This is a genomic window from Stenotrophomonas sp. YJH_SMC_8, from assembly GCF_059371315.1.
Map to the genome: position 1 here is coordinate 1 of NZ_JCAFUL010000018.1, position 55186 is coordinate 55186.

56 protein-coding genes and 3 tRNA genes (1 of these 59 cut by a window edge) are annotated in these 55186 nt (G+C 66.9%); 19 read left to right on the top strand and 40 right to left on the bottom strand.

Annotated features, from left to right (window positions below; all coding sequences use genetic code 11):
- Positions 1-197: 197 nt before the first annotated feature.
- The 12 genes from pgsA to AC5P88_RS17695 form a co-directional block, all read right to left on the bottom strand.
- Complete coding sequence (pgsA, locus tag AC5P88_RS17640) at positions 198-824, bottom strand: CDP-diacylglycerol--glycerol-3-phosphate 3-phosphatidyltransferase (RefSeq protein ID WP_010486073.1); 627 nt, start codon at positions 822-824, stop codon at positions 198-200.
- 18 nt (positions 825-842) lie between these two features.
- On the bottom strand, positions 843-2687 hold the full coding sequence (gene uvrC / locus AC5P88_RS17645) for an excinuclease ABC subunit UvrC (protein WP_106548995.1): 1845 nt from the start codon (positions 2685-2687) through the stop codon (positions 843-845).
- Positions 2684-4096, bottom strand: a complete 1413-nt coding sequence (locus tag AC5P88_RS17650) for a hypothetical protein (protein ID WP_106548996.1) — start codon at positions 4094-4096, stop codon at positions 2684-2686. Before AC5P88_RS17650 ends, uvrC begins: the two co-directional genes overlap by 4 nt.
- Positions 4093-4581 (bottom strand): low molecular weight protein-tyrosine-phosphatase, encoded by a 489-nt coding sequence (locus AC5P88_RS17655; protein WP_106548997.1) that lies wholly within the window; start codon positions 4579-4581, stop codon positions 4093-4095. The genes AC5P88_RS17650 and AC5P88_RS17655 overlap by 4 nt, the downstream gene beginning before the upstream one ends.
- On the bottom strand, positions 4578-5351 hold the full coding sequence (gene kdsB, locus AC5P88_RS17660; protein ID WP_106548998.1) for a 3-deoxy-manno-octulosonate cytidylyltransferase: 774 nt from the start codon (positions 5349-5351) through the stop codon (positions 4578-4580). Before kdsB ends, AC5P88_RS17655 begins: the two co-directional genes overlap by 4 nt.
- Before the next feature lie 74 nt (positions 5352-5425).
- Entirely contained in the window at positions 5426-6445 is a 1020-nt protein-coding gene (lpxK, locus tag AC5P88_RS17665; protein WP_106548999.1) for a tetraacyldisaccharide 4'-kinase, read from the bottom strand.
- Entirely contained in the window at positions 6445-8193 is a 1749-nt protein-coding gene (gene msbA, locus AC5P88_RS17670; protein WP_099552684.1) for a lipid A export permease/ATP-binding protein MsbA, read from the bottom strand. The genes lpxK and msbA overlap by 1 nt, the downstream gene beginning before the upstream one ends.
- Positions 8190-8612 carry an ExbD/TolR family protein gene (locus tag AC5P88_RS17675; protein WP_106549000.1) on the bottom strand — a complete coding sequence of 141 codons (423 nt, stop codon included), beginning with the start codon at positions 8610-8612 and terminating at the stop codon, positions 8190-8192. Before AC5P88_RS17675 ends, msbA begins: the two co-directional genes overlap by 4 nt.
- 3 nt (positions 8613-8615) lie before the next feature.
- Positions 8616-9278 carry a MotA/TolQ/ExbB proton channel family protein gene (locus AC5P88_RS17680; RefSeq protein WP_049432517.1) on the bottom strand — a complete coding sequence of 221 codons (663 nt, stop codon included), beginning with the start codon at positions 9276-9278 and terminating at the stop codon, positions 8616-8618.
- Positions 9279-9281: 3 nt separating this feature from the next.
- Positions 9282-11681: a DNA internalization-related competence protein ComEC/Rec2 gene (locus AC5P88_RS17685; protein ID WP_495225633.1), complete on the bottom strand. Its 2400-nt coding sequence runs from the start codon at positions 11679-11681 to the stop codon at positions 9282-9284.
- Between the two features lie 59 nt (positions 11682-11740).
- On the bottom strand, positions 11741-13084 hold the full coding sequence (locus AC5P88_RS17690) for a sensor histidine kinase (protein WP_106549002.1): 1344 nt from the start codon (positions 13082-13084) through the stop codon (positions 11741-11743).
- Position 13085: 1 nt separating this feature from the next.
- Positions 13086-13757 carry a response regulator transcription factor gene (locus AC5P88_RS17695; RefSeq protein ID WP_033833867.1) on the bottom strand — a complete coding sequence of 224 codons (672 nt, stop codon included), beginning with the start codon at positions 13755-13757 and terminating at the stop codon, positions 13086-13088.
- 145 nt (positions 13758-13902) lie between these two features.
- On the opposite strand from AC5P88_RS17695, the gene AC5P88_RS17700 reads away from it, so the two are divergent.
- Positions 13903-14670 carry a MipA/OmpV family protein gene (locus AC5P88_RS17700; RefSeq protein WP_111112435.1) on the top strand — a complete coding sequence of 256 codons (768 nt, stop codon included), beginning with the start codon at positions 13903-13905 and terminating at the stop codon, positions 14668-14670.
- 30 nt (positions 14671-14700) lie between these two features.
- Positions 14701-14985 (top strand): hypothetical protein, encoded by a 285-nt coding sequence (locus AC5P88_RS17705; protein WP_495225634.1) that lies wholly within the window; start codon positions 14701-14703, stop codon positions 14983-14985.
- Between the two features lie 42 nt (positions 14986-15027).
- Here the strand turns inward: AC5P88_RS17705 and AC5P88_RS17710 are convergent, their stop codons facing one another.
- Positions 15028-15168, bottom strand: coding sequence for a hypothetical protein (locus AC5P88_RS17710; protein WP_173364575.1), 141 nt, complete (start codon positions 15166-15168; stop codon positions 15028-15030).
- A 162-nt stretch (positions 15169-15330) separates the two neighbouring features.
- On the opposite strand from AC5P88_RS17710, the gene AC5P88_RS17715 reads away from it, so the two are divergent.
- The 3 genes from AC5P88_RS17715 (at position 15331) to AC5P88_RS17725 (ending at position 16791) form a co-directional block, all read left to right on the top strand.
- Complete coding sequence (locus tag AC5P88_RS17715; protein ID WP_495225635.1) at positions 15331-15900, top strand: TlpA family protein disulfide reductase; 570 nt, start codon at positions 15331-15333, stop codon at positions 15898-15900.
- 112 nt (positions 15901-16012) lie between these two features.
- Positions 16013-16201, top strand: a complete 189-nt coding sequence (locus AC5P88_RS17720) for a hypothetical protein (protein ID WP_005408865.1) — start codon at positions 16013-16015, stop codon at positions 16199-16201.
- A gap of 257 nt (positions 16202-16458) precedes the next feature.
- Positions 16459-16791: a hypothetical protein gene (locus tag AC5P88_RS17725; protein WP_495225637.1), complete on the top strand. Its 333-nt coding sequence runs from the start codon at positions 16459-16461 to the stop codon at positions 16789-16791.
- 94 nt (positions 16792-16885) lie between these two features.
- Here the strand turns inward: AC5P88_RS17725 and AC5P88_RS17730 are convergent.
- The 3 genes from AC5P88_RS17730 to uvrB all read right to left on the bottom strand — a co-directional run bounded on the left by AC5P88_RS17730 (position 16886) and on the right by uvrB (position 19265).
- Positions 16886-16960, bottom strand: a tRNA-Val gene (locus AC5P88_RS17730).
- A 98-nt stretch (positions 16961-17058) separates the two neighbouring features.
- Positions 17059-17133: transfer RNA gene (locus tag AC5P88_RS17735), tRNA-Val, on the bottom strand.
- A 107-nt stretch (positions 17134-17240) separates the two neighbouring features.
- Positions 17241-19265, bottom strand: coding sequence for an excinuclease ABC subunit UvrB (uvrB, locus tag AC5P88_RS17740; RefSeq protein WP_049432592.1), 2025 nt, complete (start codon positions 19263-19265; stop codon positions 17241-17243).
- A gap of 171 nt (positions 19266-19436) precedes the next feature.
- Between uvrB and AC5P88_RS17745 the strand changes: the two genes are divergently transcribed.
- Positions 19437-19931 (top strand): GspH/FimT family protein, encoded by a 495-nt coding sequence (locus tag AC5P88_RS17745; protein ID WP_495225638.1) that lies wholly within the window; start codon positions 19437-19439, stop codon positions 19929-19931.
- Between the two features lie 48 nt (positions 19932-19979).
- Here the strand turns inward: AC5P88_RS17745 and AC5P88_RS17750 are convergent.
- The 11 genes from AC5P88_RS17750 to grxD form a co-directional block, all read right to left on the bottom strand.
- Positions 19980-20056, bottom strand: a tRNA-Asn gene (locus AC5P88_RS17750).
- Positions 20057-20103: 47 nt separating this feature from the next.
- Entirely contained in the window at positions 20104-20529 is a 426-nt protein-coding gene (locus tag AC5P88_RS17755) for a type IV pilin protein (protein ID WP_164136086.1), read from the bottom strand.
- 13 nt (positions 20530-20542) lie between these two features.
- On the bottom strand, positions 20543-24331 hold the full coding sequence (locus tag AC5P88_RS17760; RefSeq protein WP_495225639.1) for a pilus assembly protein: 3789 nt from the start codon (positions 24329-24331) through the stop codon (positions 20543-20545).
- 11 nt (positions 24332-24342) lie between these two features.
- The gene (locus AC5P88_RS17765; RefSeq protein ID WP_099552693.1) at positions 24343-24864 is read right to left on the bottom strand and encodes a pilus assembly PilX family protein; all 522 of its coding nucleotides are present in this window, start codon (positions 24862-24864) and stop codon (positions 24343-24345) included.
- A gap of 3 nt (positions 24865-24867) precedes the next feature.
- Complete coding sequence (locus AC5P88_RS17770) at positions 24868-26037, bottom strand: PilW family protein (protein WP_495225640.1); 1170 nt, start codon at positions 26035-26037, stop codon at positions 24868-24870.
- Entirely contained in the window at positions 26034-26534 is a 501-nt protein-coding gene (gene pilV / locus AC5P88_RS17775; RefSeq protein ID WP_106549010.1) for a type IV pilus modification protein PilV, read from the bottom strand. Before pilV ends, AC5P88_RS17770 begins: the two co-directional genes overlap by 4 nt.
- Positions 26531-27046: a GspH/FimT family pseudopilin gene (locus AC5P88_RS17780; RefSeq protein WP_043034372.1), complete on the bottom strand. Its 516-nt coding sequence runs from the start codon at positions 27044-27046 to the stop codon at positions 26531-26533. Before AC5P88_RS17780 ends, pilV begins: the two co-directional genes overlap by 4 nt.
- A gap of 161 nt (positions 27047-27207) precedes the next feature.
- On the bottom strand, positions 27208-28596 hold the full coding sequence (ppnN, locus tag AC5P88_RS17785; RefSeq protein WP_049432572.1) for a nucleotide 5'-monophosphate nucleosidase PpnN: 1389 nt from the start codon (positions 28594-28596) through the stop codon (positions 27208-27210).
- Between the two features lie 252 nt (positions 28597-28848).
- Positions 28849-32094 carry a TonB-dependent receptor gene (locus AC5P88_RS17790; RefSeq protein WP_111112429.1) on the bottom strand — a complete coding sequence of 1082 codons (3246 nt, stop codon included), beginning with the start codon at positions 32092-32094 and terminating at the stop codon, positions 28849-28851.
- Between the two features lie 232 nt (positions 32095-32326).
- Positions 32327-33103, bottom strand: a complete 777-nt coding sequence (locus AC5P88_RS17795) for an SDR family NAD(P)-dependent oxidoreductase (RefSeq protein WP_495225642.1) — start codon at positions 33101-33103, stop codon at positions 32327-32329.
- Positions 33100-33420, bottom strand: a complete 321-nt coding sequence (grxD, locus tag AC5P88_RS17800; protein WP_005408852.1) for a Grx4 family monothiol glutaredoxin — start codon at positions 33418-33420, stop codon at positions 33100-33102. Before grxD ends, AC5P88_RS17795 begins: the two co-directional genes overlap by 4 nt.
- A 121-nt stretch (positions 33421-33541) precedes the next feature.
- Here grxD and AC5P88_RS17805 point away from each other — a divergent pair, with 121 nt between their 5' ends.
- The gene (locus AC5P88_RS17805; RefSeq protein ID WP_049432595.1) at positions 33542-34120 is read left to right on the top strand and encodes a superoxide dismutase; all 579 of its coding nucleotides are present in this window, start codon (positions 33542-33544) and stop codon (positions 34118-34120) included.
- A gap of 78 nt (positions 34121-34198) precedes the next feature.
- Here AC5P88_RS17805 and AC5P88_RS17810 read toward each other — a convergent pair whose 3' ends face one another.
- From AC5P88_RS17810 to purE, 3 genes are all read right to left on the bottom strand, one after another.
- On the bottom strand, positions 34199-34540 hold the full coding sequence (locus tag AC5P88_RS17810; protein WP_004152082.1) for a carboxymuconolactone decarboxylase family protein: 342 nt from the start codon (positions 34538-34540) through the stop codon (positions 34199-34201).
- Positions 34541-34664: 124 nt separating this feature from the next.
- Positions 34665-35813 (bottom strand): 5-(carboxyamino)imidazole ribonucleotide synthase, encoded by a 1149-nt coding sequence (locus tag AC5P88_RS17815; protein ID WP_286075429.1) that lies wholly within the window; start codon positions 35811-35813, stop codon positions 34665-34667.
- A complete protein-coding gene (gene purE, locus AC5P88_RS17820; RefSeq protein ID WP_005412808.1) occupies positions 35810-36313 on the bottom strand; it encodes a 5-(carboxyamino)imidazole ribonucleotide mutase in 504 nt (167 codons plus the stop codon). Before purE ends, AC5P88_RS17815 begins: the two co-directional genes overlap by 4 nt.
- Positions 36314-36371: 58 nt before the next feature.
- Here purE and AC5P88_RS17825 point away from each other — a divergent pair, with 58 nt between their 5' ends.
- The 4 genes from AC5P88_RS17825 (at position 36372) to AC5P88_RS17840 (ending at position 39024) form a co-directional block, all read left to right on the top strand.
- A complete protein-coding gene (locus AC5P88_RS17825; RefSeq protein ID WP_005408847.1) occupies positions 36372-36641 on the top strand; it encodes a Trm112 family protein in 270 nt (89 codons plus the stop codon).
- Complete coding sequence (nadC, locus tag AC5P88_RS17830) at positions 36638-37489, top strand: carboxylating nicotinate-nucleotide diphosphorylase (RefSeq protein ID WP_106549015.1); 852 nt, start codon at positions 36638-36640, stop codon at positions 37487-37489. Before AC5P88_RS17825 ends, nadC begins: the two co-directional genes overlap by 4 nt.
- 115 nt (positions 37490-37604) lie before the next feature.
- Positions 37605-38606: a DUF2272 domain-containing protein gene (locus AC5P88_RS17835; protein ID WP_111112426.1), complete on the top strand. Its 1002-nt coding sequence runs from the start codon at positions 37605-37607 to the stop codon at positions 38604-38606.
- Between the two features lie 67 nt (positions 38607-38673).
- Entirely contained in the window at positions 38674-39024 is a 351-nt protein-coding gene (locus tag AC5P88_RS17840) for a DUF3301 domain-containing protein (protein WP_005415950.1), read from the top strand.
- A 104-nt stretch (positions 39025-39128) separates the two neighbouring features.
- Here AC5P88_RS17840 and AC5P88_RS17845 read toward each other — a convergent pair whose 3' ends face one another.
- The 7 genes from AC5P88_RS17845 to AC5P88_RS17875 all read right to left on the bottom strand — a co-directional run bounded on the left by AC5P88_RS17845 (position 39129) and on the right by AC5P88_RS17875 (position 45230).
- Positions 39129-39581, bottom strand: coding sequence for a ClpXP protease specificity-enhancing factor (locus tag AC5P88_RS17845; RefSeq protein ID WP_049432553.1), 453 nt, complete (start codon positions 39579-39581; stop codon positions 39129-39131).
- Between the two features lie 84 nt (positions 39582-39665).
- Positions 39666-40301 carry a glutathione S-transferase N-terminal domain-containing protein gene (locus AC5P88_RS17850; protein ID WP_005408842.1) on the bottom strand — a complete coding sequence of 212 codons (636 nt, stop codon included), beginning with the start codon at positions 40299-40301 and terminating at the stop codon, positions 39666-39668.
- A gap of 134 nt (positions 40302-40435) precedes the next feature.
- Entirely contained in the window at positions 40436-41185 is a 750-nt protein-coding gene (locus AC5P88_RS17855; protein ID WP_495225643.1) for a cytochrome c1, read from the bottom strand.
- Positions 41178-42437 (bottom strand): cytochrome b, encoded by a 1260-nt coding sequence (locus tag AC5P88_RS17860; RefSeq protein WP_495225644.1) that lies wholly within the window; start codon positions 42435-42437, stop codon positions 41178-41180. Before AC5P88_RS17860 ends, AC5P88_RS17855 begins: the two co-directional genes overlap by 8 nt.
- A complete protein-coding gene (gene petA, locus AC5P88_RS17865; protein ID WP_004151998.1) occupies positions 42437-43057 on the bottom strand; it encodes a ubiquinol-cytochrome c reductase iron-sulfur subunit in 621 nt (206 codons plus the stop codon). The genes AC5P88_RS17860 and petA overlap by 1 nt, the downstream gene beginning before the upstream one ends.
- Before the next feature lie 237 nt (positions 43058-43294).
- Complete coding sequence (locus tag AC5P88_RS17870; RefSeq protein WP_106549018.1) at positions 43295-44215, bottom strand: lytic transglycosylase domain-containing protein; 921 nt, start codon at positions 44213-44215, stop codon at positions 43295-43297.
- 46 nt (positions 44216-44261) lie between these two features.
- The gene (locus tag AC5P88_RS17875; protein WP_106549019.1) at positions 44262-45230 is read right to left on the bottom strand and encodes a helix-turn-helix transcriptional regulator; all 969 of its coding nucleotides are present in this window, start codon (positions 45228-45230) and stop codon (positions 44262-44264) included.
- Positions 45231-45310: 80 nt separating this feature from the next.
- On the opposite strand from AC5P88_RS17875, the gene AC5P88_RS17880 reads away from it, so the two are divergent.
- Positions 45311-45931 carry a glutathione S-transferase family protein gene (locus tag AC5P88_RS17880; RefSeq protein WP_495225645.1) on the top strand — a complete coding sequence of 207 codons (621 nt, stop codon included), beginning with the start codon at positions 45311-45313 and terminating at the stop codon, positions 45929-45931.
- A gap of 197 nt (positions 45932-46128) precedes the next feature.
- Positions 46129-47547, top strand: a complete 1419-nt coding sequence (gene miaB, locus AC5P88_RS17885; RefSeq protein WP_495225646.1) for a tRNA (N6-isopentenyl adenosine(37)-C2)-methylthiotransferase MiaB — start codon at positions 46129-46131, stop codon at positions 47545-47547.
- Positions 47548-47634: 87 nt separating this feature from the next.
- On the opposite strand, the gene AC5P88_RS17890 is transcribed toward miaB, so the two are convergent.
- Genes AC5P88_RS17890 through AC5P88_RS17900 form a run of 3 tightly spaced genes read right to left on the bottom strand, consistent with a single transcriptional unit; the run spans position 47635 to position 50644 of the window.
- Positions 47635-48747, bottom strand: coding sequence for an ABC transporter permease (locus AC5P88_RS17890; protein WP_495225647.1), 1113 nt, complete (start codon positions 48745-48747; stop codon positions 47635-47637).
- On the bottom strand, positions 48744-49667 hold the full coding sequence (locus AC5P88_RS17895; RefSeq protein ID WP_495225648.1) for an ABC transporter ATP-binding protein: 924 nt from the start codon (positions 49665-49667) through the stop codon (positions 48744-48746). Before AC5P88_RS17895 ends, AC5P88_RS17890 begins: the two co-directional genes overlap by 4 nt.
- 20 nt (positions 49668-49687) lie before the next feature.
- On the bottom strand, positions 49688-50644 hold the full coding sequence (locus AC5P88_RS17900; RefSeq protein ID WP_495225649.1) for an HlyD family secretion protein: 957 nt from the start codon (positions 50642-50644) through the stop codon (positions 49688-49690).
- A 441-nt stretch (positions 50645-51085) separates the two neighbouring features.
- On the opposite strand from AC5P88_RS17900, the gene AC5P88_RS17905 reads away from it, so the two are divergent.
- From AC5P88_RS17905 to AC5P88_RS17930, 6 genes are all read left to right on the top strand, one after another.
- A complete protein-coding gene (locus AC5P88_RS17905; RefSeq protein ID WP_106550359.1) occupies positions 51086-52072 on the top strand; it encodes a PhoH family protein in 987 nt (328 codons plus the stop codon).
- Positions 52069-52554: an rRNA maturation RNase YbeY gene (gene ybeY, locus AC5P88_RS17910; RefSeq protein WP_005408831.1), complete on the top strand. Its 486-nt coding sequence runs from the start codon at positions 52069-52071 to the stop codon at positions 52552-52554. Before AC5P88_RS17905 ends, ybeY begins: the two co-directional genes overlap by 4 nt.
- Positions 52555-52602: 48 nt before the next feature.
- The gene (locus AC5P88_RS17915; protein ID WP_111112538.1) at positions 52603-53211 is read left to right on the top strand and encodes a hypothetical protein; all 609 of its coding nucleotides are present in this window, start codon (positions 52603-52605) and stop codon (positions 53209-53211) included.
- Positions 53212-53288: 77 nt separating this feature from the next.
- A complete protein-coding gene (locus AC5P88_RS17920; protein ID WP_495225650.1) occupies positions 53289-53897 on the top strand; it encodes a hypothetical protein in 609 nt (202 codons plus the stop codon).
- A gap of 28 nt (positions 53898-53925) precedes the next feature.
- Positions 53926-54483: a hypothetical protein gene (locus AC5P88_RS17925; RefSeq protein WP_495225651.1), complete on the top strand. Its 558-nt coding sequence runs from the start codon at positions 53926-53928 to the stop codon at positions 54481-54483.
- Positions 54484-54547: 64 nt separating this feature from the next.
- Positions 54548-55186 carry the 5' portion of a CorC family transporter gene (locus AC5P88_RS17930; RefSeq protein ID WP_005408827.1) on the top strand. 243 nt of this gene lie beyond the right edge of the window, so only the first 639 of its 882 coding nucleotides appear in the window; the start codon lies at positions 54548-54550; its stop codon lies beyond the right edge, outside the window.

The window sequence follows — 55186 nt, forward strand, 5'->3', positions numbered from 1 at the left end:
GGCGGTTCAGGGAGAATCCGGCGTGGGGACCCAAGCTACTTCTCGGTCGCAAGACCTGGATCCACACGGTCGCCCACGCCGGGCTCTCGGCACCCAAGGTGCCAGATCGGCAAGAGATAAGATCCACGCCATGCGTGGATGGCGGCATCGTTGGGGTCAGAGCCCTTTCCTTGCGGAAGGGGCTCCGTCCCCGGGGCTCAGTTGCCCAGCTTCTTCTGCCGCGAGCGCTCGCGTGCGGCGCGTTCGTCTTCGCGCAGGCTCGGCCAGGCGGCGTGCAGGTACTGCAGGCCCGACCACAGGGTCAGTACCGCGGCAATCGCCAAAGTCCAGTCACCGATGTGGAACACCGGCCAGCCCATCCAGATGTCTTCCACCGGCACGTTCGGCGCCACCGAATACAGCAGGCACAGCAGCGCCACCATCTGCGCGGTGGTCTTGACCTTGCCGATCATCGCCACGCGCACCTTGGCGCGCTGGCCCAGTTCGGCCATCCATTCGCGCAGCGCCGACACCGCGATCTCACGACCCACGATCACCGCCGCCCAGAACGCCATCCACGGCGTCGGGTGGCCCTGCACGATCAGGAACAGCGCCACCGCCACCATCAGCTTGTCCGCGACCGGGTCGAGGAAGGCACCGAAGGCCGACTCCAGCTGGTAGCGGCGGGCGATCCAGCCATCGAGCCAGTCGGTGATCGCGGCCAGGCCGAAGATCGCCGCCGAAGCGAAGTTGGTCCAGGTGTAGGGCAGGTAGAACACCAGCACCAGCACCGGGATCATCACGATCCGCAACAACGTCAGCCAGGTGGGCAGGGTCAACTTCATGCTTGCGTGCTTCTCTCTCTACTCGGCCGCATCAGGCGTGGCCAACCCGTGCAGGTTAGCGTAGATACGTGCCGCGAGGGCGTCATTGATGCCTTCCACCTTGGCGATTTCCGCTTCACCAGCCGCCTTCAGGCCGACCAGGCCGCCGAAATGCTTGAGCAGGCTGGCACGACGGCGCGGGCCGATGCCGGGGATGTCCTCCAGCTTGCTGGTCATCCGCGCCTTCTGGCGGCGGCCCCGGTGGCCGGTGATGGCGAAGCGGTGGGCTTCATCGCGCACCTGCTGGATGAACTGCAGGGCCGGGTTGGCTGCACCGGGACGCAGCTCGCGACCGTCAGGCATCACCAGCGCTTCGTGGCCGGCACGGCGCTCCACGCCCTTGGCCACGCCCACCAGCAGCACGCCTTCCACGCCCAGGTCGGCCAGAGCGGCCTGGGCCTGCGCCAACTGGCCGGCACCACCGTCGATCAGCAATACGTCCGGCAGCACGCCCTGCTCTTCCACCGCACGGCGGAAGCGGCGGTCGATGGCCTGGCGCATGGCGGCATAGTCGTCGCCCGGCTCGATGCCACTGATGTTGAAGCGGCGGTACTGCGCGCGCACCGGGCCTGCCGCGTCGAACACTACACACGAGGCCACGGTGGCCTCGCCCAGCGTGTGGCTGATGTCGAAGCATTCCACGCGCTTGACCGGCTCGGCCAGGCCCAGCATGTCGCGCAGCGCATCGCTGCGCGCGTGCTGCGCGTTGCGGCTGTTGAGTTCAGTGGCCAGGGTCAGCTGCGCGTTGCGGCTGGCCAGTTCCACGTAGCCGGCACGCTCGCCGCGCACGTTCCACTTCAGCTGCACCTTGCGTTCGGCCGAAGCGGACAGCGCGGCGACCAGCAGATCGGCGTCCGGAATCTCGCGATCCAGCAGGATCTCGCGCGGCGGCTCGAACTCGATGTAGTACTGCGAGACGAACGCCGCCAGCACTTCTTCCGGGCTTTCTTCACCATTGGTGCGCGGGAAGAACGGACGGGTGCCGAGGTTGCGACCATCACGGAAGGCCAGCAGCAGCACGCAGGCCTGGGAGCCCTGCATGGCCACCGACAGCACATCCAGATCGGCGGCGCGGCCGTCCACATACTGGCGGGTCTGCATGCTGCGCAGCGAAGAAATCAGGTCACGCAGGCGCGCGGCCTGTTCAAACTCCAGCGCCTCGCTGGCGACCTGCATCTGCTCGCCCAGTTCACGGGTCAGCTCGTCGCTCTTGCCTTCCAGGAACAGCGCGGCGCGGCGCACCGATTCGGCGTACTCGGCAGGCGCCACCAGCTCCACGCAGGGCGCGCTGCAGCGGCCGATCTGGTACTGCAGGCACGGCCGCGAACGGTTGCGGAACACGCTGTCCTCGCAGCTGCGCAGCTTGAACAGCTTGTGCATCAGGTTCAGCGTTTCGCGCACCGCAGTGACGCCGGGATACGGCCCGAAATAGCGCCCGGGAATGGCACGCGGGCCGCGATGCAGGGCGATGCGCGGCCAGTCCTCGCGGGTCAGCAGCACATGCGGATAGGTTTTGTCGTCGCGCAGTGAGACGTTGTAACGCGGCGACAGCGACTTGATCAGCTGGTTTTCCAGCAGCAACGCCTCGGCTTCCGAACGCGTCACCGTCACGTCCATGCGCACGATCTGCGAGATCATCGACATGATCCGCGCATTCTTCGGGCTGCCGTTGAAATAGCTGCCGACACGGTTGCGCAGCGCACGCGCCTTGCCGACATACAGCAGGGTGTCGTCGGCAGCGTACATGCGGTACACACCGGGGGCGGTACTGAGCTGGGCCGCGAAGGCCTTGCCGTCGAAGGCCGGGGCGGGAACGTCGGTCATTCGCTGATCGGCACTTCGCTGAGCACGCCGCTTTCGGGGTCGAATCGCAGTATGGCGTGGGCATCGGTCTCGGCGATCCACACCGCACCGGCACCCACGGCCAGACCGGCCGGGCCATGCAGGCGGCGCGGCAGCGGCTGGGTCGTCAGTTCGCCACCACCCAGGCGCAGCGTGCGCAGGCGGCCATTGCCGGTATCGGCAATCCACAGCAACGGTGCATCCGGACTCAGCGCTATCGCCTGTGGGAACTGCAGGCTGGCCTGCGCGCGCGGGCCATCTTCGTCACCGAAACGCCAGGGGCCCTGCCCGACCAGCGTCTGCACCAGATCCCCGCGCAACTGCAGTGCGCGGATCGAGGAGCCCAGCGCATCGGCCACGTACAGCACCTGCTGCACCACGGCCAGTGCGGTCGGCTGTGCGAACGCGGCCAGGTGGCCGCTGCCATCACGCTCGTCGATGGCACCGCTGCCGGCGCGCCATTGCAGGCTGCGCTGGCCGAGGTGGTAGCTCCAGATGCGGTTGTCGCCGGCCATGGCGATGTGCAGCTGGTTGTCAGCGATGGCCAGGCCAACCGGGTGGTCCAGCGAGACCTGCCGCGCCTGCGCGACCGGCCCCTCCACCGGCGCGCCGGGGCGGCCATTGCCGCACAGCGTGTCGACGATGCCGGTCAGCAGGTTGATGCGACGCACGGCATGGTTGCCGGTGTCGGCCACGTACAGCGCGTCGCGCTCCAGCACCAGCGCCTGCGGACGATGGAACGCCGCTTCGGCGAGGTTGCCGTCCATGAAATCGGCCGTCCCCAACCCGAACTGGCGCAGGATGCGCCCGCCGTGGCTGCATTCGAGGATGCGGTGATGGCCACTGTCGGCGATGTACAGGCGTTCGGTGCTGACCGCCAGGCCCAGCGGGAAACGCAGTGCCTGGCGCGGCTCCGGATGCAGCTCGGTACCGCCGCGCGGCGGTGCCGACGGCGCGCCGTGGCACAGCGCATTCAACGCACGCTCAAGGTCTCCCGGAGCACCCAGCCCGACCAGCCGTTGCTGTTCGCGCCCCTGCGCGTCCAGCAGCACCACGGTCGGCCAGGATGTGATGCCGAAGCGACGCCAGCCATCCCAGTCGGCATCGAGCAGGACCGGCATTGACAGCCCTTGGCGACGCAGCAGTTTCAGTGCGGCGCCGGCATCACGCTCGAAATCGAAACGGGGGACCTGCAACACCAGCGGCTGCAGCATGCCGGGGTGACGCGACAGCCATTGACCGAACTCGGCCAGGCGCTGCGCGCTCCAGGCAGAAGCGGCGTTGACGAACAACAGCGCCACCGGCCGACCACGCAGTTCGGTCAGGGTGCAGGGGGCGGCATTGAGCCAGGTGGCGAACTCGGGCAGGTCCGGGACGGGCTGGACGTTCATGGCCCGATTATGCCGGAGTCGGCGTCATGCAACAGTCGTGCCACTGCACGTTTTGCAGCATTGTCGACCAGCGTCCAGACCTGTTCGAAGTGATCGCTGCCGCCGGTGTAGGGGTCCGGGATAGCCACCCGCCCCTCTCCGCCCGACCAGGGCAGGTACAGCGCCAGCCGCTCACGCTGGGCAGGTGCAGCCAAGCGTCCCGCATCCCGCAGGTTCGCCTCGTCGGCGCACAGGATCCAGTCGAAACGGTCGAAATCAGCGCCTTGCAGCTGGCGCGCACGCAGGCCGCCGATGTCCACGCCATGCCCGGCCGCACAGGCGATCGCGCGCCGGTCCGGCGGCTCGCCGACATGCCAGTCGCCGGTGCCGGCCGAATCCACCTGCACCCGCCCCGCCAGCGGTGAAGCGTCCAGGCGTGCGCGGAGCGCACCTTCGGCCATCGGCGAACGGCAGATGTTGCCGAGGCAGACGACCAGCAGCCTCATCGCGCGGCCAGCGTCTGCAGCAACGCTTCAGCGCGTTCCAGATCCTCGGGCGTGTCGATGCCGGGCGGGAACGGTTCCGGCGAGATCGCCACACTGATCGGATGGCCCGCTTCCAGCACGCGCAGCTGCTCCAGCGATTCGACCTGCTCCAGCTGGCCCGGGGGCATCGCCGCGAACTGCTGCAGGAAACCGGCGCGGTAGCCGTAGATGCCGATGTGGCGCAGCCAGGCATGCCCTTCCGGCAGCGTGTCGCGGCTGCGCGCGAAACCATCTCGGTGCCAGGCGATCGGTGCGCGGCTGAAGTACATCGCCTCGTTGCGCACGTTGCGCACCAGCTTGACCACGTTCGGGTCGAACAGCGTCTGCGCATCCTCGACGGAGGTGGCCAGGGTCGACATGGGCGCGTTGCCGCCGACCAGCGCTTCGGCCACCGCACGGATGCCGGCCGCCGGCGCGAACGGTTCGTCACCCTGCAGGTTGACCACCACGGTGTCGTCGGCCCAGCCGGCGATGCGCGCACATTCGGCCAGGCGGTCGGTTCCGGACGCATGCGATGTAGCGGTCATCGCCACCTTCACCTCGGCCAGCCCGGACAGCGCGTCGGCAATGCGTTGATCGTCGGTAGCAACCCATACCTCGCCCGCGCCCGCCTGCAGCGCGCGGCGTGCCACGTGCAGCACCAGCGGTTCACCACCCAGCAGGCGCAGCGGCTTGCCCGGCAGCCGCGAGGCGGCATAGCGGGCCGGGATGGCGACAACGAATTCGGTCATGGGGCGATACTCGGCAGGCTCGTTACAACGGGGATGCGGCCGGCGGCGCGTGAATGCAAGCGCCGCCGCGCCACTCAGTTCGGTCGCAGCTTGTCCAGGCGGTCAGTCAGCGCCACCCAGAACGCGGCAGGCAGCTCGGCACGCAACGGCACCGCGTAATGCCAATCGTTGCCGAACGCGCGGCATTTCACCGCGTCCTTCTCGGTCATCAGCACCGGCAGCTGGCTGCCGAAGGACAGGTCCTGCGGCTGGTAGGCCTGGTGGTCGGCGAAGGCATGCGGGACCACGCCGATGCCACGCGCGCGCAGCATGTCGAAGAAGCGCTGTGGATGGGCGATGCCAGCCACCGCATGAACACGCTGGCCCTTGAAGTACGACAACGGGCGCGCGCGGCCACCGGCCAGCGGCTGCGCACTGTCGATGTGCAGGGCCATCGGCCACTGGCCGAAACCGCAGGCCTGCGCCGCGGTTTCCTCATCGGCCTGGCCCAGGTTGACCACGCGGAAATCGCATTCGCCGGCCCGGCTGACCGGCTCGCGCAGCGGTCCGGCGGGAATCATCCGGCCGTTGCCGTAGCGCCGCTGGGCATCGACCACTTCGATCTCGATGTCGCGCGCCAGCCGGTAGTGCTGCAGGCCGTCATCGCAGACGATCACGTCGCAGCCGGCCTGGATCAGCGCCTTGCCCGCAGCCACGCGGTCAGCGTCCACGCGCACCGGCACGCCGGTCTTCCAGGCGATCAGCACCGGTTCGTCACCGCCCTTGGCAGTTGGCGTGTCGGCCTGCACCCACAGCGGCTTGTCGGCGTCTTCGCGGCCATAGCCACGGCTGGCGACGCCCGGCTTCCAGCCGGCCGCGCGCAGGCGCTCGACCAGGGCGATGGTCAGCGGCGTCTTGCCGGTGCCGCCGGCGGTGATGTTGCCGACCACGATGACCGGCACCGGCAGCGTGTAGCGCTTGCGCCATCCACGCCGGTAGGCACGGCGGCGCAGCGCGGTGACGCCGGCATACAGTAGTGCCAGCAGGCGCATCGCCCACGGAACCGGGCTGCCGTCGTACCAGTACGGCGGGGTCTGGGTACCCTTGCCAGCCATCAGTCCTGCCTTTCGCGGAACTGCATGCTGTGCAGATGCTGGTACAGGCCACCCATGGCAAGCAGCTCCTTGTGGGTGCCCCGTTCGACGATGCGGCCGTGGTCCATCACCAGCACCAGATCGGCATGCTCGATGGTCGACAGGCGGTGCGCGATGACCAGCGTGGTGCGTTCGGGCATCAGGCGCTGCAGTGCATCCTGCACCAGTCGCTCGGATTCGTTGTCCAGCGCGGCGGTGGCTTCGTCGAGGATCAGGATCGGCGCGTCACGCAGGATCGCGCGGGCGATCGCCAGGCGCTGGCGCTGGCCACCGGACAGCAGCGCGCCGTTCTCGCCGACCGGGGTCTGCAGCTGCTGCGGCATGCGCGCGATGAACTCCCACGCATTGGCCGCTTCGGCCGCCGCACGGATCTGCTCCTCGCTCGCTTCCATGCCATAGGCGATGTTGGCCGCGATCGTGTCATCGAACAGCATGACCTTCTGTCCGACCATCGCCACCTGCCGGCGCAGGTCGGCCAACGGATAGTCATCCAGCGCGACGCCATCGAGGGTGATGACACCACCGCTGGGCTCGTAGAAGCGCGGCACCAGCCGGATCAGGCTGGTCTTGCCACTGCCGGAACGACCCACGATGGCGGTGACCGTGCCGGGCTTGGCAACGAAACTGATGTCGTCCAGGGCAATGCCGCTGTCCTCGCGGTAGCGCAGCATGACGTGGTCGAAGGCCAGTTCGCCGCGCACGCGCTGCACGCTGTTGCGGCCCTCGTCACGCTCGACCTGCATGTCAAGGATGCCGAACAGGCGCTCTGCGGCGGCCACGCCGCGCGAGATCGAGGTCTGCACGCTGGTCAGGCGGCGCAGCGAAGGAATGATGGCCATCATCGAGGTCATCAGGCCCATGAACTGGCCGGCGTTGAGGCGGCCGGCCAGCGCTTCGCGGGTCGATACCCAGACGATCACCGCCAGCGCCAGTGCGGCCAGGAACTGCACCACGCTGGACGCCGCCGCACGGGTGACTTCCACCTTCATGTTCAGCGACAGCATGCGGTTGGCCAGGCGCGAGTAGCGCGAGATTTCATGCTGCTGGGTGCCATGCACCTTCACTTCCTGCTGCGCCGCCAGCGACTGTTCGGCGGTCTGCGCCATCGAGCCCATGCCGTCCTGGATACCGCGGCTGATGCGGCGGTAGCGCTTTCCCACGTAGGACACGATCACGCCGATCAGCGGCACCACCACCAGCATGGCAACGGTGACCTTGACGCTCATCTGCAGCATCACCGCCAGCATGGCGATGATGGTCAGGGTGTCGGCCACCACGGTCTTGAGTGCGTCGGCACTGGCCTGGGTGACCTGTTCGGTGTCGAAGTTCAGGCGGCTGACCATCACCGGCGTCGCTTCGGTATCGAAGTGCGAGGACGGCAGGTGCAGGTACTTGGCAAGCACCTGCTCACGCAGGTCGCGCACCACGCTGCGGCCGGTCTTGGCCAGCGCATAGTCGCTTACCCAGGTGGCGAGGCTGCGCATCAGGAACAGGCCGAGGATGGTCAGCGGCAGGATCACCGCCATGCGCGGTTCCGGGTTGACGAAACCACGGTTGACCAGCGGTTCCATCAACTTGGTGAAGTGGTAGCCCGCCAGGGCTTCGACCACCATGGCGATGACCGCGGCCACCATGAACACCCAGTAGGCGCGGGTGTACCCCAGCAGGCGTTTGTAGATCGGCCACACCGGCGCGTGATTGGAACTCATGGACGCACCTCGGGTGCTGTTGCAATGGCAATACGGCGGAAGCCGAGCTGACCCAGCGCGTCCTGCGCGGTCACCACGGCCTGGTAGGGAGTGCGCGCGTCGGCGCGCAGCAGCACGGTCTGCTGGCGATCGCTGCCGGCCACGGCGGCGATGGTCTGCTTGACCGACTCGACGTCGCTGCGCAGCACTTCCTGGTCATTGATGAAGTAGCGGCCTTCGGCGTTGATCAGCACGCTGAGCGAGCGTGGCGGCTCGTTGGTCTGCTGCTGGCTTGCGGTCGGCAGCTGCACCTGCAGCGTCGAACGCGCGTCGAAGGTGGTGGTGACCACGAAGAAGATGATCAGCACCAGGATGACGTCGATCAGCGGCACCAGGTCGATATGCGGCTCATCCTGGGATCGGTCGTTGCCGATACGCATCGATCAGGCCTTCGCCGTGGCGGCGCCGGCCTGGCGCGCGGCCGGGGCCGGGTTCATCACCCCGGGGCGGCCGTCGAGCGTATCCAGCAGGGCACTGGCTTCCTGCTCCATCTCCACCACGTAGCCGTGGATGCGGCCCTTGAAGTAGCGATGGAACATCAGCGCCGGGATCGCCACGATCATGCCGGTGGCGGTGCACACCAGCGCCTTGCCGATGCCGCCAGCGAGCTGGTTCACGTCGCCCACGCCGTGGTCGAGGATGCCCAGGAACATCTGGATCATGCCGATCACCGTGCCGAGCAGGCCCAGCAGCGGGCCCGCCGAGGCAATCGTGCCCAGTGCGTTCAGGAATCGCTCCATGCGGTGCACCAGGTGGCGGCCGGTGTCTTCGATGCGCTCACGGATCTGGTCACGCGGACGGTTGCGCGCTTCCAGTGCGGCAGCCAGCAGCGCCCCCAGCGGCGAGTTCGCCCGCAGGGTCTGCAGGTGGGCCGGGTCGAGCTTGCCGCGAGCGGCCCAGTTGCGCACTTCCTGGCCGAGGCCGGGCGGCAGCACCTCAGTCCGCCGAAGGGACCAGAAACGCTCCAGGATGATCGCCAAAGCCAGTACGCCCAACAGCAGCAGCGGCACCATCGGCCAGCCACCGGCCTTGACCAGTTCCCACACGTTTCAACCCTCCGGCCCAACGGCCGCTTGTTCGATCGGCGATAGGATAGCAGCCGACCGCGCCCGCCCAGCGGCATCCCACCACCGGGATGCATGGATGCGCTGTTCACGCAGCTGCAGGCCTTGTGCGCCAAGCCATACGCGGATCGCCCCGGAGTCGGCCGTGGCCAGCACTTCCGCGCCTTGCGCCTGCCAGCGCTGGACCACCTCCTGGCGCGGGTGGCCGAAGCGGTTCCTGTGCCTGGCAGAGACCACCGCCAGCCGCGGCGCCACCGCCGCAACCCACGGCGCACTGGAGCTGCCGCCGCTGCCATGGTGCGGCACCAGTACCACGTCCGCCTTCAGCGCGTGCGGATACGCCCGCAGCAACGCCCCCTCGGCCGGGCGACCAATGTCGCCGGGAAGCAGCACCACGCCGTGGCGGCTGGCAATGCGCAGCACGCAGCTGTCCTCGTTTTCGGCTTGCCGGCTGCCCGGCGTGGGATGCAGGACCTGGAAATCGACCCCATCCCACTGCCAGCGCGTCCCCTGCTGGCACGGGGCAGCCCCGGCGATGGCGCTGCCGGGCGGCGCCAGCAGTTGCAGCCCGGCCAGCTGCCGGCGCAGGCCGGGCAGGCTGCCGGTGTGGTCCAGGTGGTCATGGCTGAGCATCGCCTGCTGCGGTGGCCCCTGACCGAGCGCACGCAACGCCGGAATCAGGATCCGCTCGTTGCCGTCACCACCGGTCGGCGGCCCAACGTCGTACCAGAGCGCGTGCCGGGCCGTGCGCACCAGCACCGCCGTGCCCTGCCCGACATCGTGCACCAGCAGCTCCAGCTCGCCCTCGGCAGGGGCATGCCGTGCCGGCCACAGCAGTGGCAGGCACAACAGCAGGCCAGCGAGGCCACCGCCGGCACCGCGCGGCAGCAGCCACCAGAACACGCCCAGCAAGGCCACCGGTACCGCCCAGCGCGGCGCCTCGGCCAGCCACCACATCGCCTGCGGATGCAGCGCCAACGGCTGCAGAGCCTCCCAGCTGAGCTCGAACAGCCAGGCCGCGGCGCGCCAGGCCCAACGCCCCGCGCCGTCATGCAGCACGTGCAGGGCGGTACCGAGCAGCGACAGCGGAACAACCAGCATTGTCCACCACGGGATGATCGGCAGATTGACCAGCGGCCCCAACCGCGCGGTCCCGCCGAACAAGGCAACGCACAGCGGCAGCAGGCCGAGGCTGGCAACCCCCTGCGCGGCAAGGAACCCGCGCAGCCCACCACCGATACCCTCCGGCCCCGTCCTCGGCAGGCACCAGAGCAGCCACAGCACGCCACCGAAGCTCAGCCAGAATCCAGCCGAGAGCACCGACAGCGGCGCCGGCAGCAGCATCACCATCGCGGCCAACGCCAGCCCCTGCCCTGCGCCAACCGGGCGGCGCCCGGCCCTGGCCAGTGCGACCAGCCCGATCATCAGCGCCGCGCGCACCGTCGGCAGTGCACCACCCGCCGCCACCGCATAGGTGGCTGCGGCCAGCGCCGCTCCCCATTCGGCGGCCTGCGGCCGTGGCCAGTACCGCCCCAGCAGCGGGCACAGCCACCACGACAGGCGGCACAGCAGCACGCCGAAGCCCGCGACCACGCCCACGTGGAAACCGGAAATGGCGACCAGATGGGTCAGGCCCAACGCGCGCAGGTGTTCCCAGTCGGCATCGGACAGGCCACGGGTATCGCCCAGTGCCAGCGCCTGCACGAACCGTGCGGCAGGATGTGCCACCTGCACGGCGATCGCGGCACTGCTGCGTTCCCGCCAGGCCTGCAGGCCCTGCGCCGGCAGCCACTCGCGTGCACTTGCCGGATCACGCACCGAGGCATTGCCGGAGATGCCCCGCAGCACGGCGTGGCGCTCGCCATCGAAGCCACCGGGATTGATCCGTGAACGCGGCGCACGCACGCGCAACGACAGTTCCCAGTACGCCCCGGCGCGAACCGCATGGCGTCCAGCGCCCGGGCCACGTTGCGGAGGGCCGCGCCACGGATCGTTCCAGGTGACCTGCAGGCGCTTGCCACGCAGCGATGGCAGCGCGTCGGCATCTTCGACATGCAGCACGAAACGCGTGTAGCCGGGCCCCTGCTGCGGAAGGTCGGCAACCCGGCCCCGCACCTGCACATCCTGCGGCGGCGCGCCGGGCGCAAGTTGGCCGTGCAGGACCCAGTGCCCGTGCAGTGTTGCCCATGCCAGACCGAGCAGGGTCGCGGCCCACGCACGGCCGCGCCAGCGCAGCAGCCAGCCGCTGGCGCCGGCGACCGCCATCGGCACGCTCAGCCACAGCGGCAGCAGCATCGGCATCTGCACGCAGGCCAGCGCCCCCAGCACCAGGCCGGCGGCGCAGCCAAAGCCAAACAGGGCCGGGGCGGAGCGATCGGGAACCATTCCCCCAGCCTGCCGCTGGAGGTGGCAGGCTGCCTATCGGGCCTTTCCCCGTGTGCCTGTCAGCGCCGTACGGTACCGCGGTGGAAATTGACTCTGAAGCTGGCGCCGCCACCCGCCGCTTCACCCACGCTGACCGAGCCACCGTGGTGCTGCACGATTTCCTTCACCAGGTGCAGGCCCAGGCCACTGCCGCTGCCGGCTGCACGCAGGCGGTGGAAGGGCTCGAAGATCGCTTCGCGGTCACCGACCGGAATGCCGGCGCCCTGGTCGCTGACCTCCAGCAGGCCGCGTGCATCCAGGCGCACGCAGATGATGCCGCGCCCGCCACCATGGACGATGGCGTTGTGCACCAGGTTGGCGATCACCCGCCCCAGCGCCAGGCTGTCGCCATGGATCCACACGGGCGACTCCGGCGCATCCACCTCGAAGCCATAACCGGCGCCGACCACCAGCGGCGCCAGATCGGCGGCCGCCTCGCGCACCAGCAACGCCAGGTCCAGCCGCTGCAGCGCGCCGACATTGCGGTCGAGCCGCTGCAGGTCGAGCAGGTGCTCGGCCACGTTGCCGAGGCGGGCGACATCGGTCAGCAACTGCGATTTCAGTTCACCCTGCGGCAGCTGCGAGAGGCGCGCCTGCACCACCGCGATCGGTACGCGCAGCTCATGCGCGGCATCGGCGAGGAACTTGTCGCGTGCTGCATAGCCCTGCTGCACCTTGTCGATCGCATCGTTGAACGCTTCCACCAGTGGTGCGACCTCGGTCGACACCAGCTGCGCATCCAGGCGCGCGCCCGGCTGGCCGATGTCCAGTTCCTTGGCCTGCTGCGCGGAGCGGCGCACGCCGCGCATCGCGCGATGGATCACCGTCGGCATCACCAGCAGCGTCACCACAATCAAAGGCAGGAAGAACCACAGGCCGATCAGGCGCAGCACCATCAGCGCGCCATCCAGCAACCCGCCCTTTGGAGCGCCACCGACCATCACCGTGATGCGGCGCCCCTCTTCGTTGCGGATCATCACCCGCGCCACATCCAGGTAAGGCGGCACCAGCGAACCAAGTTCGGTCGCGCCCAGCGTCGGCAACCGCGCCAGCAGCGGCGCGTGGATCGCCGGAATCGTGCCGCGCTCCAACCAGACCCCCTTGTCGTCGACTGCCGCGAACCAGAGGTTGCCGCCTGCACTGGCATCGAGCTTTTCCCAGCGCGCCTGGTCCAGCACCAGCCGGCCACCCTCGCTGTGCACCGCCTTGGCCACTGCCTCGGCCATGAACATGTCCATGCCCCAGGTGTCCTTGTCACCCCAGGTCAGGATCAACGCGACCACCGCGAACAGCACGGTGAAAGCCTGCGCAAGGAACAGGCGCCAGGCCAGGCCCAGGGTGATGGAACGGATCGGACGTGCCATCTCAGGCCTCCGCCAGCAGGTAGCCGACGCCGCGGATCACATGGATCTCCACGCCGGCCCCGGCCTGTTGCAGCGCCTTGCGCAGCTTGGAGATATGCGCGTCCAGTGCATTGGACTGGATCTCGTCATCGAAACCGTACACCGCCGCCTCCAGCGCGCTGCGGGTAACGGTGCGCCCCTGCCGCATCGCCAGCGCCTGCAGCACCAGCACCTGCCGGCGCGGCAGCGCCAGCAGCTGGCCATCGACCTGCGCCTGCAGCGATTCGAAATCGAACTCCAGCCGGCCCAGTCGCAGGCTGGGTGTCACCATCGCAGAGGGTCGCCGCGACACCGCACGGATGCGCGCCATCAGTTCCTCGATCGCCACCGGCTTGACCAGATAGTCATCGGCTCCAACATCCAGGCCCTCGACCTTGTCCGACAGCGTGCCCTTGGCAGTCAGCATGATCACCGCCAGGTTCGGGCGCAGGGCCCGCGCGACGGCAACGAAGCCAGCGCCATCGCCATCAGGCAACTGGCGGTCGAGCAGCATCAGCTGGTGCACGGGTTCGCGCAGCGCGATGGCTGCTTCGGCCAGGCAACCAACCACATCGGCGACCACGCCCTGCCGCTCCAGTCCCGATTGCAGGGCTCGGGACAGATCAGGATCGTCTTCGACCAGGAGGATGCGCATCGGGGGCTCGGCTACCGGAAACGGTGCCGATCATAGTGCCTGGCGCCCACTTTTTCCGCTTCGGCCTGCCGGATGCGCCGACGCAATGTTCTGACAATGTTGCTCCCCCATCATGCGCAGCCATCCCCCGCAAAGTCGTTGACCGATGCCGCCACTGCCCTCGACCCTGCTGCGCCCGCTGCTGTTCTCCGCTGCCTTCGGCCTGCCGGTGCTCGCGCAGGCCGCCGACCGCAACCCGGGCGTGCAGGCCGGCATCAGTGCTGGCGCAACCTCGGGCGCGTATGCGCACTACGACGTCAAGCCACTGGTGGTCCCATCCATTGCCTGGCAGGGCCAGCGCTTCTTCGCCAGCCCCGGCTCGCTGGGGATGTACCTGTACAAGGGCGAGGGCCTGCGCCTTTCGGCGGCGGTCACGCCCTACACGCTGCGCTTCAAGACCGACGACGTGAACGATCCGCAGCTGCGCCGCCTGCACAGCCGGCAGATGTCGGCCATGGCCGGCATCAACGGCGAATACAGCGCCGACTGGGGCATCGTCGAAGCGGGCGTGATGCGTGAGATCACCGGCCACGGCGGCGGTTTCGAATCACGCCTGCACTACAGCTATCCGATCCAGGCCGGCCGCTTCACCTGGGTTCCCAAGGTGGGCGTGGTGCACTCCAGCGCACGCTTGCTGGATTACTACTACGGCATCAGCGATGAGGAAGCGTTGCGCTCCGGGCTGGCCGCCTACAGGCCGGGCAGCACGACATCGCCAAGCCTGCAGATCGCCGTCAGCACGCCGCTGGGCACGAAGTGGCGCGCGACCGGCGTGGTTGCCAACCAGTGGTTCGGCGATGCAGTGAAGGACAGCCCGATGGCACGACGCGGCACACAGTCGTCGGCCTTCATTTCCCTGATGCGCTCGTTCTGAACGAGCGCCCGCTACGGACAAGGACCCCCCATGGCCTCCGTCTCCCCCACCTCCGATGCACACGCGATCCTGCGAGCCCCCGATCTGGACAGCGCCGAGCGCGTCTATCTTGGGCTGATGCCCGACCTTGAGCACGTGAGCGCGCTTGCACGGCGCGCACTCGGCCAGGCGCGCGTTGCCGACGCGGCCCGGGGATACGCGCTGTCGATGACCCTGGTCGGGCTGCGCCTGCAGGAACTGGAGATGGGCGAGGCCAGCGCGAAAGAGCATCGGCAGGCCACCCTGCGCAGCCTGCGCCAGGCCTTCAGCGCCTGAGCACAGGCCATCCGCAACGGTGTCGCAGTACCGCGCACCGGCTCAGCGGAACGTGGTCCAGGCCAGCACAGCGGACAACAGGGCGACCCAGATCACTGCCTTGAACGTGCCTTCCAGCATGTTGCCGCCGAACAGCAGTTCAAAGAACGGATTGGGCTTGGAAACCGGCACATGATCGCTCATGGGTGAAAGATCCTGGTGATGGATGGACGGTATGCGCGCATGCCTGCGCGGGCACCACTCTAGTACAGGTGCGCCGTCTGCGGATGTGCCAGGAACATCCGCTTAACACCCTGCGCGCCAGTTCGGGTATGTTCGACCCAACGCTGCGTTCAAGGATGATCGATGCTCAAGCGCGTCCTGTTCCCTGTTGTCGCCCTGCTGCTGTCCGTGCTGGTCATCGCGCTCGGATGGCAGAACCGCCAGCTGCGGCAGATCAACGAGCAGATGGCCACGCAGCTGCAGGACATGCGCCTTGAAGCACATGGCCTCGAACTGGGCAGTCGCCCGGATGCACTTGCGCTGCGCACCACGCAGCAGACCTTCGTCGATATCGGCGGTGCGCGCGGCGTTCCGCAGATCCTCTACTTCTTCTCCACTGCATGCCGCTACTGCCTGGCCTCGGTACCGCAGCTGCAACAGATCGCCGCGGCCCGCGGCAACAGCGAACTGGTCGGTGTCGGCCTGCCGCCATACGACCGGCTGGCGGACTACGCCGGCAAGCATGCACTGCGCTTCCCGATCGCCATCGACAACGAAGCCGCCGCGTCCACGCGCTATCGTGCCACCGTCACGCCGATGCTGATGGTGCTGGCTGCCGATGGCCGCGTTGCCTACAAGCATGTGGGCCAGCTCGACGCCCAGGTCGTGCAGGCCGCCGTGGCGTCGCTCGCACCGAAGCCGGCGCTGCCCTGATCCCGCGTGCCGCGCATCACAACGCGGCGCCCTGTTACCGCATTCGCGCCACAACCGGCACTCCGGTGCCTTCGGCAACTGCAACTCCACAACGTCAACCAAGGAGATACACATGATCGGAAAGAAAGTGCTTTCGTCCGTCGCCGGTATCGTCGTTGTCGCGGCCATGGCCTTCGGCGCCAGCCAGGCCTTCGCCGTCTCGCCCAAGACCGGATATGCACCGGGCTGCGAACCGCACCCGCAGTGCCCGTTCGGCAACGCGGGCAAGCACGGCCAGCTGCTGTGCTGCGACCCGCTGTAACCGGATCCGTGGATGGGGTCGGCATCGCTGACCTGCCTCACCCGCCGCGGAGCTGAGCCAGCGCCGCGGCCATGACCGGGCCACCCCGCAGTGGCCCACCACGCCGGGCCGCCTTGAAGCGCGGCCCGGCACTTCCCGCCCCGGATTCATCCTTCCCGCAGCGGCTTGGCGCGCGCTTTACCGGCTTTCGTCGCATACCGGTTTCACACCGCAGGGGGCAGTGCCACGCTGGACTCCCTTCTCCGGAGCACCGTGCCATGCCGATGCTTGCCCTGCTGCTGTTGTGCGCTGGCCTGTTCGGCCGCGATGCCGACGCCGGGGATGCCTCCCTGCGCAGCCAGATCCTGCAGGCCGACGCCGGGCATGCCGGCATGCCCCCGGCGCATGACCAGACACCGGAGCCGACGACCCTGCAGTTGTACCGGTTGCGCCAGGACCGCGTGCTGCGCGTGGGCAACCAGCGCCTGCCTGCAGGCGGCCAGCAGCATCAGGCCGGTTCAGCTCGTTTCGCGCAGGTCTGGGAACGTGTGGACGGCCATTGGCGGCTGCAGCGCATGATCAGCATCGACGAATGGGTTGCCCGGCGCTGACTCTCGGCACCGGCAACCGTCGCAAACGAAAAAGCCGGCCCAGGGCCGGCTTTCATCGTGATCCACCGCTGCACCGGCAATGCCGGGAGCCAGGTGGTGGGCGGTACAGGGTTCGAACCTGTGACCCCTACCATGTCAAGGTAGTGCTCTACCGCTGAGCTAACCGCCCATCTTGTTCTTGCCGCCCGAAGGCTGGCCTTGCTACGTAAAAACCCGGCGCCAGGGCCGGGCTCTTCAGTTCACGACAGCCTCCTTCCGGAGACTTCGTGGTGGGCGGTACAGGGTTCGAACCTGTGACCCCTACCATGTCAAGGTAGTGCTCTACCGCTGAGCTAACCGCCCGTTTTTGCTTCTGGACGTCCGCGATTGCGTCGGTGCAGGCCGCGTATATTACGGATGCCGGCCGTGAAGCGCAACACTTTTGTGAAGAAGATGCTGCACCGCCGCGTTCAGCCCAGACTCGCTTCCTTCAGCTGCCGGATCTGGTCACGCACGCGTGCGGCATCCTCGAATTCCAGGTCCTTGGCGTGCTGGTACATCTGCTGTTCCAGCGCCTTGAGACGGGCCGCCAGCTGGGCCGGGCCGAGCGAACGGTAATCGGCTCCGTCCTCGGCAACTCCCGCCCTGCCCTTGCCCTTGCCCTTCTTGGCCTCCTTCTCCGCGGCGTCCGAACGCGCACCTTCGAGGACGTCGACGATCGGGCGCGCCACCGAGCGCGGCACGATGCCATGTTCTTCGTTGTACTCGACCTGCTTGGCGCGGCGGCGGTCGGTCTCGTCGATCGCTGCCTGCATCGAGCGGGTCACCTTGTCCGCATACAGGATCGCCTTGCCGCGCACATTGCGGGCGGCGCGGCCGATGGTCTGGATCAGCGAGCCGGTGGAGCGCAGGAAGCCTTCCTTGTCGGCGTCGAGGATCGCCACCAGCGACACCTCGGGCATGTCCAGGCCCTCGCGCAGCAGGTTGATGCCCACCAGCACATCGAACTTGCCCAGGCGCAGGTCGCGGATGATCTCCACGCGCTCGACCGTGTCCACGTCCGAGTGCAGGTAGCGCACGCGGATGCCGTGTTCGGTCAGGTATTCGGTGAGGTTCTCGGCCATGCGCTTGGTCAGCGTGGTGACCAGCACACGGTCACCCGCCTTGATGCGCGCGTTGGCCTCGCTCATCAGGTCGTCAACCTGGGTGCCCACCGGGCGGATCTCCACCACCGGATCGATCAGGCCTGTCGGGCGCACCACCAGCTCGGTGATCTCGTCGCCGGCCTCGCGGTACTCATACGGGCCCGGCGTGGCGGACACGTAGATCGCGCGCGGGCAACGCTCCTCCCACTCCTCGAAACGCAGCGGCCGGTTGTCCAGTGCCGACGGCAGGCGGAAGCCGAACTCGACCAGGGTCTCCTTGCGTGAGCGATCGCCCTTGAACATCGCACCGATCTGCGGAATGGTCACGTGCGATTCGTCGATGACCAGCAGCGCGTCCGGCGGCAGGTAGTCGAACAGCGTCGGGGGCGGCTCGCCTGCATTCTTGCCGGTCAGGTGCCGGGAATAGTTCTCGATGCCGTTGCAGAACCCGACCTCGGCCATCATCTCGATGTCGAACTGGGTGCGCTGCGCCAGGCGCTGCGCCTCGACCAGCTTGTTTTCCGCGTACAACTGCTCAAGCCGCTCCTTCAACTCCACCTTGATGGTTTCCACTGCGGCCAGCACGCGCTCGCGGGTGGTGGCGTAGTGGGTCTTGGGGTAGACGGTGAAACGCTGCATGTTGCGCATCGTCTCACCGGTGAGCGGGTCGAACAGGGTGATCTTCTCGACCTCGCCGTCGAACAGCTCGATGCGCAGCGCTTCGCTGTCCGACTCGGCAGGGAACACGTCGATCACTTCGCCACGCACGCGGAACGTGCCACGCTGCAGCTCGTACTCGTTGCGCGTGTACTGCAGCTGGGTCAGGTGATTGATCAGGTCGCGCTGGTCGATGCGCTCGCCCTTGGACAGGATCAGGCGCAGCGACAGGTAGTCCTCGGGCGCACCCAGGCCATAGATCGCCGACACCGTGGCCACCACGATCGCATCCGGGCGCGACAGCAGGGTCTTGGTCGCGGCCAGCCGCATCTGCTCGATGTGCTCGTTGATCGAACTGTCCTTCTCGATGAAGGTGTCCGACGAAGGCACGTAGGCCTCCGGCTGGTAGTAGTCGTAGTAGCTGACGAAGTACTCGACCGCGTTGTGCGGGAAGAACGCCTTGAACTCACCATACAGCTGCGCCGCCAGCGTCTTGTTCGGCGCCATGATCAGCGTCGGCTTCTGCACGTTCTGGATGACGTTGGCGATGGTGTAGGTCTTGCCCGAGCCGGTGACGCCCAGCAGGGTCTGCTTGGCGATGCCCGCTTCGAAATTGCTGGTCAGCTTCGCGATGGCATCAGGCTGGTCGCCCGCCGGCGAATACGGCGAGACGAGTTCGAAACGGTCGCTCATGGTGTTGCCAGTTCCCGGGAAGGACAAGTATACGGGGCAAGGGGTGACGGCCGGCTGAGGGGTTTCCGGGCAGGCCGGTGCGGCGGTGCCCGATGGCGGCACTGCCGCCGGGGCGCGAGGCTTGACGCCGTGCACCACACCCCCCGTCCCAATCGTTCGGCACCACGCGGCATGCATCTGGTCGAGATGCTGGTGGTGGTCGCCGTCCTTGCCGTTCTGGTGGCGGTGGGCTGGCCCGCCCTGCACCCGCTGCTGTTGCGGCATCGCGCCGACGCCCTGCAACTGGCCCTGCATGCCAGTCTTTCCAGCGCCCGAAGCGAGGCCCTGAAGCGCCGCGAACTGATCGGGCTGTGCGCCAGCGATGACGGTGAGCACTGCTCCCGCGACTGGAGCGCCGGCTGGATCATCTATCGCAGCGGCAGGCACCGGGGGACACCGGCATCCGCCGAGGACATCCTGACCCACCACCAGGGCCGGACCGACATCGCGATTGTCGCCCAGGCCAGCAGTGGACGGCCGTTGCTGTTCTTCCAACCCGATGGTCGCAGTCCCGGCGCCAATCTGACGCTACGCATCTGCGCAGGAAACCGGCTGCATGGCAGGCTGGTCATCAACAATGGCGGCCGCGTCCGCAGCGAGCGTGTCGACCGCACCCTCCCCTGCTGACGGGCCAAAAAGACAAAAGCCGCGATTTCTCGCGGCTTTTGCAGTATCTGGCGCCCGAAGTTGGACTCGAACCAACGACCCCCTGATTAACAGTCAAGTGCTCTAACCGGCTGAGCTATTCGGGCGGGGAGGCGCATTGTACTGGGCGTTCAGAGGAAGATCAACACCTGATTTACCAGCAATCGGAAACCGTGCCGCTGGCCGTTTTGCGGTTGGCCTGGTCCACGCTCAGCGTCCCGCAGCTGTCCTTGGTCTGGTTGCCCTGGGGCGTCGCCGTCAGCGTGAACGAGGACGCCTTGCCATCGAAGGTGATCGCGTAGCGTGTGGTCCCGCCCTCGCGCGGCGACACCTTGCTGGGCAGCGCGAAGCCCGAGTAGGTGTTGTTCACCGAGTAGTAGCGCTCAGCACGCTGTGCGTACTCCACCAGGTCCGCCTTGGCCACGCCCCGGTGCGACTGGCGGATGTACTGCTGGTACGACGGAACGACAATCGCGGCCAGGATGCCGAGCACGATCACCACGATCATCAGTTCGATGAGGGAGAAACCGTGCTGCTTGCCGGGACGACGCAGGGTGCAGGAAAGAGTGTTCAGGCTCATGGGAATGTCTTCGTTACTGGATCTGGCGCCAGGATTGGCGACCGCAGGGATAAGGCACGTACATCGTCGGAGCACCCGCCACGTTGACCGCCATCCAGCAGGCACGCCCGCCTCGATCGGCACCCTTTGCCAGGCGCGGCATCACCGAGACATTGACGTCCTTCACCGGTGCGGTGCCGCCGGTGTCGAGACTGACGCCGGCCGTGCCCGCTCCGTACGGCGTGCCGGTAATGGACCCGACCCGCGCCTGCTCCAGCGATGCAACACCCGAGACGGGATTGAGGCCAAACAGCCAGTTGCTTCCCTCGGTCGAACAGCCACGGCCACCCGCGGTAGGCATGTAGGTCGGCATGAACACCGTTCCCGACGCCACGGCAGGATTACCAACAAAGCGTTCGCCTGCGCCGGGCAATGCAATGCTCCAGCCGCGCGCGGCCCCGGAGAAGGGTGTGGCCGTGACCGTGCGCAACTTGTTGGTGGTGGTCACCGTATAGGCCAGCAGATTGGCGGGCACGATCGTGGCCTCCGGCTGGTCCTTGCTGGTGTCGTTGACACCGTACAGCGACTGCGCGGTGAGATCCTGCGGGTCATTGTCGAAGGAGAAGCTGCCGGTACCCAGCACCAGCATCACGCCACCACCGGGTCCGGTCACGGCGGTCATGCCGCCGGTAATCGGCTGGCGGTACACCTGGTTGTTGTTGTTGGTCTGGCGCGCCGTGGTGAACACCGGTGTGGTGACCGAGGTCGCCGTGCTTTCCAGGTCGAACTTCCACAGCGCGCCGCGCTGGTCGGCCGCATAGATCGTGTCCGCCAGGCCGTCGCGGCCACGTACACGCCCCGTCCCACCTGCGCTGTCGGCGCGCCAACGGTCGACGGCCACGATGTTGCCCAGGCCGTTGTCACCGGCAGGTGCAGTCGCCGCGGCCTCGGTAGCAGTGATCATCCGCACCGCGCCCGATCCCAGGTCGACCACAAACAGCACGGCCTTGCGGCTGAGGCTGTTGTAACCGTTGCCGAAGATCGCTTTCCACGCCACCCCGGTCCCTTCCTTCACCGGCACGATCACCGGCTTGCCAAGGACATGGCCGATGTTCGCCTTCACGGTGCTATCGAGCCCCGGCGCCACGTCACTGATTTCCCACAGGCGATTGCCGGTGCCGAAGCTGGACGGCGTGGTCACATCCAGCGCGAACACCGAGCGCCCACCGGCGCCCGCCGTACCAACAAGCGCCGTGGCCCAGTTGCCACCGATCTGTGCGTCCGCCACCGCGATCGGTCCATCCACGTAGTAGCGATGACGGAAGCGCTGGTCGGACTTGTTGGCCGCCACGTAGGGATACAGAAGGTTGGCCATGTGGCCCAGCGCCGTGCCGGGAACATAGGCGAAGGTCTCGCTGCCTCCGGCACTGTCACTCACGCCGTTGCCGTTCATGCCACCGTCGAAGGCATGCAGCATGCCGTCGTTGGCACCGACATAGACCATGTAGCGGCCATTGTTGCGCTTGCGGGTCAGGTACGTCGCATACGAGGTCGCCATCGCGGTGCTGATGCGCTGGTAGCCATAGTCGTCGCGGGGCGAACTGATCACCGGGCTGGAATTGACGATGTCACCCAGCACGGTGGTACGGGTGCGATAGATGCCCCCCGAGTTGCGCACTTCGCGTGATGCGTCGCCGCGCAGATAAGCCATGGCCGTGGCGATGTCGCCGCCCAGCTTTTCAGCCTCGGTCGCAGAACAGCGCGCAATACCGGGATACTGCTTCTCGTCCTTGTTGCAGAGATCGGTGAAGGCGATGTTGGTGCTGCTGAAGTCAACTGCAGCATTGCCCTTGGTGGCGACGATGGTGCGCGAACGCTGCGCGCCCAGTTTCTCCGCCGCTTCCCACACCTGCGTGTACTCGGTCTGCTGCGTCTTGTCGTTCACCGCGAGCTTGGATGCCTTCAGGCGGCTGAACCAATCGGTTTCCTCGTTGGCCACTTCGAACTGGGGCGTGACCGCCAGCGATCCGGTACCGATACGCGCGCCGGTCAGGCCCTGGCTGCCCGAAGGCGCTGGCCCGGAGGTGACCGACGACAGCACCCGTCGCATGGCCGTGGTGATGTCTGCCGGAGTACGCGCGTTGATATACTCCCCGCGGGTATTGGTCGCGGCGTGCCAGATGTCATCCACAGTGCTGGGATTGTCGTTCTGGCGATCCGGCCAGTTGCTGTAGACCGCCGAATCGGTATACGGGTTCTGCTGCCTGTTCGGATCGAACAGATTGCCACGCGCGCCCAGCGTGATCCCGTAGAAGTTGATATGCAGGTCCTTGTTGCAGTCCAGCGACTTGTCGGTGCTGGTCGCACATTGCTCCGGTACCGGCACCTGTCCCCGGGGCATCCGATCATCGGTTCGCAACGGGTTCACGTAGTAGTACGCGGCAATATCACCCATGGTGTTGGAATTGCCATCCGAGAAGGGAGTCCCCATGTTTCCGTCCACGTTGCCAGGGGCAGGCGCCAGGGATGACGAAAGATTGTTGCCATTGTTGCTGTAGCCGTCGGTGAACAGCATCACCGCATTCTTCTGGCAGGACAGCTTGATGGGCGCATTGTCATCGGTCCGCATGAACTGCAGGCCCGCGGCGTTGACGGCATGTCGATTCGGCGTACCACCACTGGCCGTCAGCGCGATCATGCTGCTGTAGAGCGCGGACTTCTGCCCGATCACGCTCATGTCCCGGATCGCAAGCCGTTTGTTCGAGTCTGTCGAACTGTTGTAATTCTGGAAATCGTTGATCCGGAAATACCCGACATACATGTCATTGACATTCAATGCGCGCGTCATGCCGGCGATCATCGCCCGGTTGCGGTTACCGTAGTACGAGTACCAGTTGGCGAAGTTCTGCAATGCGGCAGCATCACCGGTCCCGATGACGTACTTCCACATGTCACATCCCGAACCGCAGGCGCCGGTGACCCTGGTTCGCTGGATACCTGCGTACGCATTGGCAGTGCCCGGCAACTGCGGATAGGCGTCGCCATCGCTGGTGTACGGCATGTAGAACGTAGCGGGCACATAGCGCAGCGACGCATAGCCCGCCGAGCTCCAGGTCGCGCCTCTCGTATTGGCGTTCTCGTTGCCAAAATTACCATTGGCCCTGCTTGCAGTCCTGTAGGTCTGCCCGGCCGGTACCGTCATCCCTTCCTGCATCCTCTGGACGTCCCAGGACGAAGTACCCAGATAGCTGCTGGCGATCGCCAGTGTATCTGTCTCACGAGGATCGATGAGGGTGGCCGACGTGCTCGCCGCTGGATACGACTGCACTTCTTCGTTCACGATCCGCAGCCAGGGCTCGTACTTGATGGCAGGATCGTAGTAGGTCGGATTGTAGGCCGCCGATCGGGCAAACCCGAAGACATCCAGCGCCGGGATGCCGTTGTAGCTGTTGATCCGTGCACCGGGCAGCACATAGAAGTAACTGCACTCACCGGTCTGGATGGCATTTCCCCACCGGTCATAGGTTACGGGCACGTCTTCAGGCGTATTGAGCACTCCGGCCGATCGGAAGAAACTCTTTCTCCCGTAGTGCCAGCACGCCGTACCATCCTGCCCCGGGAACTGGGTCTGGAAGGTCATCGAACCCGAATCGTCCACCGCCATGATGAACGACGGCGGCGCGGAGACCTTCAGGTTCATCGGGTGCTGCGACAACGTGCCCTGCGCCTGCGCGGCGAACAGGTTCATCGCAAGCCAGGTGCCACCAGCCACCGCCAGCAACAGCCCGGAGCCGGCCAGGATCTTGATCTTTCGGGTCGCCATGACCGGGTTCCTCAAAGCTTGAAAACAGTGTCGACAGCCGCCGAGGAGGTACCCTCGTTGCTGGTGGCGGCATCGCGATCGGAGCCGAACGCGGTGATCTGGTAGACGCGGGTGGGTTCTTCGCTTTCCGGCGTACCCATGCCCAGCGTCGATTCGCCCTGGATGCAGGCATCGATGCGGCGCACGCTGACCACCGGGGCCGCCGACAGTTTCTGCTCACCGACCCAGCGGGTGGGATCGAAGCCGTCATCGCAGATGCGCTTGATGGCGTCAGCCTTCAACGCGCCGCCATCGCCGGTATTGTTGTCGATCTCCTCGATCGACCGCTCGGCATCGCGTACCGCTCGTTCGCTGGCCTGGAACGCCACGTTCGCGGCCCGGTAGTTGGAGGACATGCGCTCCTGCATGCTCGCCACCTGCATGCCGACCACGCCGATCAGCGACAGCAGGATCAACAGCATCAGGGCCACGTACAGCACCGCACCGCGCTGCTGTGCGCGCCCCTGGAATCGACGGGAGACGGAGGGCTTCATGGGTCAGTTCCCGAACAGTCGGTTGCGCAGTGCCACGGACACCTCGTAGGAGGCACGGTAGCGATCGTCGTAGGTCGTGGGCGGATTGAAGCCAACGCCGAGCACGCCCAGCTGGGCCACGGCCGTATTGGCCTGCTCGGCGGCGGCGCGCTGCGGGCTGCGCACCAGCAGTCCAAACTGCACCAGGCCAACCCGTCGCCACGCAGCGACAGCGGCGGCATCGGTACCGGTACTGACCCCGCTGGCAGTCTTCTGGAAGGCGATTACCCCGGTCGGCGGCGCGCTGCTGCTGATCGCCGTCTCGGTATCCTGGCCGTAGAGGAACTGCAGGCTCTCGATGCCTTCCACCAGTTCCTCACCGGTGGCGAACGTGTTGTCGCCAGCGCCACGCGCGCGGTACAGCGCCGGTTCGCCGGCGGTATTGGTGGCCACGTAGTACGCCATCGATTCCACCCGATAGACCATGGTCACCGCGTTGTTGGCCGAATACGCCGAGAGATCGACCTTGCTGGCCGTGATCGTGCTGTCGGCGATTTTCCCGGCGAACACATCCACCTTGCTGCAATCGGCCACGGCAAACGCCGAGGGCGTGGTGACGGCACCGGCCGACAGTCGGGCCGCCGCGTCCTTGGCGATCGTGATGTCCGGTGAATTACCGGAACCAATGGACAGCACCGGCGAGCCTTCCGGCGCCAGGTAGCGCATCACGATGATGTCGCTGCCACCCAGCGGTTTGGGCTTCAGATTGGTGATCGCCGACGGCGTGCTGCCGGCAGCCCCCCAGCTTGCGCCGAGGGTCAGCTTGTTGCCAGGCGCGGTGCCCTGCGCCTCGTAACCCTGGATCGGCACCGAGAAGTCCATCGGGCTGCCATCACCCGACTTCACGCCGGCAATGTTGACCTTGACACTGTCCTGGGCGCGCACCAGGTGCGCCTGGTCGTTCACGCAGCCCATGTGCCCGGCCATCCGGATGTCGCGCTCGAGGAACTCCAGTGCGAATCGAGCGTTTTCCTGGGTGCGCGCGACACCCTCGGACAGCTGCGACGCCGCCCGCGAGGCCATGAAGATCTGGGTCACGCCCAGCATCAGCACCAGGCCGATGACCAGCGAGATCAGCAGTTCCACCAGCGAAAGGCCTGCCGCATGGCTGGCAACGGAAGGCGCGCGCTTCATAGACGGGTAACCAGGGTGAACGTGGTGATGCTGTCGGGATTGGCTGCGTTCCATCGCTCGTCTCCCCAGCCGATGCCCACCGTGACCAAGCCATCATTGACAGTCACGTTGGCGCTGGCCTTGCCTCCCAGCACCTTGACGACCTGGCATTGCCAGCGCGCCACGTTCGCCTTGGAGGCCGTCACGTCGGCACTGTTGGGCCAGGTGCAGGGGCCAGCCGGTGCGGTGACCGAGCCGGCGGTGAAGGAGGCCTTGGTGTATTCGCCACCGTTGAGGGTTTCGCTGCGCTGCACGCGCATCAGCTCGATCAGATCGTAGGCCAGGCTGGTGGCCTGGGTGCGCTGGCTGGCGCTCTGCACGAACCGCACGTTCATGGTCTGCAGCAGCGCAAAGCCAAGCAGGCCGAACGCCAGCACCAGCAGCGCGATCAGCACCTCGATCAGGCTGAAGCCACGACTGCGGGCGGGCCCGCCCAGGCCGGAACGACGACGTTTCATTTGCAGGTTCCTGCGGTGGAGCGGACCTGACCGGAGAACAGGACGATCAGGGTCCGCATGGGGTCACCCGCCTTGCAGCCTTGCGGCACCAGGCTCACGACCTGGTCGGCGGACGCGCGGCGGCGCCCCTGGGAGTCGAAGGAGATGACGGCCGGGCTGGGAGCCTCGACCGCCAGGCTGCTGCTGCCCTTGGAGAAGCGCAGCACGCTCTCGCTGCCGCTGACGGAGCCATCGCCATCGACGTCGCCCCAGGCCAGCATGCCCTTGCTCCACTCGCCATCGCAGGACGTACCGTTGCTGCTGCCGCACACCCCGCCACCGTGGCGGTTGCGGATGGCCTCGCTGCGGGCGAGCGACAACAGACCGATCACCTCGTTGTTGGTGGTGGTCAGGCGGTTGGAGCGCATCGCGGTGCGGAAGCTGGGATAGGAGATGCTGGCCAGAATGACCAGGATGACCAGCGTGATCATCAACTCGACCAGCGTGAAGCCGTTTTGCCGGCGCAAAGACATTGGACGCTCCCCAGCGTGTTGATGGCCACGATGGGCCATCGCCCTGCCACCGGCAAGCGGCGGCAGGATGAACGGTCAATCCAGGGCGACGGGCGTCAAAGCCTTGACGACCCGCCCCGCCCCACTCCGGCCGGCGCGATCCCCATCGCGCCGGCACAGGCTCAGGCCAGCACCTGGTAGCAGGGCTGGTATTCGCCGGAGATCTTCATCCGGCGCTGCTCGACGAAAGCGCGCAGCAGCCCGTCCAGGGCCTGCATCATGTCCGGGTCGCCATGGATCTGGAACGGCCCGAACTCTTCGATGCGGCGCATGCCGTCTTCCTTCACGTTGCCGGCGACAATGCCCGAGAACGCCCGGCGCAGGTCCGCCGCCAGCGCATGCGGTGCACGCCCGTGGTGCAGGTCCAGCGCCGCCATCGCCTCATGGGTCGGCACGAACGGCTGCTGGTACTCCCACGGAATCTCGATCGACCAGTTGAAGAAGAACGAGTCCTTCTGCGCCAGGCGGTGCTCGCGCACGCGCTTGATGCCATTGGCCATCTTCTTCGCCACCGCGACCGGGTCGCCGATGATGATCTCGTAGCGCTCGGCTGCTTCGTCACCCAGGGTCAGGCGGATGAAGCGGTCGATCTGCTCGAAGTACGGCGCCGCCACGGTCGGTCCGGTCAGGATCAGCGGGAACGGCAGGTCCTTGTTCTCCTCGCGCAGCAGGATGCCGAGCAGGTACAGGATCTCCTCGGCGGTGCCGACGCCACCGGCGAACACGATGATGCCGTGGCCGATGCGGACGAAGGCCTCCAGGCGCTTCTCGATGTCCGGCATGATCACCAGGTGGTTGACGATCGGGTTCGGCGACTCGGCGGCGATGATGCCCGGCTCGGTCAGGCCGATGTAGCGCGTCACGGTACGGCGCTGCTTGGCGTGGGCGATGGTGGCGCCCTTCATCGGGCCCTTCATCGCGCCCGGGCCGCAGCCGGTGCAGATGTCCAGGCCGCGCAGGCCCAGCTCATAGCCCACCTGCTTGGTGTACAGGTATTCGTCGCGCGAGATCGAGTGGCCGCCCCAGCACACCACCAGGTTCGGGTCGCCCGGGTTGAGGATGCGCGCGTTGCGCAGCAGGCCGAACACCGCATTGGTGATGCCTTCGGACGACTCCAGTTCGGCCGCGTAGGCCGGGCCCATCTCGATGGCCATGTAGGCCAGGTCACGCACCACCGCGAACAGCAGCTCGGCGACGCCGCGGATGATCTCGCCATCGACGAAGGCCATCGCCGGTGCGTTGACCAGGTCGATGCGCACGCCACGATCCTGCTGTGCCACCTGGATGTCGAAATCCGGATACAGATCGCGCGCCGCGCGCGGATCGTCAGAGGCGCTGCCGCTGGTCAGCACGGCCAGCGCGCAGCGGCGCAGCAGTTCGTGCATGCCGCCGGCAGACGCATCGCGCAGGCGGGCCACTTCGGCCCGCGACAGCACATCCAGCCCACCGCGCGGGTAGATCCGCGCGTCCTGCACCGGCAGTGCGCGGGCTGATTTTTCGTTCGTGGTCATGTCCAATTTTTCGCTTCCTTCAAGGTTTCCGACTGTACTGCCGCCCCCTTAAAAAGCAAAACGGCCGGGAAGCCCGACCGTTGGATGTGTGCTCCCCGCGTTCGCCTTTCCGGGACCGCATCGGCGGCGTTGGCACCGCGCACATTTCTGGATGCTACGCCGATGCGGAGTGGCCTGCAAGGACTTTCGCCTGAACGGAAAACGGCCGGGTTTCCCCGGCCGTTTTCACTTACTGCTTCAGGCTCTGACGGATCAGAACTTGTACTTCAGGGTCAGCTGCATCGACCAACGCGACACGGCGGTGTTGCCCTTGTCGTTGTTGTTTTCCTGGATCGAGGAATTGTCGGTACGGCCGGTGAAGTTGTACAGGTACTTGCCGGTAGCCGGGTCGATACCCGAGTAGTTGGCAACGCGACGGGTGGCGTAGAAGCCGTAGTCGTCGATCAGGCCCCACTTCTTGTTCAGCAGGTTGCCGACATTCATGATGTCCAGGGCGACTTCACCCTTGTGACCCTTCACGAAGCCCGGGAATTCCTGGCTGATGCGGACGTCGAAGCTGTTGACCCACTTGGCGCGGTGCGAGTTGGCCGGGACCACGCTGCCACGATAGGCCTCGAGCTCCGGATTCTGCGCCAGCCAATCGAAGAACTTCTTCTCCATGTCGGCACCACCGGTGAAGATCACGTCACCCGGGCCCTTCGGCACGTAGAACAGGTCGTTGGTACCGGCACCGTCGCCATTCACGTCGTTGTAGTAGACGTAGCTGTACGGACGGCCCGAACGGCCTTCGTAGAACAGGCCGACGCGGGTGGCATTGTCACCGAAGAAGTTGTGCTTCCACTCCAGGGTGCCGGTGATGCGGTCCTTGATCGCGTAGCGCGAGTTGTACGCAACGTTGTCGTTGGCGTTCAGGCTCAGCGTGTTGTTCCAGTTCGAGGTGTTCTGCGAGCTGGACAGCGGGCTCACTTCCTTGGACTGGGTGTAGGTGTAACCCAGCGACCAGCCCCAGTTCTCGGTCAGCGGCTTGGCCAGCGAGAAGGTAGCCTGCGAACCACGACCCTTGTCGGTGTTGCGCAGCAGGATCACGTCGCCGATGTCACCCGGACGGTTGACGCGGTCACCCGGGCAGGTCCGATCGGTCGCCGAGCAGGCGCGGCCATTCTTCTGGCCAGCCTGCATGCCGTTCGGGCCGGCATTGGCGCCGTTCATGCCGTAGTCGTTCCAGTACAGCGCACGGCCATCCTGGCCAACCGAACGGTTGGCATTCGGGGACATCACGTCCAGGCGGTCGAAGTACAGACCATCCTTGACCTTGGTGAACAGCACTTCAGCCGACGCCACGATGCCGTACCACGGCAGCTCATGGTCGAACGCCAGGTTGGCCTTCCACACCGACGGCAGACGGGTGCCCGGAGCGATCAGGTCGACGTTCTGGCGGGCCGAGGCCAGCGACGGGTTCGGAATGTACGGGTTGTCGGCGTCGAAACTGAAGCCACCCGGGTTGCGGGTCAGGTTGTACTCGGAGTAGTTCAGGCCGGTGTTCTGGTAGGCACCTGCCAGCCACACGTTCGGCGCAGCGCCGCCGAACAGGCCAACGCCACCGCGCAGCTGGGTCGGACGATCAGTGTCGAAGGTGTAGTTGAAGCCGACGCGCGGCTGGAACAGCTTCTTGTCGACCAGCTGGGTGTTGTTGAAGCCGTACAGCTGTTCGATGCGCGGGTTGTACAGGCGCTGGGTGCTGAAGTCCGGCATGTCGATACGGATACCGAACATCAGGCTCAGGTTGTAGTTGATCGCCCAGGTGTCCTGGATGAACAGACCGGTGTTCTTCAGGTGGAACTTGGCCGGGATGTCGTCAACGCTGCCGCCAGCGCGCGGGACGCGCACCTGGTAGGCCGACGGGGTACCGGCTTCAAACGCAGCCAGGTCGGCGAACTCGTACGCGCCGTACAGGTTGCGGCCGTAGAAGTTCATCAGGTCGTTGTCGGTGTAATCGAAACCGAACTTGACGGTGTGGTCACCGATGTACCAGGTACCGGCACCGAAGGCGCTCAGTTCCTTCGACTCGACGATGTTGGTGTGGGTGTTCTGCTCGGTACCCAGGTACAGCGAGTTGTTGCCGAAGCGCACGCGGATCTGCGGCAGGTGCGAGGCAGCAACGCGGTTGGACGAGTAGTCCTTGTGCGAAACCTTGAACTCGGTCGAGAAGTTCTCGGACCAGTCACTGAACAGTTCACCCATCCAGGTTTCGTACTGGGTCGGCTGGGTGTACCAGAAGTCGCTCAGCGAGATGGCGCTGTTGTTGACCTGCGGGAAGCGGACGACGTCCTGCTTCATCTTGTTGTAGCGCAGGGCCGCGCGGTGGTTCTCGTTGATGTTCCAGTCGAGCTTGATCGCGTACTCTTCGATCGAGGTCTTGTTGTCCAGCGCACCGATGCCGCCGACCGGGTAGCCCAGATCGGACATGCGCTTCTGCACGCGGGCGATGTCGGCGTCGCTGATGCCGTTCGGCTTGTTGTACGGGGTTTCGCCGAGGCTCACGCCGCCGCCGCTACGCTCGTACTTTTCATAGTTGGTGAAGAAGAACAGCTTGTCCTTGACGATCGGGCCGCCCAGGGTCATGCCGTAGGTCTTCTCGTCCTTGAAGCCGTTGAAGTCCGTGGTGTCACCTTCCAGGCGCGTACGGATCATGTCCTTGTCGCGGTACGAGCCGTACACGGTGCCGTGGAACTCGTTGGTACCCGACTTGGTCACGGCGTTGATCACCGCACCGGTACCACCGGCGATGGTGGTGTCATAGTTGGCCAGGTCGATGTTGATTTCCTGGATGGCGTCCATCGACACCGGCTGACGCTCGGTCGGCAGGTTGTTGGAGCCCAGGCCGAACGGATCGGAGGCGCTGATGCCGTCGATGCGGATGGCATTGTAGCGGGTGTTCTGGCCACCGGCCGAGATCGCGCCGTCAGCCTTGCTGACCTGCGAGATGCGCGGGTCCAGGCGGATGTAGTCCTGGATGTTGCGGTTGGCCGACGGCAGCGCGTCCATCGTTTCGCGGGTCACGTTGCTGCCGGTGCCCATCTTGTTGGCACTGAACAGGTCCAGGCCACCCGCGGTGGCGACGACGTTCACCGCGTCCAGGTTGGTCGCAGCCAGGTCACCGCCGAGGCTGGCGTTGACGGTGTTGACCTGATTCAGGTTCAGGAAGACACCTTCTTCGGTCTTGGTACCTTCACCGGACTTGGTGATGGTGATGGTGTACGGACCACCCACGCGCAGGCCGCGCGCGTTGTATCGACCCGACGCATCGGTCGTCGCACGCGAAACGGTGCCCGACTCGGTGTGGGTGATGGTGACTTCAGCGCCGGCGACAGGCTGGCCTGCGGCGGACATCACCTGGCCACCGACACCTGCAGAGGTGCTCTGGGCAAAGGCGGGAGCGGCGGCAAGTGCGGCCACGAGACCAAGGGTAAGCTTGGACATCCGGAGTGGGTGGGTCATTTTTCGGTAGCCTCGATGCGAGTTGGCGATGGCGGAAAAAAAGCGCATCCAAACAGCCCTGCGGGTGGCTGGTCGGAGATTTATCTGGGGTTCCCTACCGCTTGGCTGAAGGCAGCCATAACGGTTAACACTAGATTAACACGCTACGCCATCAATGTGACGGTTGTGCGACAAACGGCACCGGATCGCAACGCAATCGTGACGGGTTCTTCACTCCGCCTTTCCCCGGGACTCACTCGCCGGGGAATGCCTGGCTGGCATCGAGAATCTGGCCCCGCCAGGCGCTGCCAGCGCTGGACAGCAGGACCACGGCCGCAGCAGCGGCAACCTCCGGGCCCTGCGCGGCCGGGTCCTGGTCGACGGAATAGGCCCGAGCACGCAGCGCTGTGCGCAGGGGGCCCGGATACAGGCCGCTGACCCGCACCGGGCTGCGGCCGAGTTCGTCGTGCAGGCTGGTGATCAGCCCGCGCAGGCCATGCTGGGCCACGCCGTACCCACCCCAATAGGCCTGCCCCACCCGTTCGGAGGCATCGACCGCAAACACCAGGGCGGCATCCTCGCGCTGCCGCAGCAGCGGCAGGCAGGCCTGGGCCAGCCACGCCGGAGCAGTCAGGGTGACATGCACCGCACGGGCGAAACTGGCCGGGTCGGCCAGTTCGAACGGGGTCAATCCGGGGAAATGGGCGGCACAGACCAGCACTCCATCCAGCCGCCCCAGCTCGCGCTGCAGGGCCTGGGCCAGTTCGGCATAGTCGTCGGGGCCCGCGCCCTCAAGATCCAGCGGATACAGCAGTGGTTCCGGGCCGACGGCCTGGACCTGGGCATAGACACGGTCCAGGCGGCGCGGCTTGCGCCCCAGCAGGACCACGGTAGCCCCGGCGGCGGCGGCGGCAACGGCTGCCGCACTGCCCAGCCCACCGCCGGCGCCGGCAACCAGCACCACGCGATCCTGCAACGGACGGCCATCGAGCGCCCCGTTGGCCGGTGACGTCGATGGCCAGGCACTCATCCCTGGGTCGCCTCTTCGACGATGCGCTTGAGCTCGCCGGCTTCAAACAGTTCCAGGACGATGTCGCAGCCGCCGATCAGCTCGCCGTTGATGAACAGCTGCGGGAAGGTCGGCAGGTTGGAGAACCGCGGCAGGTTGGCGCGGATCTCGGGTTCTTCCAGCACGTTGACGGTGCGCAGGGTGACCGCGCCGGCTGCCATCAACGCCTGCACGGCGCGGCTGGAGAAGCCGCACATCGGGTATTGCGGGGTGCCCTTCATGAACAGCACGAGCGGGTAACGATCGACCTCGGCCTGGATTTGCTGCATTACCGCCACAACCTCACTCCTTGCTTCGCCGGACAAACCGACCGCGGTGGTCGGCTAGACTGCCCACGGTAGCCGCCATTGTAAGCGGATGGAACCGGCTGCCGCCGCCCCTCTGGCCACGAACCTGTCCATGCCTGTCGAATTGCCTGCCCTGCCCTACCTTTCCGGCTCCCTGCAGCCGCACCTGTCCGCACAGACCCTGGAGCTGCACCACGGCCGCCACCATCGCGCCTACGTGGATGCGGTCAATGCCGGCATCCTCGGCACCGAGTGGGAAGACGCGTCACTGGAGGAGATCGTCCGCCAGGCCCAGGGAAAGCTGTTCGATGCGGCCGCCCAGGCGTGGAACCATGGCTTCTACTGGCAGTGCCTGCGCCCCCGAGGCGGCGGCGAACCGCAGGGCCGCCTGGGCGAGCTGGTCAAGCGCCAGTTCGGCGACGTGCAGCGCCTGCGCGAGGAATTCAACCGCACCGCGCTGGGCCTGTTCGGCTCGGGCTGGGTGTGGCTGGTGCAGCACCCGGGCGGGCAGCTGGGCATCCAGGCGACCCGCAATGCCGGCACGCCGCTGACGGGTGAAAGCACCCCGCTGCTGTGCTGCGATGTCTGGGAGCATGCCTACTACACCGACTACCAGAATGACCGCGCGCGTTATCTGGAGGCGTTCTGGCAGCTGGTCAACTGGGAATTCGCCGAAAGCCAGCTGCGCTGAGGGCATCCGCCGGGCATGGCCCGGCGCTGCCACGCCCGACCCGGTAGCGCCGGGCCATGCCCGGCGACACGATGGACTTCACGCGCTCTCGTGCGCGGCCACCGCGTCCATCACCCGCGCCGAATACACCAGCGCCGCACCGGCATTGAGCGACACCGCCACACCGAGTGCCTCGGCGATTTCCTCGCGGCTGGCACCGTGCTTCAGCGCGGCATCCACGTGCACGGTGATGCAGCCGTCGCAGCGGGTGGTGACCGCCACCGCCAACGCGATCAGCTCGCGGGTCTTCGCATCGAGGTGGTTGGTCTGGGCCCCGGCATTGGCCAGCGTGGCGTAGCCCTTCACCGTATCCGGCGAGAGCTTGCCGATCTCGCCGATGCGGCCCTTCAGTTCCTTGCGGTAGGCATTCCAGTCGAGCATGGGGGTGACTCCTGTGAAAGGAGCTCCACGCTACCACCGGGAATGTTGCGCCGATGCCTGCACCGGCGCGCCACACCGTTGCAGCCACACAGGGTAGTGCCGGCCGCTGGCCGGCCCCCTTTGCTCAGCGGTTGCGCAGCGCGTGCACCGCCGGCGCCACCTGCGCCTGGCGATCCAGCTCCAGGCCGACCTGCTCCAGCGCATCGGCCAGCGCGGCAGCCTCGTCATCGCGCAACGTGGCGTGGCCGACCTTGCGACCTTCGCGCGGCTCCTTGCCGTAGTCGTGCCAATGGCCGCTGGCCTGGCCCAGCACCGGCGCGGGGTCCGGCATCGCGCCCAGCCAGTTCAGCATGCAGGCATGGCCGAGCATGCGGGTGCTGCCCAGCGGCAGGCCCAGCACGGCACGCAGATGATTCTCGAACTGCGAGGTCTCGCTGCCTTCGATGGTCCAGTGGCCGGAGTTGTGCACGCGCGGCGCCATCTCGTTGGCCAGCAGTTCGCCATCGCGGCAGAACAGCTCCAGCGCGAACACGCCGACGTACTGCAGGTGCTCGGCAACGCGGCGGGCATAGCCGATCGCGGCCTGCTGCTCGGCATCGGAGAGCACGGCCGGGGCCACGCTGGCCGACAGCACGCCGTCGACATGCCAGTTGCCAGTGACCGGCCAGGCCTCGAAGCTGCCATCGCGGCCACGCACGGCCACCACGCTGACCTCGCGCTGGAACGCCACGAAGCCTTCCAGGATCAGGCCGGTACGCTCGACCTGCGCACCCAGTGCATCCCACGCGGCGTCGATGTCGGCCTCGCTGCGCAGGCGGAACTGGCCCTTGCCGTCGTAACCAAGGCGGCGGGTCTTGAGGATGCACGGCAGACCGAACTCAGCCGCCTTCGCAGCCAGCTCGTCACGGCTGCGGATGTCGGCAAAGGCCGGCAGCGGGATGCCCAACTGCTGGAACAGGGTCTTCTCGCTCAACCGGTCCTGGGCCACCGCCAGCGCAGCCGGCGGCGGATAGACCGGCACGCGGTCGGCCAGGAACTGCGCGCTGTCGGCGGGCACGTTCTCGAAATCGAAGGTGACCACGTCGACCTTGGCAGCGAAGTCCGCCAGTGCCTGGCGGTCATCGAAGGCGCCGACGGTGAGCGGCGCCAGCGGGCCGCTGCAGGCGTCGGCCGCCGGGTCGTACAGCTGGAAGCGCAGCCCCAGCGGCGCACCGGCCAGGACCATCATGCGGGCGAGCTGGCCGCCGCCCAGGATGCCGACGGTCAGGCTCATTGGCGCGGATCGTCGTGGGCCATCACGTCTTCGGTCTGGCGTGCACGGAAGGCGTCGAGCGCCTGGCCGATCGCCGGCTGGTCGCTGGCCAGCATTGCGGCGGCGAACAGCGCGGCGTTGGACGCGCCGGCATTGCCGATGGCGAAGGTGGCGACCGGGATGCCGGCTGGCATCTGCACGATCGACAGCAGCGAGTCCATGCCGTTGAGGGCCTTGGACTGCACCGGCACGCCCAGAACCGGCACGGCGGTCTTGGCGGCGATCATGCCCGGCAGGTGGGCGGCCCCGCCGGCACCGGCGATGATCGCGCGCAGGCCACGCGGGCCCGCCTGCTCGGCGTAACTGAACAACACATCCGGCGTCCGATGCGCGGACACCACCTTCACTTCGAACGGAACACCCAGGGCTTCAAGCTTCTGGGCGGCGTGCTGCATGGTTTCCCAGTCGGAACGGGAACCCATGACGATGCCGACAAGCGGCGCGATCGGGTTGGGGGTCATTGGCCGTCACCTGCCTTAAAGACGTATTCTAGCCGTCTTCCACGCAAGACGAAGAACCATGGATCGCAAGCTGCTCGACCTGCTGGTGTCGCCGGACACCCGCCAGCCCCTGTCCCTGCTGGATGGCAAGGGCCTGGAAGCCCTCAACAAGGCCATTTCCGCCGGCGCGGTGAACAAGGCCGATGGCAACCCGCTGGCGCAGCCGCTGCGCGAAGCGCTGGTCACCCGCGACCGCAAGCAGGTGTTCCGCGTCGACGACGGCATCCCGGTGCTGCTGGCCGAGGAAGCCATCCCGACCGCCCAGATCGCCGACTTCCCGGCCGCATGAGCGCGCTGCCGACGCCGGATGCGGCCGTTGTCGCCGCCGATGTCGCGCGTGCGCTGGCCGAGGACCTGGGCAGCGGCGACGTCACCGCTGCGCTGCTGCCCGACCAGGCCGACAGCGCTTACCTGCTGTGCAAGCAGGACGGAGTGATCGCCGGCCGCCCCTGGTTCGACGCCACCCACCGCGCGCTCGACCCGGACGTGCGCATCGAATGGCGTGTCTCCGAAGGTGACGCAGTCACTGCCGGCACCGTGCTGGCCCTGCTGCACGGGCGCAGCCGCAGCCTGGTCAGTGCCGAGCGCACCTCGCTGAATTTCCTGCAGACGCTGTCCGGAACCGCCACCACGACTGCCCGTTACGTGGCCGCCGTGGCCGGTACCGGTACGCGCATCCTCGACACCCGCAAGACCCTGCCCGGCCTGCGCCTGGCGCAGAAGTACGCAGTGCGCTGCGGCGGCGGCGAGAACCACCGCTTCGGCCTGTACGACACGGTGATGCTGAAGGAAAACCACATCCGTGCCGCCGGTTCGCTGGCCGCGGCCGTGGCCGCCGCACGCCGGCAATGGCCTGGGCTGCCGCTGGTGGTTGAAGTCGAGGATCTGGCGCAGCTGCGCCAGGCGCTGGAAGCCGGTTGCGAACGTATCCTGCTGGATGACTTCAGCCCCGACCTGCGCCGCGAGGCCGTGCGCATCACGGCGGGCCGCATTCCGCTGGAAGTCTCCGGCAGCGTTGGACTGGGTGGCCTGCGTTCGATCGCCGAAGACGGCGTGGACTGCATCTCCATCGGTGGACTGACCAAGCATGTGCAGGCCATCGATCTTTCGTTGAAGCTGGGCCCGCCGCCGGGTTGAGGCCGGACTTGGGGTCAGATCCCTTTTCCATTGGAAAAGGGATCTGACCCCGTTCTCACACCCAGCGTTCACGACGGCGCTGCGACGCTGCGGCCATCCCCCACAGGAGCCGCGCATGCGCCGGATGCTCTTGCCTGCCTGCCTGCTGCTCGCTGCAGCCCCCCTGTCCGCCGCAGCCGCCGAAGCCTGCGATGTACCGCCCCGCTTCGGCCTGAGCCCGTTGGCGGTGGCCATCCGCAATACCGCCTGCAACGAGCACCGGTTGTGGTTCCGACCCTTCATCGATCGTGATGGCCGCGCCGCCAGCCTCAGCGTTACCGAGGCCGAAAGCGATCACCTCGCTGACAATGGACTGATCGCCTGGCAGCGCGTGGCCGGCTACTGGCGCAACAGCGGCACGCTCAATGCGATGGGCAGCATCGCGGGGGCCAGCAGCTGCCTGGCCCCGTTGGGCACGCGCTACACCGACAGTGACTGCCGGGCGTTCCTGATCGACAACCCGTGGTCGGCTGCCTTCATTTCCTGGGTGATGGTGCGCGCCGGTGTTCCGGGCTTCAACACCTCGCCACGCCATATCGACTACATCCGCGCGGCCTACCAGGGCGGCCCATCGGGCGTACCTTACCGGCTGGTCGACCCCGCCACCGCCAAGCCCGCGCCCGGCGACCTGCTGTGCTTCCTGCGTGACCGCAGTACCACGCTCAGCTACAGCGGGCTGGTACAGGCGCTGGGCAATGGCTCGGTGGGCCACTGGAAATCGCATTGCGAAGTAGTGGTGGCGGCCAACCTCGGCGGCGACCAGACGCTGTACCTGGTTGGCGGCAACGTAATGAACACGGTGGCGATGCGGTTGCTGCAGCTTGATCGTACCGGGCTGATCAAGCTGCCACCGGCGCGCGAACGCAACAGCACTGGCATTGACCCCAGCTGCACCCCGGGGCGTGAGGAAGAATGCAGTTTCAACCGCCAGGACTGGGCCGCCCTGCTGCAGCTGACTGCGACCTCACCGCTGGTGATGCCCTCGCCCACTGCCACGCCGTTGCAACCCACGCCGGTGCCGCAACCGACCAGTGCGCCCGCACAGCCGGTGACGGACGAACCTCGACCGACACGCTGATGCCGGCGCTTGATCCAGCGCGCGTTCGCCGCCATCTTTGCGGGATCGAACTCTGACGGCTGACGCCATGCCTACCCTGCTGCTGTTGCTGATTGCCGGCGGAATCATCTACTTCTTCTGGAACGCTGCGCGTTCGGCCGCCGAGCGCGCTGTCGAGCTGGGTCGCAACGCCTGCCGCGCAGCCGATGTGCAATGGCTGGACCAGGCGGTGCACGCCACCGGCCTGCGCCTGTCGCGCGGCGAAGATGGCCGGCTCGGCTTCGAGCGCACCTTCAAGTTCGAGTATTCCTACGATGGCATCGACCGCCACGTCGGGCGCATGGTGCTGCGCGGTGACCAGCTGATCTCGTTCACCGGCCCGGGAGCGGCGCGGATCAGCCAGATCCGGCCGGATGTGGAGGATGCCGAGGATGTGTAAGGACTGAAGGTGTGCCGACCAACGGTCGGCACCCACTCAATCCCTGCACCCACCGGTGAATCCTGCAAAGAAAAACGCCGCCCATCGGGGCGGCGTTGGAAACATTATTTGACCACGCGCAGGTTCGGGCGGCCCTTGGGCGGCGGACTGGCCGGCGGCGTATCGTCCGGCGGCGTACCTTCATCGTGCAGCAGTTCATCACTGGTCGGAGCGGTGTCGTTGCCCGGAATATCGTCCGGCAGCGCCATGCCCTGCCCGGTCTCTCGGGCGTAGACGGCCAGCACGGCGCTGATCGGTACCTGCACCGGATAGCTGGTGCCGGAGAAGCGCGCCGAGAAGCTCACCATCTCGTTGTCGATCATCAGCCGTACGACGGCACGCTCGGCGATGTTGAGCACGACCCGGCCATCCTTGACCGCCGAAGGCGGGACCTGCACGCCGGGTACGCCGGCGTCGACCAGGATGTGCGGGGTCAGCTGGTTGTCGTTGATCCATTCCACCAGCGCCCGCAGCAGGTACGGGCGGTGGCTGGTCATGTGGAAGAAGTCTTCGGTCATGCGTGAAGTGTACGCGCCCGGCGCCCCGCCGGGGCGGATCGCCTGCACGCCGGTCGGCGTGCAGACGGGTAACGCATGGCCGGATCAGACCGGCAGATCGCGCAGCTTCTTTTCCTGGTCGGTCAGGCTGCGGACGAAGCCGGGGTGGCGGAAGATGCGGTTGCCGTAGTCTTCGATCGCCTTGCCGTCCTTCGGCAGCGGCACATCCAGCGACTGCAGGCGCCAGATGATCGGCGCCATCGCGCAGTCGGCCAGGCTCATTTCCGGGTTGAGGAAGAACTTGCTGGCCTTGAACAGCGGCAGCGAGGCGGTCAGCAGTTCCTTCAGGCGCTTGCGCCCGGCCTCGGCCTGGGTCTTGTTACCCAGCTGGATGGCCTGCACCTGCGGCACCCAGTCGTGCTCGATGCGCAGCATCGCCAGGCGAATGCGTGCGCGTGAGAGCGGATCAACCGGCATCAGTGGCGGATGCGGATAACGCTCATCCAGGTACTCGCTGACCACCGATGCGGCGTACAGCACCAGCTCGCGCTCGACCAGGGTCGGCACCGAATGGTACGGATTGAGGTCGATCAGGTCTTCAGGCGGGTTCTGCGGATCGACCGGAACGAAGTCGAACGTGACCCCCTTGGCCGCCAGCACCAGGCGTACACGGTGGCACAGCACATCGTCGTTCGAGGAAAACAGCGTCAGTGTATTGCGCATGCGTACGCTCGCCGCCATCAAAGGCTCTCCCACGACAGGAGACCGCCTGCCGCATCGGCGCCGCCGGCACCGTGCCAGCGATCGACTCCTCCCCGAGTGTGCAACCGACCATCACAAAAGCCAATAGGCCCGTGCGATGGTCGGCGGCAGAATCAGTGAACGTCCTTCCAGTATTCCTTCTTCAGCAGGTACAGCAGGAAGGTCAGCAGGGCCAGGAACAGGATCACCCACACGCCCAGCTGCTGGCGCTTGAGCGCGGCCGGTTCACCGGCATATTCGAGGAAGTTGGTGATGTCCCGCACCGCCTGGTCGTACTGCCCGGCATCGACCGAACCCGGTGTTTCGATCTTCAGGCCGGTCACCGGCGGGTCCATCCCCGGCGCTTCAGGCTTGCCATGCACGGCATGCTGCAGGCCCTGCATCTCCCACAGCGGGTTGGGCATGGACGCGTTGGCGAACAGCGCGTTGTTCCAGCCCAGCGGCCGGCTGCTGTCCAGGTAGAACGACTTGAGATAGGTGTAGACCCAGTCGCTGCCGCGCACGCGCGCGATCAGGCTGAGGTCCGGCGGCATCTTGCCGAACCACTTCTCGGCGTTCTCCTTGGGCATCGCCACCGGGATCGGGTCGCCGATCGCCGAGCCGGTGAAGTTGAGGTTGTTCATCACTTCCTCTTCGGAAAGGCCCAGGTCCTGCGCCATCCGCGAATAGCGCAGGTACTTCAGCGCGTGGCAGCCGGAGCAGTAGTTCATGTACAGCTGCGCGCCGCGCTGCAGCGAGGCCCGGTCACCCAGGTCGTTGCCGGCCTGCAGCAGCTTGGTGCCACCTTCGGCGGCGGAGGCCAGGAAACTGCCCAGCATCAGGGCGGCCGTCAGGGCCAGCCGGACCATCCAGCGATCAGTCATGGGTGGTCACCCTCTCCGGTACCGGCTTGGTCTTGTCCAACCGTGTCCATAGCGGCATGGTGATGAAGAACGCGAAGTACAGGAAGGTCAGCACCCGCCCGATGTAGGTCTCATGCACGTCAGTGCCCGGACCGGAGCCGATCACGCCCAGCCACACGAAGCACACCGCCAGCACGCCCAGCATCACCTTCGAGATCCAGCCGCGGTAGCGCACCGACTTCACCCGCGCCTTGTCCAGCCACGGCACCAGGAACAGGATCGCGATGGCCGAGAACATCACCAGCACGCCGCCCAGCTTGTTCGGCACCACACGCAACATCGCGTAGTACGGCGTGTAGTACCAGACCGGCTTGATGTGTTCCGGGGTCACCAGGCGGTTGGCCTCGGTGAAGTTGTCGTGTTCCAGGAACAGGCCACCGAAACCGGGCGCGAAGAAGATGATGAAGGCGGCGATGATCAGCAGGAAGCCGGCGCCGACGCCATCCTTGAGCGTGTAGTACGGGTGGAACGGAATGCCGTCGGCCGGTGCGTTCGGCGACCAGCGGTTGCCCCTCGGCCCCTTCTTGATCTCCACGCCATCGGGGTTGTTCGAACCCACTTCGTGCAGTGCGCCCAGGTGCAGTACCACCAGCAGCAACAGCACCAGCGGCAATGCGATGACATGCAGCGCGAAGAAGCGGTTGAGCGTGGCGTCACTGGGCAGGTAATCGCCCATGATCCACTCGGTCAGGCCGTTGCCGATCACCGGTATCGCGCCGAACAGCGAGATGATCACCTTGGCGCCCCAGAACGACATCTGGCCCCACGGCAGCACGTAGCCCATGAAGGCTTCGGCCATCAGCACCAGGTAGATCAGCATGCCGAGGATCCACACCAGTTCGCGCGGCTTCTGGTAACTGCCGTACAGCAGGCCGCGGAACATGTGCAGGTAGACCACGATGAAGAACAGCGAGGCCCCGGTGGAGTGCATGTAGCGGATCAGCCAGCCCCACTCCACGTCCCGCATGATGTATTCGATGGAACCGAACGCCTCGGCGGCGTTGGTCTTGTAATGCATCGTCAGGAAGATGCCGGTGACGATCTGGTTGACCAGCACCAGCAGCGCCAGCGAGCCGAAGTAGTACCAGATGTTGAAGTTCTTCGGCGCGTAGTACTCGCTGACGTGCTTGCGGTAGACCGGCATCAGGCCGGGCGCACGGGCGTTGACCCAGTCGGCGACGCCGCTGGCGGTACGGCTGAGGATATTGGCCATCAGGCAGCCCCCTGCGGATCGACACCGATGATGATGGTGTTGTCGTCCTGGTAGTGGTGCGCGGGCACCTTCAGGTTGATCGGTGCCGGCACGTCCTTGAAGACGCGGCCGGACATGTCGAAGCGCGACTTGTGGCAGGGGCAGAAGTAGCCGCCCTTCCACTGCGGGTCGTAGGGCTCGGGCCGGATCTCGGCGACCATTTCCGGCGAGCAGCCCAGGTGCGTGCACAGGCCGACCAGCACGGAGATGTCCGGCTTGATCGAGCGCAGCTCGGGGTTCTGCTTCAGCACGTAGTCCGGCTGCTGGTCCTTCTCGCCGGACTCGGGGTCCTTGAGACGGCCATCCAGCCCGTGCAACGCATCGAGGATCGCCTTGGACCGCTTGACGATCCAGATCGGCTGGCCACGCCATTCCACGATCAGGCGTTGGCCTTCCTGCAGGGCGCTGATGTCGGCCACCACCGGTGCGCCGGCAAGCTTGGCGCGGGCACTGGGGTTCCAGGATTTGATGAAAGGAACTGCGGTGAATCCGACGCCGACGGCGCCCACCACGGCTGTGGTGGCAGAAAGAAAACGCCGACGTCCGGTGTTGACTGGATCGTGTACCCCATCGTTGGCCATCCGGCACTCCGATATTGATTAGGTAGCTTTAAGGCTGCCAGCGGATCCGGTGGGGGCCAGAGCCGCATTGAATCATGGGCGAGTGTAGCGGAACCGTCGCGCGCCACACAACGCGGTGCAACAATATTTTGAAGCGCGTGCCGACTAACAGTCGGCACCTACCTGTTCGAGGGGTTGCCGGCCAGCGACCGGCACTACCGGCTGCTTGCCGCTTGGCTCGCCAGGCATGGCCTGGCGCTACTGCTTGCTCAATGCGGTGCGGTAGCGGTCGGCCAGCTGCCCGACCCGGCGCACGTAGTACTGGGTTTCGCTGTAGGGCGGCACGCCACCGTGGCGGTCGACCGCGCCCTCGCCTGCGTTGTAGCCGGCCGCGGCCAGGGTCAGGTCGCCATTGAAGCGCTTCAGCAACCACGCAAGATACTGCACGCCGCCGCGGATGTTCTGCTCGGCGTCATAGGAATCGCTTACGCCGAACCGCGCGGCGGTCGGCGGCATCAGCTGCATCAGGCCCTGTGCACCGGCACGGCTGAGCGCGGTCGGGTTGTAGGCCGACTCGGCATGGATGATGGCGCGCACCACCGCCTCTTCCACGCCGAACTCGCGCGCAGCCGAAGTGATCTCGGCCTGGAAGGCCGAGGTGTTCAGCCGCACCGTGCCGAAGTCCACGCGCGGGGTGACCCCGCAGGCGTAGCAGCGCTCCATGAAGCTGTAGCGGATGGTCCGCACCGGGCCAAGATTGGCCACTTGGGTCGGGCGCGCACTGGTGTAGTGCCGCACGCCGTCCTTCATGAAGGAATAGACCTGGCCACTGACCATGCGCCCGGCGCGCGAGGCCGTCGGTGCCGCGACCGGGGCTGGCGCAGCCGGCGCCGGTGCGACCTGGGGCGGCGCAGCGGCGCTGGCCGCCACAGCGACCGGATTGCGTTCGATGCTGGCGACAGTGGTCGGCGGAGGCTTCGGTGCAGCCACCACCGGGCGCGGTGCCGGGCGGGCGTCACGACTGTAGCTGATGGTGCTGCAGCGCGCGCCGGCCACCCGCTTGCTCACATAACTGGTGACGCCGTCGGCGCCCTGGCACTTGTACAGGGTTCCAGCGCTGGCCGGCGCAGCGGTCAGCGCAGCGATGATGATCGCCGTTGTCCCCAGTATCCCCTTCATGGCGGCGAGTGTCCCAGCTTCGCCCGGGCTTGCCAAGCGATGTGGCTCAGCCTGTGACCGGCGGCACAGCCAGCAGCTGGCCGAGGCCCGCCAGGCGCTGCGCCAGTTCGTCGCGCAGGCCCGGCGGGGTGGTCCAAAGCGCCACAGGTATGCGGTCCAGGCTGAGAATCTGCGCCAGCATCATGCCGCGGCTCTCGGCCCCCATGCGCAGCAGGCAGTGGTCGGGGCCATCCGCTTCCAGTACGCCACACCACGGCGGGATGCGGCCTTCCAGCTCGGAATGGCTGCCGGCCAGGCGGAGGATGGCCTGCAGCGCGAACGGCGCCTGGCTGACCGCCTGCCGCACCATCACGTCCGGGGGCGCTGGCGTGCGCCGATGCAGGCCCCGCTCGGTGCATTCGCGTACCGCACCCATCCGGTCCACGCGCAGGGTGCGCCAGTCCTGGCGTCCCAGGTCCCAGGCCAGCAGGTACCAGCGCCGGCCATAGTTGACCAGATGCTGGGCCTCGACCTCGCGCTGGGTGACCGCGTCCTGCGCGCTGCGGTACTCGAAGGCCAGCCGTGACGCCTGCCGGCAATGCTGCGCCAGCCGGCCAAGCAGGCGCGCATCGGTGGCGGGCAGATCCGACAGGGTGGCGGTGGCGGCATGCACTTCGCCGGCCTGCTGGCGACGGCGGGTGGGCACCAGCGGGTCGAGCTTGGACAGCAGGCCACGCGCGGTGTCATCGATGCCGGCAACGGTGGCCGAGGCCGCGCGCAGCGCGATGGCCAGGGTGGTCGCCTCTTCTTCGTCCAGCAGCATCGGCAGGACCGGTGCACCCGCCCCCAGCTGGTAACCGCCCCCTACCCCGGCCGAGGCCTGCACCGGATAACCCAGTTCGCGCAGTCGCTCGATATCGCGGCGGATGCTGCGCCGGTCCACCCCCATGCGCTCGGCCAGCTCGGCCCCCGACCACTGGCGGCGGGCCTGCAGCAGGGCGATCAGGCGCAGCAGTCGATGGGCGGTATGGCGCATGAAGGATCGAGGACAGAAGTCGTCCGCAATAGTGCCCCAGGATGAGCGCCAGTTCACCACCCACCGCAAGGAGCAATGCCATGACCTCACGCCAGATCACCCTGTACCACGCCGCCCGTTCACGCTCGAGCGGCGCCGTGGCCCTGCTCGAAGCGCTGGGCGCCGACTACCACATGCAGGTGCTGGACCTGAAGGCCGGCGCCAATCTCGCCCCGGCCTACCTGGCCATCAACCCGATGGGCAAGGTGCCGGCCATCGTCCACAACGGCGCGCTGGTGACCGAGCAGGTGGCGATCTACCTGTACCTGGCCGACCTGTACCCGGAAGCCGGGCTGGCGCCGCCGATCGGCGACGCCCTGCGCGGCCCCTACCTGCGCTGGATGGCCTTCTACGGCGCCTGTTTCGAACCGGCGATGATCGACAAGGCGATGCATCGCGAGCCGCCGCCGCGCCTGATGTCGCCGTACAACGATGCCGAGACCGTGCTGCAGGTGATCGAGGCCCAGCTGGCGCGGGGCCCGTACCTGCTCGGCGAGACCATGAGCGCCGCCGACGTGCTGTGGGGCAATGCGCTGGCCTGGACCACCGCCTTCGGCCTGGTACAGCCGGCGCCGGCAACGGCCGACTACATCGCCCGGATGAGCGCGATGACCGCCTTCGACCGTTCGCGGCAGATCGATGCGGAGCTGGCAGCGGCGTAAGGGCGCCCGCCGGGCTTCCTTTGTAGCGCCGAGCCCACGCTCGGCTGGTTTCAGTAGAGCCAGGCCATGCCTGGCTGCCCCATGGGAAGCGGGAAGAGCAGCCGAGCGTGGGCTCGGCTCTACAAGAGCGCGCGGCGCCCGCGCCGGGATGCGGGTAGAATTGCCCGCTTTCCCGCCACCCGAATGGATTAAGCGCCATGACCGGGACGCCAGACGTCTTTCCGCCCGCCACGCCAGGCGGTACCCCGCTCGTTGCCCTGCCCGCCGGTCCGCGCAAGCCCGACCAGGTGAAAGGCAAGCTGTACATCAAGACCCACGGTTGCCAGATGAACGAGTACGACTCGGCCAAGATGGCCGACGTGCTTGCCGCCAGCGATGGCCTGGAACTGACCGACAGCCCGGACGACGCCGACGTCATCCTGGTCAACACCTGCTCCATCCGCGAAAAAGCGCAGGAGAAGGTGTTCAGCCAGCTGGGCGTGTGGAAGGGCCTGAAGAACAAGGGCCGCGAGGTCATCATCGGCGTGGGCGGCTGCGTCGCCTCGCAGGAAGGCGAAGCGATCATCAAGCGCGCGCCGTTCGTCGACCTGGTGTTCGGCCCGCAGACCCTGCATCGCCTGCCGGAACTGATCCGCGCGCGGCGCGAACAGAAGCGCCCGCAGGTGGACATCAGCTTCCCCGAGATCGAGAAGTTCGACCGCCTGCCGGAACCGCGCGCCGATGGCGCCTCGGCGTTCGTGTCGATCATGGAAGGCTGCTCGAAGTACTGCTCGTTCTGCGTGGTCCCCTACACCCGCGGCACCGAAGTCAGCCGCCCGTTCGAGGACGTGGTGGTGGAGGTGGCGCAGCTGGCCGCGCAGGGCGTGCGCGAGATCAACCTGCTTGGCCAGAACGTCAATGCCTATCGCGGCCCCTATGGTGATGGCGAGTTCGCCGACCTCGGCCTGCTGATCCGTACCATCGCCGAGATCGACGGCGTCGGCCGCATCCGCTTCACCACCTCGCACCCGCTGGAGTTCAGCGATTCGCTGATCGATGCGTTCCGCGACGTGCCGCAGCTGGCCAACTTCCTGCACCTGCCGGTACAGGCCGGCAGCGACCGCGTGCTGTCGGCGATGAAGCGTGGCTACACCGCGCTGGAATTCAAGTCGAAGATCCGCAAGCTGCGCGCGGTGCGTCCGGACATCTCGATCAGCTCGGACTTCATCGTCGGCTTCCCCGGCGAGACCGACGCCGACTTCGAGAAGACCATGAAGCTGATCGAGGACATCGGCTTCGACCACAGCTTCTCCTTCATCTATTCGCGCCGCCCGGGCACCCCGGCCGCAGACCTGGAGGACACGATCAGCGATGCCGAAAAGCACGCGCGCCTGTCGCGCCTGCAGGAACGCATCAATGCACACGCCGCGAGCATCTCCGAGAAGATGGTCGGCACCGTGCAGACCGTGCTGGTGGAAGGCCCCTCGCGCAAGAACCCGAACGAGCTGACCGGCAAGACCGAGAACATGCGTTCGGTGAACTTCCCGGCGCCGGCGCGGCTGATCGGCCAGTTCGTGGATGTGGTGATCACCGAAGCACTGACCAATTCGCTGCGTGCGCGGGTGGTGGCGGAGTAAATCCAAGGGTCGGATCCCCGAATGGGGCTCCGACGCGCCCGCCCGATCAATGGGGTCGGATCCCCTGCAGGGATCCGCCCCCTGGCCTCAATCCAGGCGCTTGCGGAAACGCAGGATCGCCAGCGTCATCATCACCACGATGAAGGCCAGCAGTGCCAGTGCGTCGTGCCACAGCTCCCACAGCGAGGCGCCGCGCAGCATGATGCCGCGCACCAGCCGCAGGAAGTGGGTCAGCGGCAGCACTTCGGCCAGCCACTGCACCGGCCGCGGCATGCCGGCGAACGGGAACATGAAGCCGGACAGCAGGATGGACGGCAGGAACAGGAACAACGTCATCTGCATCGCCTGGAACTGCGAGCGCGCGCGCGTGGAGATCAGCAGGCCCAGCGCGAGGTTGGCCAGCACCAGCAGCACCGCGGCCAGGTAGATGTCCAGCAGGCTGCCGCGGATCGGCACCTGGAACAGCCAGGTGCCAAGCACCAGCACCAGCGTAGTCTGCAGCAGGCCAATGGCTGCATAGGGCAGCACCTTGCCGACCATCAGTTCGCTGCGCGATACCGGCGTGGCGATCAGCAGCTCCATGTTGCCGCGCTCGCGTTCGCGCACCACTGCCACCGCCGTGAACATCACCAGGGTCATGGTCAGGATCACCCCGATCAGCCCTGGCACGATGTTCACCGCCGAGCGCCGCTGCGGGTTGTAGAAGCTGGTCACGCTGACCTGTCCACTGGCGACGCTGCCTTCGCGCAGCGGCCGCGTATTGCTGGTCGGGCGCGTATCCAGCGGCACCTGGGCCAGCTGGATCGCCGCGCTCTGCACCACGGTGTCGCTGCCATCGACCAGCACCTGTACCGCTTCGCGCCCATCGAAACGGCGACGCTCGAAATCGGCCGGCACCACGATGCCGACACTGATCTCACCACGGCGAAGTGCCTGCATCAGCTGGTCAGGCGTATAGGCTTCGCTGCGCGGGGTGATCACACCGGTGGCGACCATGTCCTGCACCAGCGCGCGCGAGGCCGCACTGTTGGCCTGGTCGGCGACACCGGCATCGAGGTGGCGCAGGTTGAGGTTGATCGCATAGCCGAACAGCAGCAGCTGCATCACCGGAATGCCGACGATCATCGCCAGCGTGATGCGGTCGCGGCGCAGCTGGCGCAGCTCCTTGAGCATGATCGCCCACAGCCGGCGCAGGTTCATGCCGCCGGCTCCCGGCCACGGCCGCGGGTGGCGGCGACGAACACGTCTTCCAGGTTCGGGGCCACCGCGTCGATGCGGGCCTGCGGATCGGCACTGGCCAATGCGCGCTGCAACGTGGCCATGTCGGCCGCGTCTTCATTGCACAGTACGCGCAGCTGCGTGCCGATCTGCGCCACGCTCAGCACGCCAGGCAGTTCGGCCAGCGCGCGGCTGGCCTGGCGCGGCTGCGAGGATGTCACCTGCAACGTGCGCCCTTGCAGCCGGTCACACAGTTCGGCCGGCGTGCCATCGGCCACCAGCGCGCCACGATCAAGGATCGCCAGCCGGTGGCAGCGCTCGGCCTCATCCATGTAGTGGGTCGAGACCAGCACGGTGGTGCCCGCATCGGCCAGTTCGAACAGTGCCTCCCAGAAGTCGCGGCGCGATTCCGGATCGACCGCGCTGGTCGGCTCGTCCAGGAACAGCAGCTCCGGGGCGTGCACGACTGCACCGGCCAAGGCCAGGCGCTGCTTCTGCCCACCGCTGAGCGTGCCGGCCAACTGCGGCTGCCGGTCCTGCAGCCGGTACTGCTGCAACAGTGCATCGACGCGCTGCCGGGCCTGCACGCGCGGCAGGTCCTGGATGGCAGCGAGGAACTCCAGGTTCTCGCGCACCGAGAGGTCTTCATACAACGAGAACCGCTGGGTCATGTAGCCGATGCGCCGGCGCAGCGCCTCGGCCTGTTCCGGCACGGCCAGGCCGAGCACCTCGATCTGGCCTGCGCTCGGTTCCAGCAGGCCGCACAGCATGCGGATCGTGGTCGACTTGCCCGACCCGTTCGGGCCCAGGAAGCCATACACCTGTCCGCGCGGTACGGTCAGGTCGACGTTGTCCACGGCCAGCAGATCGCCAAAGCGGCGGGTCAGGCCCTGCGCATGCACCGCAATGTTGCCGCCGGTGTTCAGAAGCTCACCTGCACCGGCATTCCCGCCGGCAGCTTCTGCATGTCGGCAGCGTCGTCCACTTCGATCTCGGCCAGGTAGCTCAGCCGAGCGACGTCGTCGCCGGTCAACGCGTAGTACGGCGTAAATGAAGGCTCGCTGCGGATCGAGCGCACATGCCCCTTCAACGCAGCGCCCTGCCCTTCCAGATGCACCTGCGCGGCCTGCCCGACCTTGACCTGCAAGCGCAAGGGCTGCGGCAGGTAGACGCGCGCATAGGGGCGCTCGCCGACCAGCATCACCGCCAGCGGTGCGCCGATCGGCGCCTGGTCGCCCTGCCGGTAGGGCAAGGCGTCGACCACGCCATCACGGGGCGCGCGCAGCTGCAGCTTCTGCAGGTTGACGCCCTGCACCACCTGCTGCGCCTGCGCAGCGTCAGCCGCGGCCTGGCCCTGGGCGATGTCCTGCGCCCGGCTGCCATGCACCAGCTCCAGCCAGGCCTGCTCGGCGGCACGCACGCTGGCCTCGGCATTGCCGGCGGCCGCGCGTGCGCGGTCCAGCTCGGCGGCAGCGATCAGGCGCTGGCGTGCCAGCGGTTGCACCCGGCCGTAGTAGGCACTGGCTTCGGCAGACTGCGCCCGCAACGCGGCCAGCTGTGCCTGGGCCTGAGCGATCTGTTCCTGGCGCGGTCCGATCTTCAGCTCTTCCAGCTGCGCCTGCGCGCGCACCGTGTCGGCCTGGGCGGCGGCAAACTGCGCGTCGCCGCGCGCTGGGTCGAGCTGCATCAGCACCGCACCGGCCTTGACCTGTTGGCCCTCGCGCACCTCCACCGTAGCGATCACCTCGGCCGCCGGCGCCGGCACCGTGATCCGATCCCATTCCAGCGTGCCCAGTGCAACCGGAGGCGCCTGGCCACAGCCTGCCAGCAGGGCAAGGCCTGCCAGTCCGATTCCACGTGTCCAGCTACCGGTGTCCATGCCATCCCCTCCTGCGACGGCGCCACGGTGCCATGCGCCCCGTGCACCCACAATGATTGCAATCAGCCATGGTGTTTTTTTCACCGCCGGCTGCCGGGCCTTTTACCGCAAGGCTCCGCGCCACCTATCCACAGCTTGGTTCAGCATCATTCCACAGCCGGTGTGGAAAACCGGCGGGAGGTGGCCGTGTTGGGTGCCTGGCAGCGGAACATGCGCTGCCGTCACACGGGCCGACCGGCCGTGACGGTTTTTTCACCACCACCTCATGGACCTTGTGGCACAAGCACTGCGAGGGCCTATCCACAGGTTTTCGCGCACCCCGTCCACACCGGATGTGGAAAACCGCGTGTCAGCCCGCTGCTGGCCGTGCGCCCCGTGCGCGCGCTACCCTTGTCTCCCCTGAATACACTGCGGTGGAAGGCGTCCGTCCCACCCCAAGCAATGAAAAGCATCGAGCATCGAGACTTCACCCTGTCGCCGGAAGACAACGAACGGCTGGCCAACCTGTGTGGCCCGTTCGACGGTCATCTGCGGCAGATCGAACTGAAACTCGGCGTGGAAATCGCCAACCGTGGCTTCGTGTTCCGCATCAGCGGGCCGAACGAGGCCATCGTCGAGGCGCAGAAGCTGGTCGAGGCACTGTACGCCGAGACCACCGAGACCACCTTCGACAACCACGCCATCCACCTGCGCCTGGCGCAGGCCAATGTCGAGCAGATCGCCGAGCGCTCCTATGAAGCACAGGAGGTGGCGATCAAGGTCAAGCGCGGCACGGTACGCGGGCGCGGTGCCAACCAGGCCCGCTACCTGCACCAGATCGCTACCCACGACATCAACTTCGGCATCGGGCCGGCCGGCACCGGCAAGACCTTCCTGGCCGTGGCCAGCGCGGTCGAAGCACTGAACGAATCGCGGGTGCAGCGGCTGATCCTGGTCCGCCCCGCAGTGGAAGCCGGCGAGAAGCTGGGCTTCCTGCCCGGCGACCTGAGCCAGAAGGTCGATCCCTACCTGCGACCGCTGTACGACGCCCTGTACGAGATGATGGGCGTGGAGAAGGTGGTCAAGCTGCTGGAAAGGAACGTCATCGAGATCGCGCCGCTGGCCTATATGCGCGGCCGCACGCTCAACGATGCGTTCGTGATCCTGGACGAAGCACAGAACACCACCATCGAGCAGATGAAGATGTTCCTGACCCGCCTGGGCTACGGCTCCACGGCGGTGGTCACCGGTGACCTGACCCAGACCGACCTGCCCAAGCACGTGAAGTCGGGCCTGCGCGATGCCATCGATGTGCTGCGCGACGTGGAGGGTGTCAGCTTCACCTTCTTTGAATCGCGCGACGTGGTCCGCCACCCGCTGGTCGCGCGCATCGTCAGCGCCTACGACCGCCGCGACCTGCATCAGATCCAACCTGGAGCAACTCCATGACCCGTGGTCCCGTGCGACTGGACGTCGCCGTCAGTTATGCCCTGCCGCGTGCCGGCCTGCCGGCGGCAGTGAGCTTCCGCAAGTGGGTGGCTGCCGCGCTGAAGGGCCGCATCCGCGAGGCCGACCTGGCCATCCGCGTGGTCGACGCCAAGGAAGGGCAGTCATTGAACCGCCACTACCGAGGCAAGGACTACGCCACCAACGTGCTCAGCTTCCCGGCCGAAGTGCCTGAAGGCCTGCCCAAGGGCGTCAAGTTCCCGCTGCTCGGCGATCTGGTGATCTGTGCACCGGTCGTGGCCCGCGAGGCCGACGAACAGGGCAAGGCGCTCAATGCCCACTACGCGCACCTGACCGTGCACGGCGTGCTGCACCTGCTCGGCTGGGACCACGAGGACGACAAGGAAGCCGAGGCGATGGAACAGCTGGAACGCGAGATCCTGGCCGAGCTGGGCATCGACGACCCGTACGCGGGCGAGCGCTGACACCGGGCTCTGTTCCGAGCCCACGCACTCACGGAAGAGGAGCGCAGCATGTCCCTGCCCGCACTTGTGCTTGCCGCGCTACTGCAGTCCGGGGCTGGCCTGATGCCCGATCCTGACCGTCCCTCACCGTTCCCCACCAGTAACAGCGAGGCCGACATCACCGCAAAGATCGCCGAACTACGGGCGTTCTTTGGCAGCAACGAGCGCGACACCCGCAATACCGTCGCCACCGCCCAGCAACGGGCGCTGATCGACCGCCTGGAAGCCCGGCACGCGGCCCGCCTGGCCGGCCTCTGGGTGGACAATGCGACGGGCTGGAACGTTGTGGTGCGACTGACAGGCGCCGCACCCGAGGCCGATGAGACACACCCAGGGGCGGATGGCCCGCAACGTGTGCACTACATCACCGGCGCCGCGATGACCGAAGCGGAGATGGAGCGCCGCCTGCATGCACAGCGGGACTGGCTGCGGGCCCAGCTGCCCGACCTGTTCGGCTATAGCCTGGATGTCAAGACCGGGGAGCTGGAGGTGGAACTCCGGGATACCCCAGCCAACCGCGCAACGGCGGCGACCGTGCGCGACCACCTGCAGGTGCAACTGGGCTACCCGGTCAGGCTGCGCTGGTATCCGGCGACATCGCAGCGGCGATCCCCCTGACCAACGTGGCCTGCGGGCGCCGGTCCGCGCGCTGCGCTATTGTTCGCCGCCAGGCATGGGGCGCAAGGAAACCAAGGATGACCTCGGACAACGGCTCGATGATGTTTACGCTCGGCGTGGGTCTTTTCGCCGTGCTGCTGGCGCTTGGCGCCTATGCCGTGCGCCGCATCAGCGCCCGCGACCCCAGCGGCAGGCATTGGCTGCTGCGCAGCCTGGCCCTGCTGTCGCCCCTCTGCCTGCTGACCGGCGCGGCGATCGGCCTGATCGGCCCGCATCTCAATGGCGAGCGGGAACCGGCCCATGCCCCCGGACTGTGGGGGGCGTCGATGATCCTGGTACTGGTGGGCGCGCTGACCCTGCCAGTACTGTGGCGGGTGCTGGTGCACCGGCACGTGGGCCGCCCGGTCAACGCGATGCCGTTCTTCCATGCCAGCCGGACCTCGCTGCTGGTCCTGTTCATGCTGGCCCTGATCTACCTGAAAGCAAGCGGGAAGGCGATGGAGGAGCTGATGCCCTGGCTGACCGGTCCGGGCCTGTGGCCGGCTCTGGTGCGTGCCACCGCGCAAGCCATGCAGATCGCCATGACCTCGGTGGTGCTCACCCTGTCATTGATGGCGATACGGGCCTTGATGATCGCGTTCGCGCGCCGTCTTGTGGCACCGTTCCGGCGCTCGCCAGGTCTATGATGGCGGCCCCCGCCCGCGGAAACCGCCCGTGACGCTGCGCTGCTGCCTGCCCCTGCTGTGTGCCCTCGCCGTTCCCTCTGCCTTCGCGTCCAGCCTGGACCTGCCGGCGCTGATCGAATGCCGTCAGGGTGTGGCCGACCAGGCGGCACTGGCGCCGTTGCTGGCCGACCCGCTCAAAGCCGTGGCGCAGGGCCTGCAGCCCCTGCCGCAGGGCAACCAGTTCATGAGCGAGTTCCGCCTGGCGCAGCCGATCAGCGTGTTCGGCGTGACCACCGAACGGGTGGCGGTGGCCGGCGCCAGCGTCATGGCCGTGCTCGACCAGGCCGACCCGCGACCGCTGGCCAAGCGCCTGGCGCTGGAGACCGGCTACGACCAGGATGGCAAGTTCATGGCCGGCCGCGAGGTGGTCAGCCGCGATGTGACCGACGCGCGGACCGGCGAGGCCCAGATCGAGTCGATCATCCTCAGCGTCTCCACCGTGGCCTCCCACCCCGGCAAGACCCTGGCCGGCTGCACCTACAGCCTGGACTTGCCCGAGGAGGCGGCGGCTCCGGGCGCTGCGGCCCCGGCCACCGGCAGTCACTGACAGGCCGCCACATCCTGCTAGACTTGGGCCAACGCCCGGCCTGCCGGGTGCCTTTTTTCCAGAGATGTCAGAAGACGACAGTAGTAGCTCCCCTGCGGAGCACAGTGAAAAGAAGCGCGGCTGGCTTGAACGCCTGACCTCCGCCTTCTCCGGCGAACCCCATACCCGCGACGAGCTGGTCGCTGTCCTGCACACCGCGCAGGAAGAGGGTCTGATCGCCGCCGATACCCTGAAGATGATGGAAGGCGCCATTTCGGTGGCCGAGCTGACCGTGGGCGACGTGATGATCTCGCGCTCGCAGATGGTCTCGCTGCCGGTCGAAGCGCCCTTCCTGGAACTGATGAAGCAGGTGGTCGAATCCGGCCATTCGCGCTTCCCGGTGCACGGCGAAAACAAGGACGACATCCTCGGCATCCTGCTGGCCAAGGACCTGCTGCGCGGCGTGGTTGCCGACAACGGCCCGGCCAACGTGCGCGAGCTGCTGCGCCCGGCGGTACTGATCCCGGAGGCGAAGAAGCTCAACGTGCTGCTGAAGGAGTTCCGCCTGTCGCGCAACCACATGGCCATCGTGGTGGACGAGTACGGCGGTGTCGCCGGCCTGGTCACCATCGAGGACGTGCTGGAACAGATCGTCGGCGAGATCGATGACGAGCATGACGAGGCCGAGGATCCTTCCGCGCAGATCGCGATCCAGTCCGACGGC

Excerpts from the sequence above, each read along its gene's own strand:
- pgsA (WP_010486073.1), bottom strand. The coding sequence starts at position 824 with ATGAAGTTGACCCTGCCCACCTGGCTGACGTTGTTGCGGATCGTGATG.
- uvrC (WP_106548995.1), bottom strand. The coding sequence starts at position 2,687 with ATGACCGACGTTCCCGCCCCGGCCTTCGACGGCAAGGCCTTCGCGGCC.
- AC5P88_RS17650 (WP_106548996.1), bottom strand. The coding sequence starts at position 4,096 with ATGAACGTCCAGCCCGTCCCGGACCTGCCCGAGTTCGCCACCTGGCTC.
- AC5P88_RS17655 (WP_106548997.1), bottom strand. The coding sequence starts at position 4,581 with ATGAGGCTGCTGGTCGTCTGCCTCGGCAACATCTGCCGTTCGCCGATG.
- kdsB (WP_106548998.1), bottom strand. The coding sequence starts at position 5,351 with ATGACCGAATTCGTTGTCGCCATCCCGGCCCGCTATGCCGCCTCGCGG.
- lpxK (WP_106548999.1), bottom strand. The coding sequence starts at position 6,445 with ATGGCTGGCAAGGGTACCCAGACCCCGCCGTACTGGTACGACGGCAGC.
- msbA (WP_099552684.1), bottom strand. The coding sequence starts at position 8,193 with ATGAGTTCCAATCACGCGCCGGTGTGGCCGATCTACAAACGCCTGCTG.
- AC5P88_RS17675 (WP_106549000.1), bottom strand. The coding sequence starts at position 8,612 with ATGCGTATCGGCAACGACCGATCCCAGGATGAGCCGCATATCGACCTG.
- AC5P88_RS17685 (WP_495225633.1), bottom strand. The coding sequence starts at position 11,681 with ATGGTTCCCGATCGCTCCGCCCCGGCCCTGTTTGGCTTTGGCTGCGCC.
- AC5P88_RS17690 (WP_106549002.1), bottom strand. The coding sequence starts at position 13,084 with ATGGCACGTCCGATCCGTTCCATCACCCTGGGCCTGGCCTGGCGCCTG.
- AC5P88_RS17695 (WP_033833867.1), bottom strand. The coding sequence starts at position 13,757 with ATGCGCATCCTCCTGGTCGAAGACGATCCTGATCTGTCCCGAGCCCTG.
- AC5P88_RS17700 (WP_111112435.1), top strand. The coding sequence starts at position 13,903 with ATGCCGCCACTGCCCTCGACCCTGCTGCGCCCGCTGCTGTTCTCCGCT.
- AC5P88_RS17705 (WP_495225634.1), top strand. The coding sequence starts at position 14,701 with ATGGCCTCCGTCTCCCCCACCTCCGATGCACACGCGATCCTGCGAGCC.
- AC5P88_RS17710 (WP_173364575.1), bottom strand. The coding sequence starts at position 15,168 with ATGAGCGATCATGTGCCGGTTTCCAAGCCCAATCCGTTCTTTGAACTG.
- AC5P88_RS17715 (WP_495225635.1), top strand. The coding sequence starts at position 15,331 with ATGCTCAAGCGCGTCCTGTTCCCTGTTGTCGCCCTGCTGCTGTCCGTG.
- AC5P88_RS17720 (WP_005408865.1), top strand. The coding sequence starts at position 16,013 with ATGATCGGAAAGAAAGTGCTTTCGTCCGTCGCCGGTATCGTCGTTGTC.
- AC5P88_RS17725 (WP_495225637.1), top strand. The coding sequence starts at position 16,459 with ATGCCGATGCTTGCCCTGCTGCTGTTGTGCGCTGGCCTGTTCGGCCGC.
- uvrB (WP_049432592.1), bottom strand. The coding sequence starts at position 19,265 with ATGAGCGACCGTTTCGAACTCGTCTCGCCGTATTCGCCGGCGGGCGAC.
- AC5P88_RS17745 (WP_495225638.1), top strand. The coding sequence starts at position 19,437 with ATGCATCTGGTCGAGATGCTGGTGGTGGTCGCCGTCCTTGCCGTTCTG.
- AC5P88_RS17755 (WP_164136086.1), bottom strand. The coding sequence starts at position 20,529 with ATGAGCCTGAACACTCTTTCCTGCACCCTGCGTCGTCCCGGCAAGCAG.
- AC5P88_RS17760 (WP_495225639.1), bottom strand. The coding sequence starts at position 24,331 with ATGGCGACCCGAAAGATCAAGATCCTGGCCGGCTCCGGGCTGTTGCTG.
- AC5P88_RS17765 (WP_099552693.1), bottom strand. The coding sequence starts at position 24,864 with ATGAAGCCCTCCGTCTCCCGTCGATTCCAGGGGCGCGCACAGCAGCGC.
- AC5P88_RS17770 (WP_495225640.1), bottom strand. The coding sequence starts at position 26,037 with ATGAAGCGCGCGCCTTCCGTTGCCAGCCATGCGGCAGGCCTTTCGCTG.
- pilV (WP_106549010.1), bottom strand. The coding sequence starts at position 26,534 with ATGAAACGTCGTCGTTCCGGCCTGGGCGGGCCCGCCCGCAGTCGTGGC.
- AC5P88_RS17780 (WP_043034372.1), bottom strand. The coding sequence starts at position 27,046 with ATGTCTTTGCGCCGGCAAAACGGCTTCACGCTGGTCGAGTTGATGATC.
- ppnN (WP_049432572.1), bottom strand. The coding sequence starts at position 28,596 with ATGACCACGAACGAAAAATCAGCCCGCGCACTGCCGGTGCAGGACGCG.
- AC5P88_RS17790 (WP_111112429.1), bottom strand. The coding sequence starts at position 32,094 with ATGACCCACCCACTCCGGATGTCCAAGCTTACCCTTGGTCTCGTGGCC.
- AC5P88_RS17795 (WP_495225642.1), bottom strand. The coding sequence starts at position 33,103 with ATGAGTGCCTGGCCATCGACGTCACCGGCCAACGGGGCGCTCGATGGC.
- AC5P88_RS17805 (WP_049432595.1), top strand. The coding sequence starts at position 33,542 with ATGCCTGTCGAATTGCCTGCCCTGCCCTACCTTTCCGGCTCCCTGCAG.
- AC5P88_RS17810 (WP_004152082.1), bottom strand. The coding sequence starts at position 34,540 with ATGCTCGACTGGAATGCCTACCGCAAGGAACTGAAGGGCCGCATCGGC.
- AC5P88_RS17815 (WP_286075429.1), bottom strand. The coding sequence starts at position 35,813 with ATGAGCCTGACCGTCGGCATCCTGGGCGGCGGCCAGCTCGCCCGCATG.
- purE (WP_005412808.1), bottom strand. The coding sequence starts at position 36,313 with ATGACCCCCAACCCGATCGCGCCGCTTGTCGGCATCGTCATGGGTTCC.
- AC5P88_RS17825 (WP_005408847.1), top strand. The coding sequence starts at position 36,372 with ATGGATCGCAAGCTGCTCGACCTGCTGGTGTCGCCGGACACCCGCCAG.
- nadC (WP_106549015.1), top strand. The coding sequence starts at position 36,638 with ATGAGCGCGCTGCCGACGCCGGATGCGGCCGTTGTCGCCGCCGATGTC.
- AC5P88_RS17835 (WP_111112426.1), top strand. The coding sequence starts at position 37,605 with ATGCGCCGGATGCTCTTGCCTGCCTGCCTGCTGCTCGCTGCAGCCCCC.
- AC5P88_RS17840 (WP_005415950.1), top strand. The coding sequence starts at position 38,674 with ATGCCTACCCTGCTGCTGTTGCTGATTGCCGGCGGAATCATCTACTTC.
- AC5P88_RS17845 (WP_049432553.1), bottom strand. The coding sequence starts at position 39,581 with ATGACCGAAGACTTCTTCCACATGACCAGCCACCGCCCGTACCTGCTG.
- AC5P88_RS17850 (WP_005408842.1), bottom strand. The coding sequence starts at position 40,301 with ATGGCGGCGAGCGTACGCATGCGCAATACACTGACGCTGTTTTCCTCG.
- AC5P88_RS17855 (WP_495225643.1), bottom strand. The coding sequence starts at position 41,185 with ATGACTGATCGCTGGATGGTCCGGCTGGCCCTGACGGCCGCCCTGATG.
- AC5P88_RS17860 (WP_495225644.1), bottom strand. The coding sequence starts at position 42,437 with ATGGCCAATATCCTCAGCCGTACCGCCAGCGGCGTCGCCGACTGGGTC.
- petA (WP_004151998.1), bottom strand. The coding sequence starts at position 43,057 with ATGGCCAACGATGGGGTACACGATCCAGTCAACACCGGACGTCGGCGT.
- AC5P88_RS17870 (WP_106549018.1), bottom strand. The coding sequence starts at position 44,215 with ATGAAGGGGATACTGGGGACAACGGCGATCATCATCGCTGCGCTGACC.
- AC5P88_RS17875 (WP_106549019.1), bottom strand. The coding sequence starts at position 45,230 with ATGCGCCATACCGCCCATCGACTGCTGCGCCTGATCGCCCTGCTGCAG.
- AC5P88_RS17880 (WP_495225645.1), top strand. The coding sequence starts at position 45,311 with ATGACCTCACGCCAGATCACCCTGTACCACGCCGCCCGTTCACGCTCG.
- miaB (WP_495225646.1), top strand. The coding sequence starts at position 46,129 with ATGACCGGGACGCCAGACGTCTTTCCGCCCGCCACGCCAGGCGGTACC.
- AC5P88_RS17890 (WP_495225647.1), bottom strand. The coding sequence starts at position 48,747 with ATGAACCTGCGCCGGCTGTGGGCGATCATGCTCAAGGAGCTGCGCCAG.
- AC5P88_RS17900 (WP_495225649.1), bottom strand. The coding sequence starts at position 50,644 with ATGGACACCGGTAGCTGGACACGTGGAATCGGACTGGCAGGCCTTGCC.
- AC5P88_RS17905 (WP_106550359.1), top strand. The coding sequence starts at position 51,086 with ATGAAAAGCATCGAGCATCGAGACTTCACCCTGTCGCCGGAAGACAAC.
- ybeY (WP_005408831.1), top strand. The coding sequence starts at position 52,069 with ATGACCCGTGGTCCCGTGCGACTGGACGTCGCCGTCAGTTATGCCCTG.
- AC5P88_RS17915 (WP_111112538.1), top strand. The coding sequence starts at position 52,603 with ATGTCCCTGCCCGCACTTGTGCTTGCCGCGCTACTGCAGTCCGGGGCT.
- AC5P88_RS17920 (WP_495225650.1), top strand. The coding sequence starts at position 53,289 with ATGACCTCGGACAACGGCTCGATGATGTTTACGCTCGGCGTGGGTCTT.